Source organism: Pseudomonas sp. NPDC096950 (assembly GCF_044762525.1).
GTDB lineage: Bacteria > Pseudomonadota > Gammaproteobacteria > Pseudomonadales > Pseudomonadaceae > Aquipseudomonas.
The window spans coordinates 56171-111368 of sequence record NZ_JBIWEL010000023.1 but is presented as its reverse complement, the minus strand read 5'-3'; the positions used below and the strand labels follow the sequence as shown (position 1 = coordinate 111368).

General features: G+C 59.6%; 56 protein-coding genes and 1 pseudogene (1 of these 57 only partly in view). 33 read left to right on the top strand and 24 right to left on the bottom strand.

From position 1 onward, the window contains the following. Positions 1-377: 377 nt before the first annotated feature. Together ACIQY3_RS27415 and ACIQY3_RS27410 are read right to left on the bottom strand one after the other, a co-directional pair. Entirely contained in the window at positions 378-1598 is a 1221-nt protein-coding gene (locus ACIQY3_RS27415) for a CaiB/BaiF CoA transferase family protein (RefSeq protein ID WP_403026034.1), read from the bottom strand. Between the two features lie 13 nt (positions 1599-1611). Continuing rightward, positions 1612-2793: an acyl-CoA dehydrogenase gene (locus ACIQY3_RS27410; protein WP_290027201.1), complete on the bottom strand. Its 1182-nt coding sequence runs from the start codon at positions 2791-2793 to the stop codon at positions 1612-1614. Between the two features lie 157 nt (positions 2794-2950). On the opposite strand from ACIQY3_RS27410, the gene ACIQY3_RS27405 reads away from it, so the two are divergent. The 10 genes from ACIQY3_RS27405 to ACIQY3_RS27360 all read left to right on the top strand — a co-directional run bounded on the left by ACIQY3_RS27405 (position 2951) and on the right by ACIQY3_RS27360 (position 12824). Then, a complete protein-coding gene (locus ACIQY3_RS27405) occupies positions 2951-3850 on the top strand; it encodes a LysR family transcriptional regulator (RefSeq protein WP_403026033.1) in 900 nt (299 codons plus the stop codon). A gap of 435 nt (positions 3851-4285) precedes the next feature. Further along, positions 4286-5407: a Re/Si-specific NAD(P)(+) transhydrogenase subunit alpha gene (locus ACIQY3_RS27400; RefSeq protein ID WP_403026031.1), complete on the top strand. Its 1122-nt coding sequence runs from the start codon at positions 4286-4288 to the stop codon at positions 5405-5407. A 15-nt stretch (positions 5408-5422) separates the two neighbouring features. Next, positions 5423-5746, top strand: a complete 324-nt coding sequence (locus ACIQY3_RS27395) for an NAD(P) transhydrogenase subunit alpha (protein WP_007947884.1) — start codon at positions 5423-5425, stop codon at positions 5744-5746. After that, positions 5746-7182 carry an NAD(P)(+) transhydrogenase (Re/Si-specific) subunit beta gene (locus ACIQY3_RS27390; protein ID WP_123408447.1) on the top strand — a complete coding sequence of 479 codons (1437 nt, stop codon included), beginning with the start codon at positions 5746-5748 and terminating at the stop codon, positions 7180-7182. The genes ACIQY3_RS27395 and ACIQY3_RS27390 overlap by 1 nt, the downstream gene beginning before the upstream one ends. A 180-nt stretch (positions 7183-7362) precedes the next feature. Beyond that, positions 7363-8856 (top strand): acetyl-CoA hydrolase/transferase family protein, encoded by a 1494-nt coding sequence (locus tag ACIQY3_RS27385; RefSeq protein ID WP_403026028.1) that lies wholly within the window; start codon positions 7363-7365, stop codon positions 8854-8856. 319 nt (positions 8857-9175) lie between these two features. After that, the gene (locus ACIQY3_RS27380) at positions 9176-9391 is read left to right on the top strand and encodes a DUF1127 domain-containing protein (RefSeq protein WP_030129620.1); all 216 of its coding nucleotides are present in this window, start codon (positions 9176-9178) and stop codon (positions 9389-9391) included. A 384-nt stretch (positions 9392-9775) separates the two neighbouring features. Further along, positions 9776-10093, top strand: a complete 318-nt coding sequence (locus ACIQY3_RS27375; protein ID WP_403026026.1) for a DUF2388 domain-containing protein — start codon at positions 9776-9778, stop codon at positions 10091-10093. A gap of 107 nt (positions 10094-10200) precedes the next feature. Further along, on the top strand, positions 10201-10518 hold the full coding sequence (locus tag ACIQY3_RS27370) for a DUF2388 domain-containing protein (protein WP_403026024.1): 318 nt from the start codon (positions 10201-10203) through the stop codon (positions 10516-10518). 27 nt (positions 10519-10545) lie between these two features. Then, on the top strand, positions 10546-10866 hold the full coding sequence (locus tag ACIQY3_RS27365) for a DUF2388 domain-containing protein (protein ID WP_265042405.1): 321 nt from the start codon (positions 10546-10548) through the stop codon (positions 10864-10866). Further along, positions 10863-12824, top strand: coding sequence for a DUF4105 domain-containing protein (locus tag ACIQY3_RS27360; RefSeq protein ID WP_403026022.1), 1962 nt, complete (start codon positions 10863-10865; stop codon positions 12822-12824). The genes ACIQY3_RS27365 and ACIQY3_RS27360 overlap by 4 nt, the downstream gene beginning before the upstream one ends. Before the next feature lie 181 nt (positions 12825-13005). Here the strand turns inward: ACIQY3_RS27360 and ACIQY3_RS27355 are convergent, their stop codons facing one another. From ACIQY3_RS27355 to trpB, 3 genes are all read right to left on the bottom strand, one after another. After that, complete coding sequence (locus tag ACIQY3_RS27355; protein ID WP_403026020.1) at positions 13006-13464, bottom strand: anti-virulence regulator CigR family protein; 459 nt, start codon at positions 13462-13464, stop codon at positions 13006-13008. Positions 13465-13585: 121 nt separating this feature from the next. Continuing rightward, positions 13586-14398, bottom strand: coding sequence for a tryptophan synthase subunit alpha (gene trpA, locus ACIQY3_RS27350; RefSeq protein ID WP_133835136.1), 813 nt, complete (start codon positions 14396-14398; stop codon positions 13586-13588). Then, on the bottom strand, positions 14398-15618 hold the full coding sequence (gene trpB / locus ACIQY3_RS27345; protein ID WP_403026019.1) for a tryptophan synthase subunit beta: 1221 nt from the start codon (positions 15616-15618) through the stop codon (positions 14398-14400). The genes trpA and trpB overlap by 1 nt, the downstream gene beginning before the upstream one ends. A gap of 112 nt (positions 15619-15730) precedes the next feature. Here trpB and ACIQY3_RS27340 point away from each other — a divergent pair, with 112 nt between their 5' ends. Beyond that, positions 15731-16624, top strand: a complete 894-nt coding sequence (locus ACIQY3_RS27340) for a LysR family transcriptional regulator (protein ID WP_403026017.1) — start codon at positions 15731-15733, stop codon at positions 16622-16624. Here ACIQY3_RS27340 and ACIQY3_RS27335 read toward each other — a convergent pair. Next, on the bottom strand, positions 16621-16947 hold the full coding sequence (locus tag ACIQY3_RS27335; RefSeq protein ID WP_054047930.1) for a YqjD family protein: 327 nt from the start codon (positions 16945-16947) through the stop codon (positions 16621-16623). The genes ACIQY3_RS27340 and ACIQY3_RS27335 overlap by 4 nt on opposite strands. Before the next feature lie 157 nt (positions 16948-17104). Between ACIQY3_RS27335 and ACIQY3_RS27330 the strand changes: the two genes are divergently transcribed. Next, a complete protein-coding gene (locus ACIQY3_RS27330) occupies positions 17105-17320 on the top strand; it encodes a dodecin (protein WP_054047931.1) in 216 nt (71 codons plus the stop codon). Positions 17321-17442: 122 nt separating this feature from the next. Beyond that, positions 17443-17664, top strand: a complete 222-nt coding sequence (locus tag ACIQY3_RS27325; protein ID WP_403026014.1) for a DUF1161 domain-containing protein — start codon at positions 17443-17445, stop codon at positions 17662-17664. 68 nt (positions 17665-17732) lie between these two features. Here the strand turns inward: ACIQY3_RS27325 and ACIQY3_RS27320 are convergent, their stop codons facing one another. Next, the gene (locus ACIQY3_RS27320; RefSeq protein ID WP_403026012.1) at positions 17733-18734 is read right to left on the bottom strand and encodes an LLM class flavin-dependent oxidoreductase; all 1002 of its coding nucleotides are present in this window, start codon (positions 18732-18734) and stop codon (positions 17733-17735) included. 240 nt (positions 18735-18974) lie between these two features. On the opposite strand from ACIQY3_RS27320, the gene ACIQY3_RS27315 reads away from it, so the two are divergent. Together ACIQY3_RS27315 and ACIQY3_RS27310 are read left to right on the top strand one after the other, a co-directional pair. Continuing rightward, on the top strand, positions 18975-19406 hold the full coding sequence (locus tag ACIQY3_RS27315) for an OsmC family protein (RefSeq protein ID WP_008152515.1): 432 nt from the start codon (positions 18975-18977) through the stop codon (positions 19404-19406). A gap of 250 nt (positions 19407-19656) precedes the next feature. Then, positions 19657-19896 carry a DUF1161 domain-containing protein gene (locus ACIQY3_RS27310; protein ID WP_054617208.1) on the top strand — a complete coding sequence of 80 codons (240 nt, stop codon included), beginning with the start codon at positions 19657-19659 and terminating at the stop codon, positions 19894-19896. 6 nt (positions 19897-19902) lie between these two features. On the opposite strand, the gene ACIQY3_RS27305 is transcribed toward ACIQY3_RS27310, so the two are convergent. Together ACIQY3_RS27305 and ACIQY3_RS27300 are read right to left on the bottom strand one after the other, a co-directional pair. Beyond that, on the bottom strand, positions 19903-20322 hold the full coding sequence (locus tag ACIQY3_RS27305) for a hypothetical protein (protein WP_403026009.1): 420 nt from the start codon (positions 20320-20322) through the stop codon (positions 19903-19905). A gap of 40 nt (positions 20323-20362) precedes the next feature. Then, a pseudogene (locus ACIQY3_RS27300) lies at positions 20363-20785 on the bottom strand (hypothetical protein). Positions 20786-20845: 60 nt separating this feature from the next. On the opposite strand from ACIQY3_RS27300, the gene ACIQY3_RS27295 reads away from it, so the two are divergent. Then, positions 20846-21922: an aminopeptidase gene (locus ACIQY3_RS27295; RefSeq protein WP_403026007.1), complete on the top strand. Its 1077-nt coding sequence runs from the start codon at positions 20846-20848 to the stop codon at positions 21920-21922. A 107-nt stretch (positions 21923-22029) separates the two neighbouring features. Here the strand turns inward: ACIQY3_RS27295 and ACIQY3_RS27290 are convergent, their stop codons facing one another. Both ACIQY3_RS27290 and ACIQY3_RS27285 read right to left on the bottom strand, forming a co-directional pair. After that, entirely contained in the window at positions 22030-22680 is a 651-nt protein-coding gene (locus tag ACIQY3_RS27290; protein WP_403026005.1) for an HAD family hydrolase, read from the bottom strand. A 28-nt stretch (positions 22681-22708) separates the two neighbouring features. Continuing rightward, positions 22709-23254: a gamma carbonic anhydrase family protein gene (locus ACIQY3_RS27285; RefSeq protein ID WP_403026003.1), complete on the bottom strand. Its 546-nt coding sequence runs from the start codon at positions 23252-23254 to the stop codon at positions 22709-22711. A 62-nt stretch (positions 23255-23316) separates the two neighbouring features. On the opposite strand from ACIQY3_RS27285, the gene prlC reads away from it, so the two are divergent. Further along, positions 23317-25395 (top strand): oligopeptidase A, encoded by a 2079-nt coding sequence (prlC, locus tag ACIQY3_RS27280; protein WP_403026001.1) that lies wholly within the window; start codon positions 23317-23319, stop codon positions 25393-25395. Further along, the gene (locus tag ACIQY3_RS27275; RefSeq protein WP_123408468.1) at positions 25392-25679 is read left to right on the top strand and encodes a YheV family putative zinc ribbon protein; all 288 of its coding nucleotides are present in this window, start codon (positions 25392-25394) and stop codon (positions 25677-25679) included. Before prlC ends, ACIQY3_RS27275 begins: the two co-directional genes overlap by 4 nt. 121 nt (positions 25680-25800) lie before the next feature. On the opposite strand, the gene ACIQY3_RS27270 is transcribed toward ACIQY3_RS27275, so the two are convergent. From ACIQY3_RS27270 to ACIQY3_RS27240, 7 genes are all read right to left on the bottom strand, one after another. Then, positions 25801-26448 (bottom strand): tyrosine-protein phosphatase, encoded by a 648-nt coding sequence (locus tag ACIQY3_RS27270; RefSeq protein ID WP_403025998.1) that lies wholly within the window; start codon positions 26446-26448, stop codon positions 25801-25803. A 155-nt stretch (positions 26449-26603) separates the two neighbouring features. Then, a complete protein-coding gene (locus ACIQY3_RS27265; protein WP_403025996.1) occupies positions 26604-27728 on the bottom strand; it encodes an NAD(P)-dependent alcohol dehydrogenase in 1125 nt (374 codons plus the stop codon). Positions 27729-27776: 48 nt separating this feature from the next. Beyond that, complete coding sequence (locus ACIQY3_RS27260; RefSeq protein ID WP_403025994.1) at positions 27777-28712, bottom strand: transporter; 936 nt, start codon at positions 28710-28712, stop codon at positions 27777-27779. 274 nt (positions 28713-28986) lie between these two features. After that, positions 28987-30018 carry an anthranilate 1,2-dioxygenase electron transfer component AntC gene (gene antC, locus ACIQY3_RS27255; RefSeq protein WP_403025992.1) on the bottom strand — a complete coding sequence of 344 codons (1032 nt, stop codon included), beginning with the start codon at positions 30016-30018 and terminating at the stop codon, positions 28987-28989. 17 nt (positions 30019-30035) lie between these two features. After that, entirely contained in the window at positions 30036-30527 is a 492-nt protein-coding gene (gene antB, locus ACIQY3_RS27250) for an anthranilate 1,2-dioxygenase small subunit (protein ID WP_403025990.1), read from the bottom strand. Between the two features lies 1 nt (position 30528). Further along, the gene (antA, locus tag ACIQY3_RS27245) at positions 30529-31914 is read right to left on the bottom strand and encodes an anthranilate 1,2-dioxygenase large subunit (protein ID WP_403025988.1); all 1386 of its coding nucleotides are present in this window, start codon (positions 31912-31914) and stop codon (positions 30529-30531) included. A 106-nt stretch (positions 31915-32020) separates the two neighbouring features. Beyond that, complete coding sequence (locus ACIQY3_RS27240) at positions 32021-33586, bottom strand: methyl-accepting chemotaxis protein (protein WP_403025986.1); 1566 nt, start codon at positions 33584-33586, stop codon at positions 32021-32023. A gap of 208 nt (positions 33587-33794) precedes the next feature. On the opposite strand from ACIQY3_RS27240, the gene ACIQY3_RS27235 reads away from it, so the two are divergent. After that, positions 33795-34805 carry an AraC family transcriptional regulator gene (locus ACIQY3_RS27235; RefSeq protein WP_403025984.1) on the top strand — a complete coding sequence of 337 codons (1011 nt, stop codon included), beginning with the start codon at positions 33795-33797 and terminating at the stop codon, positions 34803-34805. A 23-nt stretch (positions 34806-34828) separates the two neighbouring features. Here ACIQY3_RS27235 and ACIQY3_RS27230 read toward each other — a convergent pair whose 3' ends face one another. Next, positions 34829-35785, bottom strand: coding sequence for a helix-turn-helix domain-containing protein (locus ACIQY3_RS27230; RefSeq protein ID WP_403025982.1), 957 nt, complete (start codon positions 35783-35785; stop codon positions 34829-34831). A 293-nt stretch (positions 35786-36078) separates the two neighbouring features. On the opposite strand from ACIQY3_RS27230, the gene ACIQY3_RS27225 reads away from it, so the two are divergent. From ACIQY3_RS27225 to ACIQY3_RS27210, 4 genes are all read left to right on the top strand, one after another. Continuing rightward, positions 36079-37551 carry an aldehyde dehydrogenase family protein gene (locus tag ACIQY3_RS27225; protein WP_403025980.1) on the top strand — a complete coding sequence of 491 codons (1473 nt, stop codon included), beginning with the start codon at positions 36079-36081 and terminating at the stop codon, positions 37549-37551. Between the two features lie 154 nt (positions 37552-37705). Further along, positions 37706-38764: a PA0069 family radical SAM protein gene (locus ACIQY3_RS27220; protein WP_403025978.1), complete on the top strand. Its 1059-nt coding sequence runs from the start codon at positions 37706-37708 to the stop codon at positions 38762-38764. A 242-nt stretch (positions 38765-39006) separates the two neighbouring features. Beyond that, positions 39007-39738 (top strand): carbonic anhydrase, encoded by a 732-nt coding sequence (locus ACIQY3_RS27215; protein WP_403025976.1) that lies wholly within the window; start codon positions 39007-39009, stop codon positions 39736-39738. Positions 39739-39828: 90 nt separating this feature from the next. Then, a complete protein-coding gene (locus tag ACIQY3_RS27210) occupies positions 39829-41355 on the top strand; it encodes a SulP family inorganic anion transporter (protein ID WP_403025974.1) in 1527 nt (508 codons plus the stop codon). Between the two features lie 121 nt (positions 41356-41476). On the opposite strand, the gene ACIQY3_RS27205 is transcribed toward ACIQY3_RS27210, so the two are convergent. Then, positions 41477-42127 carry a hypothetical protein gene (locus tag ACIQY3_RS27205; protein ID WP_054617198.1) on the bottom strand — a complete coding sequence of 217 codons (651 nt, stop codon included), beginning with the start codon at positions 42125-42127 and terminating at the stop codon, positions 41477-41479. Positions 42128-42499: 372 nt separating this feature from the next. Here ACIQY3_RS27205 and coxB point away from each other — a divergent pair, with 372 nt between their 5' ends. The 4 genes from coxB (at position 42500) to ACIQY3_RS27185 (ending at position 46904) form a co-directional block, all read left to right on the top strand. Then, positions 42500-43627, top strand: a complete 1128-nt coding sequence (gene coxB, locus ACIQY3_RS27200; RefSeq protein ID WP_123408477.1) for a cytochrome c oxidase subunit II — start codon at positions 42500-42502, stop codon at positions 43625-43627. 82 nt (positions 43628-43709) lie between these two features. Beyond that, entirely contained in the window at positions 43710-45299 is a 1590-nt protein-coding gene (gene ctaD / locus ACIQY3_RS27195) for a cytochrome c oxidase subunit I (RefSeq protein WP_123408478.1), read from the top strand. A gap of 126 nt (positions 45300-45425) precedes the next feature. After that, positions 45426-45983: a cytochrome c oxidase assembly protein gene (locus tag ACIQY3_RS27190; protein WP_403025972.1), complete on the top strand. Its 558-nt coding sequence runs from the start codon at positions 45426-45428 to the stop codon at positions 45981-45983. Between the two features lie 33 nt (positions 45984-46016). Then, positions 46017-46904, top strand: a complete 888-nt coding sequence (locus tag ACIQY3_RS27185) for a cytochrome c oxidase subunit 3 (protein WP_403025970.1) — start codon at positions 46017-46019, stop codon at positions 46902-46904. 4 nt (positions 46905-46908) lie between these two features. Here ACIQY3_RS27185 and ACIQY3_RS27180 read toward each other — a convergent pair whose 3' ends face one another. Then, positions 46909-47112 (bottom strand): twin transmembrane helix small protein, encoded by a 204-nt coding sequence (locus ACIQY3_RS27180; protein ID WP_133835164.1) that lies wholly within the window; start codon positions 47110-47112, stop codon positions 46909-46911. 70 nt (positions 47113-47182) lie between these two features. On the opposite strand from ACIQY3_RS27180, the gene ACIQY3_RS27175 reads away from it, so the two are divergent. From ACIQY3_RS27175 to ACIQY3_RS27155, 5 genes are read left to right on the top strand one after another with little or no spacing between them, the layout of a single operon-like run. Further along, positions 47183-47923, top strand: coding sequence for an SURF1 family protein (locus ACIQY3_RS27175; protein WP_403025967.1), 741 nt, complete (start codon positions 47183-47185; stop codon positions 47921-47923). After that, on the top strand, positions 47889-48482 hold the full coding sequence (locus ACIQY3_RS27170; protein ID WP_403025965.1) for a hypothetical protein: 594 nt from the start codon (positions 47889-47891) through the stop codon (positions 48480-48482). The genes ACIQY3_RS27175 and ACIQY3_RS27170 overlap by 35 nt, the downstream gene beginning before the upstream one ends. A 10-nt stretch (positions 48483-48492) precedes the next feature. After that, positions 48493-49572 carry a heme A synthase gene (locus ACIQY3_RS27165; RefSeq protein WP_403025963.1) on the top strand — a complete coding sequence of 360 codons (1080 nt, stop codon included), beginning with the start codon at positions 48493-48495 and terminating at the stop codon, positions 49570-49572. After that, on the top strand, positions 49560-50459 hold the full coding sequence (gene cyoE / locus ACIQY3_RS27160) for a heme o synthase (protein WP_403025961.1): 900 nt from the start codon (positions 49560-49562) through the stop codon (positions 50457-50459). The genes ACIQY3_RS27165 and cyoE overlap by 13 nt, the downstream gene beginning before the upstream one ends. Then, positions 50456-51091: an SCO family protein gene (locus ACIQY3_RS27155; RefSeq protein ID WP_403025959.1), complete on the top strand. Its 636-nt coding sequence runs from the start codon at positions 50456-50458 to the stop codon at positions 51089-51091. Before cyoE ends, ACIQY3_RS27155 begins: the two co-directional genes overlap by 4 nt. Positions 51092-51309: 218 nt before the next feature. Here ACIQY3_RS27155 and ACIQY3_RS27150 read toward each other — a convergent pair whose 3' ends face one another. The 3 genes from ACIQY3_RS27150 to ACIQY3_RS27140 all read right to left on the bottom strand — a co-directional run bounded on the left by ACIQY3_RS27150 (position 51310) and on the right by ACIQY3_RS27140 (position 53842). Then, a complete protein-coding gene (locus tag ACIQY3_RS27150; RefSeq protein WP_403025957.1) occupies positions 51310-52083 on the bottom strand; it encodes a MetQ/NlpA family ABC transporter substrate-binding protein in 774 nt (257 codons plus the stop codon). Positions 52084-52160: 77 nt separating this feature from the next. Continuing rightward, on the bottom strand, positions 52161-52835 hold the full coding sequence (locus ACIQY3_RS27145; RefSeq protein ID WP_403025955.1) for a methionine ABC transporter permease: 675 nt from the start codon (positions 52833-52835) through the stop codon (positions 52161-52163). Next, positions 52835-53842 carry a methionine ABC transporter ATP-binding protein gene (locus tag ACIQY3_RS27140; RefSeq protein ID WP_403025953.1) on the bottom strand — a complete coding sequence of 336 codons (1008 nt, stop codon included), beginning with the start codon at positions 53840-53842 and terminating at the stop codon, positions 52835-52837. The genes ACIQY3_RS27145 and ACIQY3_RS27140 overlap by 1 nt, the downstream gene beginning before the upstream one ends. 263 nt (positions 53843-54105) lie before the next feature. Here ACIQY3_RS27140 and katE point away from each other — a divergent pair, with 263 nt between their 5' ends. Next, positions 54106-55198, top strand: the 5' portion of a protein-coding gene (gene katE / locus ACIQY3_RS27135; protein ID WP_403025951.1) for a catalase HPII. 1046 nt of this gene lie beyond the right edge of the window; the window shows 1093 of its 2139 coding nt (coding positions 1-1093); the start codon lies at positions 54106-54108; the stop codon falls past the right edge of the window.

The window sequence follows — 55198 nt, the reverse complement described above, 5'->3', positions numbered from 1 at the left end:
TTCCTTTGCAACTTCAACCACTTGCGCTTTCGATCTCTCGTTAGCGGGAGGCGAATTCTACAGCGTTACTCGCTGCTGTCAACACCTCTTTTTCACCGCTTTCGACCGAGAAGATCGAATCGTCAATTAGGCGACAACACACTGCCTGACCGACTCCTTCTGGGCTTCGATAATCTGAAGCAACTCACTGCCGAAATCTGCATAACTCTTTGTTTACCAAGGAGTTTTCCGTTTCGACTGCGCCGGAAGTGGGGCGAATTATAGACTTCCAGAATCTGCCGTCAAGCACTGATTTTACTTTTCTATCAGTAAGTTGCAGAACGCCGGAAAACAGTCCGATTCCTTCTATAAAGAAGCACCTCTATATAGAAGAATTCTTAAAGCACCCCAGACTGCTTGAAAGCAGCGACCACTCCAGCATCCAGACCCAACACCCGCTGCAATACCTCCAGCGTGTGCTCCCCTAACAAAGGAGGTGCATTGCGGTACTCCACAGGCGTCTCGGACAACCGGATCGGGCTCGCCACCTGCGGCACCATCCCGGCCAGCGCATGCGGCAACTCTATAGCCAACCCACGCGCCTGAACCTGCGGATCGGCAAACACCTGCGCCAGATCATTGATCGGCCCACACGGCACACCTGCCTGCTCCAGCTGTACGACCCACTCAGCAGTGGTCTTGAACACGGTAGCCTGTCGAATCAATGGAATCAGCACCGCCCGATTGGCCACCCGCAGCTTGTTGGTAGCAAAGCGCGGATCGTCCGCCCACTGCGGCTGACCCGCCACCTCGGCAAACTTGCGGAACTGCCCGTCATTACCCACGGTGAGAATGAAGTCGCCATCCGCCGTAGGAAAGTCCTGATAAGGCACGATGTTCGGGTGCGCATTCCCCAGGCGTTTCGGTGCGTTGCCGGTAGTCAGGTAGTTCATCGCCTGGTTAGCCAGGCAAGCCACCTGCACATCCAGCAGCGCCATATCGATATGCTGGCCGCCGCCGTCATGATCCCGATGCGCCAGTGCCGCCAGAATCGCCACCGTAGAATAAAGCCCGGTCAAAATATCCGTCAGCGCTACGCCGACTTTCACCGGACCGGTGCCCTCATCACCTTCAGGTCGCCCCGTCAGGCTCATCAAGCCGCCCAAGCCCTGGATCATGAAGTCATAACCCGCGCGCTTGGCGTAAGGCCCGGTCTGGCCAAACCCGGTGATCGAGCAATAGATTAGGTCCGGATTGATCGCCTTGAGCGATTCATAGTCCAGCCCATAAGCCGCCAGACCACCGACCTTGAAGTTCTCGATCAGGATGTCCGACTTCGCTGCCAGATCACGCACCAGCTTCTGGCCTTCAGGGCGAGTGAAGTCGATGGTCACCGATTGCTTGTTGCGATTGGCCGACAAGTAATAAGCGGCCTCGCTGGTGTTCTCGCCATAAGCGTCTTTAAGGAACGGAGGCCCCCAGGCGCGCGTGTCGTCGCCATTGCCCGGGCGCTCGACCTTGATCACTTCAGCGCCAAGGTCCGCCAGGATCTGTCCGGACCAAGGCCCGGCCAGTACGCGCGATAAATCCAGTACCCGTAGATGCGAAAGCGCGCCCATGGCCGTTCTCCTATTAGTAGAACGCCTGGATGCCGGTCTGCGCGCGACCAAGGATCAGCGCGTGCACGTCATGCGTACCTTCGTAGGTATTCACCACTTCCAGGTTGACCAGGTGGCGAGCGACACCGAACTCATCAGAGATACCGTTGCCGCCCAGCATGTCGCGGGCCATGCGCGCGATATCCAGGGATTTGCCGCAGGAGTTACGCTTCATCATCGAAGTGATCTCGACCGCCGCAGTACCTTCATCCTTCATACGACCCAGACGCAGGCAGCCTTGCAGTGCCATTGTGATTTCAGTCTGCATGTCGGCCAGTTTCTTCTGGATCAACTGAGTGGCAGCCAATGGGCGACCGAACTGCTGACGATCCAGGGTGTACTGGCGAGCGGTGTGCCAGCAGAACTCGGCAGCGCCCAGTGCGCCCCACGAGATGCCATAACGCGCAGAGTTGAGGCAGGTAAATGGACCTTTCAGACCACGGACATCCGGGAAGATGTTCTCTTCAGGAACAAACACGTTGTCCATGACGATTTCACCGGTAATGGACGCACGCAGGCCAACCTTGCCGTGAATCGCCGGAGCGCTCAGGCCTTTCCAGCCCTTCTCCAGTACGAAACCTCGGATATCGCCGGCATCATCCTTGCCCCAGACTACGAACACATCGGCGATCGGGCTGTTGGTAATCCACATCTTGCTGCCGGTCAGGCTGTAGCCGCCTTCCACTTTGCGTGCACGAGTAATCATCGCGCCTGGGTCAGAACCGTGGTTCGGTTCTGTCAGACCGAAGCAGCCGATCCATTCGCCGGTAGCCAGTTTTGGCAGGTACTTCTGTTTTTGCGCTTCAGTGCCGAATTCATTGATCGGCACCATGACCAGCGAGGACTGCACACTCATCATCGAGCGATAGCCGGAGTCAACACGCTCGACTTCACGGGCGATCAGACCGTAGCTGACGTAGTTCAGGCCACTGCCACCGTATTGCTCAGGGATGGTCGCGCCCAATAGGCCCACATCACCCATCTCACGGAAGATCGCGATGTCGGTCTTCTCATGACGGAAAGCTTCCAGAACACGCGGCGCGAGCTTCTGCTGAGCAAACTGCTCGGCGGTGTCGCGGATCATGCGTTCTTCTTCGGTGAGCTGTTGATCCAGCAGCAGGGGATCGATCCAGTTGAAGCTAGCTTTACCGCCCATGAGTGTGTCCTCTCGAATCGGGTCAAATAACGTGGACTGATCCTAGGCCCGGTTCGCCCTCTCGGCAAACGAGGATTTCGCATACTGTTGTGCTAATTTCTCACTCCGAAGCATCGCGGAAGGTCATTAATGCGATGTATTAGTGAGGTTCATGTACATGCGCAGGAAAATCCCCAGTACAACCGCCCTGATCAGCTTCGAGGCGGCAGCGCGCCATGAGAGCTTTACCAAGGCTGCCCAGGAGCTTTCCCTCACCCAGGGCGCGATTTGTCGACAGATCGCCAGCCTCGAGGAGTTCCTCAGCGTCGAACTGTTCCGACGCTCGCGGCGCGGAGTGAAGCTGACAGAAGCCGGACTTTCCTACAGTCGTCGGGTGGCGACACAACTTGATGCCGTTGAACGGGACACGCTATCGGTGATGGGCCAGCAAGGCGCCAACGTCATCGAACTGGCGGTGGTGCCGACTTTCGGCACCCAATGGTTGTTGCCACGGCTGAAGGACTTCCAGCACAAACACCCGGAAGTAACGGTCAACCTCACTAACCGCACACGACCCTTCCTGTTTGCCGACACCGAATTCGATGCCGCGATCTACTTTGGCGATGCGGACTGGTCGGGTACCGAATCCCACAGGTTGATGGGAGAAAACCCGATGCCGGTGTGCAGCCCCGCCCTACTGGGTAAAAAGACAAATCTGACACCCGCTCACATCGCGGAATTACCCCTGCTGCAACAGACCACCCGCCCGTACGCGTGGCGCCAGTGGTTCAATTTCCAGAACCTGAATATCCCTCGCGACATGACAGGCCCGCGTTACGAGCTATTCTCCATGCTCGCCCAGGCGGCCATGCACGACATGGGGATCGCGCTGATTCCACCGTTTCTGATTCAGCGTGAATTGGCGGAGAAGCGCCTGGTAATTGCCAATCCCCAAGCCCTGTCGAGCATCAAGGCTTATTACCTGATGATTCCTGAGCGAAAGGTCGAATCGGCCTCTTTAAGGGCTTTTCGCGACTGGCTGGTAAATCAGGCGCACAGCTACAGCCTAGAAGGATAAAGGCTTAAAGCAGTTAACTGACCCCGTAGTCAGCAAAAACAAAACACTACAGATATAAGTATTTGTCGCATATCCATAGACTGTACCGACATGCAGTACAAACGTCCCACAAGCGCCTGAAGTCGTGGCCTTGAGCCTCTAATTCGAGGCAATGACCACCCATTCACGGCGCCGATGTGTAAATTGTTGAATTTCGACCAGAATCCTTACAAGGCACGGCCTGCAAGGGATTGAACCGGTTAGTTGCGACATTCGGTCACGGGGTGACTTGTAGTTAATTTTCCGTCACCCGTCATAATCCCTTGAAGGGCACAAAGTTCGCCTGCAAAATGCCGCGCCCCGCCCTGATTTGGCGGGATCGTGCTGATCGGCCGCCCCAGTCGCACCATCCGAAGTGCCTGGGTTTACTCAATAAGATCACGCAGGAGATTTGACGTGCACATTGGTGTTCCTCTCGAAACCCAGACGGGTGAAACACGGGTTGCTGCAACCCCGGAAACCATCAAGAAGCTGATCGGCCAGGGTCATAAGGTCACTGTACAAAGCGGCGCCGGCGTAAAAGCCAGCGTTGTCGACAGTGCCTATGAAGCGGCAGGCGCAACCATTGGCAGCGCCAACGATGCGTTTGGTGCCGAGCTGATTCTCAAGGTGGTCGCCCCCAGCGACAGCGAGCTGGCTCTGATCAAGAGCGGCACCGTCGTCGTCGGCATGCTCAACCCGTTCAGCAATGAAACCATCGCCAAGCTGGCAGAGTGCGGCATTACCGCATTCGCGCTGGAAGCCGCGCCGCGCACCTCCCGCGCACAAAGCCTGGACGTGCTGTCCTCGCAAGCAAACATTGCCGGTTACAAATCCGTGCTGCTTGCCGCCCACTACTACCCACGCTTCATGCCGATGCTGATGACGGCAGCGGGCACCGTGAAAGCGGCGCGCGTGCTGATTCTCGGCGCCGGTGTTGCCGGTTTGCAGGCGATTGCTACGGCGAAACGTCTGGGTGCGGTGATCGAAGCGTCTGACGTGCGCCCTGCGGTTAAAGAGCAGATCGAATCCCTCGGCGCCAAGTTCGTCGACGTGCCTTACGAGACTGATGAAGAGCGTGAATGCGCCGTCGGTGTCGGCGGTTACGCGCGACCAATGCCCGCGAGCTGGATGCAACGCCAGGCCCTGGCCGTGCACGAACGCGCCAAGCAGGCCGACATTGTCATCACCACCGCACTGATCCCGGGCCGCAAGGCGCCGACGCTGTTGAGCGCGGAAACCGTGGCGCAGATGAAGCCAGGCTCGGTGGTCATCGACCTCGCCGCAGCCCAGGGCGGCAACTGCCCGCTGACCGTGGCTGACCAAGTGGTCGTCGAGAATGGCGTGACCATTTGCGGCCCGACCAACCTGGCCGGCGAAGTCGCGGCAGACGCTTCGGCGCTGTACGCCCGCAACTTGCTGGACTTCCTGAAGCTGGTCTTCAACAAGGAAGGCCAGTTCGAGATCAACCTCGAAGACGACATCGTCGCCGCGTGCCTGATGTGCCGCGACGGCCAAGTCATCCGCAAAAACGCCTAAGCAGGGATTCAGACGATGGAAGAGCTTATCTCCCCCGGTATCTACAACCTGATCATCTTCGTGCTGGCGATTTATGTCGGTTATCACGTGGTCTGGAACGTTACGCCTGCACTGCACACGCCTTTGATGGCGGTGACCAACGCAATCTCGGCGATCGTGATCGTCGGCGCCATGCTGGCCGCGGCTTTGACCGTGACGCCACTGGGCAAGACCATGGGCACCCTGGCGGTGGCCCTGGCGGCGGTGAACGTGTTTGGTGGCTTCCTGGTCACCCGCAGGATGCTTGAGATGTTCAAGAAAAAAGCCCCGAAAGTCGTAAAAGAAGAGGCGCCTAAGTAATGAGCATGAACCTTGTCACGACGCTCTACTTGATCGCGTCGATCTGCTTCATCCAGGCCCTCAAAGGCCTGTCGCACCCGACCACGTCGCGGCGCGGCAACGTGTACGGCATGCTCGGCATGGCGCTGGCGATCCTCACCACCGTCGGCCTCATTTATAAGTTGGGCGCTGAGCTGGCCACGGCGGGCATCGGTTACGTCATCGTTGGTCTGTTGGTCGGCGGCACCGCCGGTTCGATCATGGCCAAGCGCGTTGAAATGACCAAGATGCCGGAACTGGTCGCCTTCATGCACAGCATGATCGGTATGGCGGCGGTGTTCATTGCGATCGCTGCGGTGGTTGAGCCTCAGTCGCTGGGTATCGTTAAACAGCTGGGGGATTCGATTCCTGCCGGTAACCGTCTGGAGCTGTTCCTCGGCGCGGCCATCGGTGCAATCACCTTCTCTGGTTCGGTGATCGCGTTCGGCAAGCTGTCGGGCAAGTACAAGTTCCGCCTGTTCCAGGGCGCACCGGTACAGTTCGGCGGCCAGCACAAGCTGAACCTGCTGCTGGGCCTGGCAACACTGGCACTGGGCATCACCTTTATGCTGACCGGCAACCTCAGTGCCTTCGCGCTGATGCTGGCCCTGGCCTTCGTGCTGGGCGTGCTGATCATCATCCCGATTGGCGGCGCCGACATGCCTGTTGTCGTGTCGATGCTCAACAGCTACTCCGGCTGGGCTGCAGCGGGCATCGGCTTCTCGCTGAACAACTCGATGCTAATCATTGCCGGTTCGCTGGTAGGTTCGTCTGGTGCGATCCTCTCGTACATCATGTGCAAGGCGATGAACCGTTCCTTCTTTAATGTGCTGCTCGGCGGTTTCGGCAACACAGCAGATGCGGCCGGCCCTGCTGGCTCGAAAGAAGCCCGCCCGGTGAAATCCGGTTCGGCTGATGACGCGACGTTCCTGCTGACCAACGCCGACACCGTGATCATCGTTCCGGGCTACGGCCTCGCGGTAGCACGGGCACAGCACGCACTGAAAGAACTGACCGAGAAACTGACCCATCGCGGAGTGACCGTGAAGTACGCGATCCACCCGGTTGCCGGTCGGATGCCTGGCCACATGAACGTATTGCTGGCCGAGGCCGAAGTGCCTTACGACCAGGTGTTCGAGATGGAAGACATCAACTCCGAGTTCGGTCAGGCCGACGTGGTGCTGGTGCTCGGCGCCAACGACGTGGTCAACCCGGCCGCCAAGAACGATCCGAAATCGCCGATTGCCGGCATGCCGATTCTCGAAGCGTTCAAGGCCAAGACCATCATCGTCAACAAGCGCTCGATGGCCAGCGGCTATGCCGGCCTGGACAACGAACTGTTCTACCTCGACAAAACCATGATGGTTTTCGGCGACGCCAAAAAGGTCATCGAAGACATGGTCAAAGCCGTCGAGTAAAACCTGCTCCAGCGCAATACCCAAAACCTCAGCCTTTAGTAGGCTGGGGTTTTTTTATTCCCCGTGAAACCCGACAAAAGGCTCTAAATCAGGGCTCGGCATTCGACCATGGTAGCGGGACGGATTTTTTTCAAGTCACTAGACTGCACACCTTGCTTCCGTTGCCCGAGATAACAATCCATGTACCGTGATCGTATTCGCTTGCCTTCGTTGTTGGATAAGGTGATGAGCGCCGCTGATGCTGCCGCTCTGATTGAGGACGGCATGACCGTCGGCATGAGCGGTTTCACCCGCGCCGGCGAAGCCAAGGCTGTGCCGCACGCATTGGCCGAGCGCGCCAAAATCACTCCGTTGAAAATCACCCTGATGACCGGCGCGAGCCTGGGCAACGACCTCGACAAACAGCTGACCGAAGCCGGCGTCCTGTCGCGCCGCATGCCATTCCAGGTCGACAGCACCTTGCGCAAGGCGATCAACGCCGGCGAAGTCATGTTCATCGACCAGCACTTGTCGGAAACCGTCGAGATGCTGCGTAATCAGCAACTCACGCGGCCGGACATTGCGGTGATTGAAGCCGTGGCGATCACCGAGCAGGGCCATATCGTGCCGACCACGTCAGTGGGCAACTCGGCCAGCTTCGCGATCTTCGCCAAGCACGTCATCGTCGAGATCAACATGGCGCACAACCCGAACCTCGAAGGGTTGCACGACATCTATATCCCGACCTACCGCCCGACCCGCACGCCGATTTCACTGGTGAAGGTCGACGATCGAATTGGCAGCACCGCCATTCCGATCCCGCCGGAGAAGATCGTCGCGATCGTGATCACCAACCAATCCGACTCGCCGTCCACCGTGCTGCCGCCGGACACCGACACCCAGGCCATCGCCGATCACCTGATCGACTTCTTCAAACAGGAAGTGGCTGCCGGGCGCATGACCAACAAGCTCGGCCCACTGCAGGCCGGGATCGGCACCATCGCCAACTCGGTGATGTGTGGCTTGATCGACTCGCCGTTCGAAGACCTGACCATGTATTCCGAAGTGTTGCAGGATTCGACGTTCGACCTGATCGATGCCGGCAAGCTGAGCTTTGCCTCGGGCAGTTCGATCACTCTGTCGGCCCGGCGCAACGCTGATGTGTTCGGCAATCTGGAGCATTACAAAGACAAGCTTGTGTTGCGCCCTCAGGAAATCTCCAACCACCCGGAAGTGGTTCGACGCCTGGGCATCATCGGCATTAACACCGCGCTGGAATTCGACCTGTACGGCAACGTTAACTCCACTCACGTCTGCGGTACGCGGATGATGAACGGCATCGGCGGTTCGGGTGATTTCGCGCGCAATGCGCACCTGTCGGTGTTTGTGACCAAGTCGATTGCCAAGGGCGGCGCGATTTCCAGCGTGGTGCCGATGGTCAGCCATGTCGACCATACCGAACACGATGTCGACATCCTGGTGACCGAGATTGGTCTGGCCGACTTGCGTGGCCTGGCGCCACGGGAGCGGGCTCGGGTGGTCATCGACAACTGTGTGCACCCGGACTATCGCGAAGCCCTGAATAACTACTTCACAGCCGCCTGTGCCATTGGTGGACACACCCCACACATCCTGCGTGATGCCCTGAGCTGGCACATCAACCTGGAAGAAACCGGGCGGATGCTGAAGGTCTGATTGAAGGAAAACACAGCTGACGCAAACACAGTTGCGTCAGTTGTTGCTTGCAACACCCGTTCCTGTCGAAAACTGTACTGCTGTACTGGTCTATTCCTACCGATTTTACCTACAGATCCGACCTCTTCAGTCGAAAATGCACTGTATTGGTGCCGACAGGTACAGTTGCCTCAATTTCGACCAGTACACCCCCTATAAACAGTTAATTGATCCCTCACAATACAAGTGAACTGTATCTAGAGGGACTGGCCAAACAGGAGGATCATTGGCATCAGTTAAACCACTACCTAATCCCGCCACAAGCGGAAGGATGTCAACCATGGAACGTACACTCAGTTCCGAACTGTTCTTCGAAGATACCGCTGCAAAAACCCAGGCTTCCATGCCTCTTCGCGTTATCGCCAACCTGATGTTGTGGCAGCGCCGCATTACCAGCCGCCATCAACTGGCTCGTCTGGATTCGCGTCTGCTGGCTGATGCCGGGATTAGCGAAGCACAACGCTACGAAGAGCTGAGCAAGCCGTTCTGGCGCTAAGTAGCGTCGCTGGCTCTGACCTGTAGGGTCCACCGCCAGCAACCCGAATTGAACAAACAAAACCCGTCGTGGGAAACCACGGCGGGTTTTGTCGTTTCAGGGCCATAAAACGCCAAACCAGTACAGTTTTCTACAATCACATACAGAACAGTACAATTCTGTAGGAGCTGCCGAAGGCTGCGATCTTTTGATCCTGTTCTAAAAGCAAACCAAAAGATCGCAGCCGTCGGCAGCTCCTACGTATCGTTTCATCTGTATGGGCTGTTCGAATCCATCCTCGTCAGCCTAATATCCGATCAGAAGGTGGCGAACGCTGCGTGACCGGCGTCTGATCTTTCAGACACTGCGCCACCTCTCAATCGGTTCATCCAAAGGAGCTACCCCATGTCCCGTCTTCGTCTGCTGAGCGCTGCAGCCCTGCTCGCCGTGGCTGCCAATGCCCACGCCACCAGCTTCATCGTGACCACCGACGCCGTCGTTGGCGCTTTCAAGTCCAGTTCCGATGCAACCTCCGATGTCTCTTCTTCACTGCGCGACAACAAAATCGTGCGCGCCGCCCGTGATGACGCCGCCAGCTTCGTCGCCAGCAACGGCGACATTCGTGGCGTGAAACTGGAAAGCGCATTCGACGAAATCCGCCACCAGGCGCCTCAACTGAACGCTACCGACGCACAGTTGGCCCAAGCCATCCTCGCGATCTAAGCGTCAGCGCAACGGCGGGACACGCCCATCGTGTCCCGATGTTTCGGCGCTGGCTCTAGTCCGGGCATTACGCTAGCCTTGGGACTCGTTTCCAGCTATCGAGTCTCATGCGTTTTCTTTCGAAACTGTTGCTCACGCAAGCGATCTTCGTGGCCTGCTGGTCGGGATCGGCCCATGCCTTCGACGCGTTCAACCTCTCTACACAAGGCACTGTGGTCAGCGGTTACGCCACAAGCATGGTGACCTCTGCGCCCTTCGACCATAAACTGCTGATCGCCGCTCAGGATGACGCTGCGGCGTTCATTGCCAGTGACGGCCAACTGCGAGGAGCGCACCTGGAATCCGCCCTGGATTATCTGCGTCGGACCCAGCCAAAACTTCATGCCAGCGACCTTGAACTGGCACAGGCAATTCTCGTCCAATAGTTACCATCGTTCTTCCGGAGTCGTTCCATGCGTAGCCCGCTGATTGCTGCCACCCTTGGCCTGCTGTTGTTGGCCGACATGGCCCAGGCGCACACCCTGGTTGCCACCAGTAACATGATCATCCGTGCCACCCAGCGCACGCTTGATTTCACGTCCGATACCACCACTTCCATTCGCGATTCGAAAATCGTCCGCGAAGCCCATGACGACGCCGCCAGTTTCGTTGCCAGCGATGGCGAGATTCGTGGCGCGCACTTGGAAGCGGCCATCAACACCTTGCGCACCCGCGTGCCGGAAGCGCGCGACGCCAGTGATCAGGTTCTCGCCGAAGCCATCCTCGCACTGTGAGGTCGCTTGGTGCCTGGCTACTGGCCGGGATGGTGTTGCTACTCGGCAACAGCGCCCAGGCCAGCCTGCAACTACGACTCAAGACCGACGGTCTGAGCCCAGCGCAAGTGCAGGCCAGCCAGGCACTGCTCGATGAAGCCATGCAGGCATTGCCGCCGCGCTTCGTCGAGCAACTGGATCGGCGCATCGATGTCGGCTGGACCGACGAAATGCCCGGCAATGCTTATGGCCAGGCGTCACTGGTGTCCGAACTCGATCTGAATCGCAACCTGCTCGCCAGCCTCACCGATGGCAGCGCCGCGACCAAAAAGACCTACCGCCCTCACGGCACCGTGCGCCGGGAGATGCTGGCCACGGTCCTGCACGAACTGACCCATATTTACGATCGCTCGCGCCTGTGGCCAGACGCCGAGCGTACGCTTATCCAGCGCTGCAACCAGCGCAACAACAGCTCCGGTCTGATCGGCATCCCCGACCAATGCCGCGGCCAGACCACACGACGCTTTACCCTCAGTGACGACCCGCGCCTGCTGGATCTGGCCGGTTGGCCGCAATACGTCGGCCGCCGCGGCGAGCGCGAACAACACAATCGGCAAGTCGCCCGCAGCCCGGACATCTACGAAACCACCAATCCCAAGGAATTCGTCGCGGTCAACATGGAGTATTTCCTCCTCGACCCGAGCTATGCCTGCCGCCGCCCCGCGCTATACCGCTACTACAAGGAACATTTTGGCTGGGCGCCCGCCGCCAAAGACACCTGCGCAAAAACCTTCGCGTTCTTGAATGCTGGCAACGACTTCGCCAAGACCCCGTTGGGCCAGGTCGATCCGGAGCGGGTCTATGCCGTGGATTACCTGCTGGCCGAAGCCAATCAGAACTGGGTCAGCCGCTGGGGCCACAGCATGTTGCGCCTGGTCATCTGTGCACCGGGCCGTCCACGCGGGCCGGATTGCCGGCTGGATCTGGACCAACACCTGGTGCTGTCCTACCGCGCTTTTGTCGGTGATGTGCAGTTGTCGAGTTGGGATGGCTTGGTCGGCAAATACCCTTCGCGCCTGTTTGTATTGCCGTTGGCCCAGGTTATCGACGAGTACACCAAGACCGAATTGCGCAGCCTCGCCTCGGTGCCGCTGAACCTGTCGCGCACCGAAATCGAAGAAGTGGTGGAACACGCGGCGGAGATGCATTGGAGCTACGACGGCAACTACTTCTTCCTGTCCAACAACTGTGCGGTGGAAAGCCTGAAACTGCTGCGCAGCGGCAGCAACAACGCGCAACTGACCGGACTGGACAGCATCATGCCCAACGGTTTGCTGGAAGTGCTCAAGGGCCGCGGACTGGCGGACACCAGCGTGCTGGACGACCCGCGTGAAGCCTTGCGCCTGGGTTATCGCTTCGACTCCTTCCGGGATCGCTATCAGGCGATGTTCGAAGTGCTGAAGAAGCACTTGCCGATCAAGCAGGCCACCGTCGAAGACTGGCTGTCATTGAGTGCCGAAGATCGACGTAAATGGATCGATCAGGCTGATTTGCGCACCAGTGCGGCGCTGTTGTTGCTGGAACAGGCCAGTTTCCGTCGACAGCTACAGTTGGCCCAGGATGAAGTGAAGCAGCGCTATCTGGGTGCTCGCGAACTGAAAAACGGCGGCATGGACAAGGCCAACGCAACCCTGCAGCAGATTCTCGCCAACAGCGGCTTCCTCAGCCGCCCCGCCGAACTGCTCGGCTCCGGTGGTTATGGCTTGCCACAACCGAGCGAGTCGGCGCGCCTGGAATCGGAAACCAGCCTGCGCCAGAAACAGCTGCAATCGCTGACCGGGGACCTGGATAAGGAAGTTCGGGCGCTGCTTGAGCCGAGTCGCGCGGCGGAGATTGCGGCTAACGAAGCCAATTTGAAGCAGGTGGGCGAGCATTTACGGGCGTTGCATAAAGCGGCGGGCGGGTTGGAGTTGCCCTGACAGGATCACCGCCGACTTTGTAGCAGCTGGCGAAGCCTGCGTTCGGCTGCGAAGCAGTCGTAAAATCAGACTCTGCGGTACATCAAGCACCGAGATGGATGGATGGCGACTGCTTCGCAGCCGAACGCAGGCTTCGCCAGCTGCTACATAAGCTGTGCTCAGCCTGCGGAAGTGGAATCGATCAGTTCAACACGTTATCCAGAATTTCATAAACGATCCCGGTCCCCACGGCGATCAACACAATATCGCCACCGGCCCGACGCCACTCATAACCCTGATATTGCGGCAACCGGCCCAGGGCTCGGCCATCCAGGCGTTCGCCGTAATAACCGTGCGGCAACGGGCGACCGCGTTCCAGACGAATGCCCGGAGGCGGCGGCGCACCGCGTACGAAATAACCGTGATTATCATGAATGGTCTGGCGCACCGGGCCAAAGTCCCGTGGCGGAGGGCCGCCGCGATGGTTGTCCTGCGGGCCACGGTGATCGTCGCCGCGATTGTCACCGTGATTGTCGTGTTGGCCCTGCTGCGGGCCGCCGTGGTCGTGATCGTCGCGCTGGTCGGCGCTGGCGTGCAGCAACGGTGTCGCACTGAGCATCAGTACGCCCAGGCTGGCAATCAGACGTTTCGGCATTTTCATCGGGGGTTTCCTCACTGCACAAACAGCAAAAAGGGATTCAGAACGACGTCCTGAATCCCTCGGTCTTGCTGTTTAGTGTGTGGGGCGAGGCGCTAATTCCTCTGTATCAAGAACTTTACCTTCAGCTGACCCGGGCCTTACGCACGCCCTCGGAAAGCGCGGCACAAAGGCTCAGCACGCCGTCGATGGCCTGGTCCGGTGTCGAGGCATTGGCGATGTGATCGATCAGTGCCGAACCCACCACCACACCGTCCGCCAGACGCGCGATGGACGCCGCTTGCTCCGGTGTACGAATCCCGAAACCAATGCTGATCGGTAGGTCGGTATGGCGACGCAGACGTGCGACGGCTTCTTCGACATGCTCCAGCGTGGCCGCGCCCGCACCGGTCACACCGGCCACAGACACGTAGTAGACGAAACCGGAGCTGCCGTTCAAAACGGTCGGCAGGCGCACGTCATCGGTGGTCGGCGTGGTCAGGCGGATAAAGTCCAGGCCGGCAGCCTGAGCCGGATCGCACAGCTCACCGTTATGTTCCGGCGGCAGGTCGACCACGATCAAGCCGTCAACACCGGCCTCTTTGGCATCAGCGATGAAACGCGGAACGCCATACATGTGAATAGGGTTGAAGTAACCCATCAGCACCAGCGGCGTCTCGGTATTGCCTTCACGGAACTCGCGAACCATTTGCAGGGTTTTCGCCAGGTTCTGCTTGGCGCCGAGGGCGCGGATGTTGGCCAACTGGATCGCCGGGCCGTCGGCCATCGGGTCGGTGAAAGGCATGCCCAACTCGATCACGTCGGCACCAGCGCCCGGCAAGCCCTTGAGGATGGCCAGGGAGGTGTCATAGCTCGGGTCGCCGGCGGTGACGAAGGTCACCAGGGCGGCGCGGTTCTGTTCCTTGAGTTCGGCGAAGCGCGTTTGCAGGCGGCTCATCAGTGTTTCTCCTGCTTCGATTGTTCCATGTGGTGCATCACGGTTTGCATGTCTTTGTCGCCACGACCGGACAGGTTGACCACCATCAGGTGATCCTTCGGCAGGTTCGGTGCGCGTTTGAACACTTCGGCCAAGGCGTGGGCGCTTTCCAGTGCAGGAATAATCCCTTCCAAACGGCAGCATTTGTGGAACGCATCGAGGGCTTCGTCGTCGGTCACTGAGGTGTACTGGACGCGGCCGATGTCATGCAACCAGGCGTGTTCAGGACCGATGCCCGGATAGTCGAGGCCAGCGGAGATCGAGTGAGCGTCGATGATCTGGCCGTCATCGTCCTGCAGCAGGAAGGTGCGGTTGCCGTGTAACACGCCCGGTACGCCGCCGTTCAGGCTGGCCGCGTGCTTGCCTGTCTCGATACCGTAACCGGCCGCTTCGACGCCAATGATCTCGACGCTCTTGTCGTCCAGGAACGGGTGAAACAGGCCCATGGCGTTGGAACCACCGCCGATGCACGCCACCAAGGAGTCCGGCAGGCGGCCTTCCTGGTCTTGCAGTTGTGTACGGGTTTCCTTGCCGATCACGGCCTGGAAGTCGCGAACCATTGCAGGGTATGGATGCGGACCGGCGACGGTGCCGATCAGGTAGAAGGTGCTGTCAACGTTGGTCACCCAGTCACGCAAGGCTTCGTTCATCGCATCTTTCAGGGTGCCGGTACCAGCGACCACCGGGATCACCTCGGCGCCCAGCAGCTTCATGCGGAACACGTTGGCCTGCTGACGTTCGATATCAGTGGTGCCCATGTAGATCACGCAATCCAGACCGAAACGCGCGGCCACGGTGGCGGTTGCCACGCCGTGCATGCCGGCGCCAGTCTCGGCGATGATGCGTTTCTTGCCCATGCGCCGCGCCAGCAGGATCTGGCCGATGCAGTTATTGATCTTGTGCGCGCCGGTGTGGTTCAGCTCTTCGCGCTTGAGGTAAATCTTCGCGCCGCCGCAGAATTCGGTCAGGCGTTCAGCGTAGTAAAGCGGACTTGGACGACCGACATAGTCGCGCTGGAAGTAAGCCAATTCTTCTTTGAATGCCGGATCTTCCTTGGCCAATTCGTATTCACGGGCCAGGTCGAGGATCAACGGCATCAGGGTTTCGGCGACGTAACGGCCGCCGAACGAGCCAAACAGGCCGTTGGCATCGGGGCCGTTGCGCAGATTAGTCTGGGTCATGGGTCGCTCCAGTTGGATTCGTGTGATGACAATGACGCTCACTCTACCCCTGACGTTTCGCTCTGAAAACCGATAAGATCGCCGAAACCTGTCAGGAAAACTCACAGATCCCATGAGCCACGACCTCCCCCCGCTGAACGCCCTTCGCGCCTTCGAAGCCACTGCCCGCCTGAACAGCGTCAGTCAGGCCGCCGAACAGCTGCACGTCACTCATGGCGCGGTCAGCCGACAACTGAAGGTGCTTGAAGAACACCTTGGCGTCAGCCTGTTCATCAAGGAAGGGCGTGGCCTGAAACTCACAGATGCCGGCATCCGTTTGCGTGATGCCAGCGCTGAGGCGTTCGAGCGATTGCGCACCGTCTGCGCCGAACTGACCCAAAGCACCGCCGATGCACCCTTCGTGCTCGGCTGCTCGGGGAGTTTGCTGGCGCGCTGGTTTATTCCGCGCCTGGGGCGATTGAATGCGGACTTGCCGGACCTGCGCCTGCACCTGTCGGCCGGGGAAGGTGATCTCGATCCACGCCGTCCGGGGCTGGACGCCTTGCTGGTGTTTGCCGAGCCACCGTGGCCGGCGGACATGCAAGTCTATGAACTGGCCAGCGAACGCATCGGCCCGGTCATGAGCCCACGCTTCGCGGGTTACGAACGTCTGCAACAGGCACCGGCCAGTGCGCTGTTAGGCGAGCCACTGCTGCACACCACCTCGCGTCCGCAGGCCTGGCCGAGCTGGGCGCAGCAAAGCGGCCTCGACGCCAAGGCGTTGAAGTACGGTCAGGGTTTCGAGCATTTGTATTATTTGCTGGAAGCGGCGGTGGCGGGGCTGGGTGTGGCGATTGCCCCTGAGCCACTGGTGGCCGAAGATTTGAAGGCCGGCCGCCTGGTTGCGCCGTGGGGTTTCAGTGAAACCCCGGCGCAACTGGCGTTGTGGCTACCCAAGCGCGCCGCGGACGGGCGCGCTCGGCAATTGGCGCAGTGGCTCAAGAATGAGCTGCGCCAAGCGGATTAGTCGCCGCGTTTGCACAACAGGTAAGCCGCGAGCAGACCCAGTGCGCCAACGGCGACACCGGCTGTAGTCCAAGGGTGTTCCTGGGCGTAGTCCCGAGTTGCGATCCCGGTTTCGCGGGTTTTCACTTTGACTTCTTCGTAAGCGTCGCTCAGCAGATGGCGAGAATGCTTCAGCGCGTTCTCAGCGTTGCTTTTCAGCGCCTTGAGGGTTTTACGCGACTCGTCCGAGGCGTCGTCCTTCAGGTTTTCCAGCGACTTGAGAAGACTCTCGATCTCGGCTTCCATGCTTTGCAATGAGGCTTTACGTAAAGAGGTGTTGGCCATGGTGGCTCTCCTTCATTGGTGATGAGTAGCGTGTGTTGGTTGGGACTTCAGGGGTTTGAGAAAGTGCAGTAAATCTGAACTTTGCTGTGGGAATGACCGACAGAAGTAATACGAAAAATCACTGCTAGGCTGTATTTCATACCCCAAGGAGAACGCTATGACTGACCATCACACCTACAAGAAAGTCGAGCTGGTCGGCTCGTCCCCTACCAGCATCGAAGATGCAATCAACAACGCGCTGGCCGAAGCCAGCAAAAGCCTCAAGCATCTGGAATGGTTCGAAGTGACCGAGACCCGCGGCCACATCAAGGACGGCAAGGCAGCCCACTTCCAGGTGACCTTGAAAGTCGGGTTCCGGATTGCCAGCAGCTGAGTTTGAGCTAGGCTTCTGAACTTGCGCGCTGGCCGAGTGCCATAGGGAATGGCAAAGCGCTACATGTGTGCACCTGGCTGATCGCCGGGTGCCCCTATTGATCCGACCAGGGAATGCAACCGATGAAGAAGTTTATTTTGGCAGTAGGTTTGTTGAGCCTTGCAGGAACCGCCTTTGCTGACGGCAAGTCGTGTGAAGAGCTGAAAGCTGAAATTGCCGCGAAACTGGACGCCAAGGGCGTTGCCGGTTATTCGCTGGAAATCGCCGATAAAGGCGCGACGGCTGGCGGTAAAGTCGTCGGTACCTGTGAGAAAGGCACCAAAGTCATCGTCTACACCAAGTAGGCTGATTCTTGCTCAAATGAAAAAGCCGACGCATTGGCGTCGGCTTTTTTGTGTCCGCAGTTTGCGCGTCAGCCTTTCATGACCTGCGCCAGCAACTCGTAGGAATGCACGCGATCGGCGTGTTCATACAGGTCGCAGGTAAAGATCAACTCGTCAGCCTGGGTCTGCTCGATCAGTACTTCCAGCTTGGCGCGGATTTTCTGCGGGCTGCCGACCATGGCCAGGCCAAGGAAATCGCCGACCGCCTCTTTTTCATGGGGCAACCACAAGCCGTCCATGGTTTTCACCGGCGGACGTTGCACCAGGCTCTGGCCACGCATCAGCGCGAGGATGCGTTGGTAGACCGAGGTCGCCAGGTAATCGGCCTGTTCGTCGGTGTCGGCCGCCACCAATGGCACGCCGAGCATCACGTAAGGCTTGTCCAGAACCGCCGACGGCTTGAAGTGATTGCGGTAGACGCGAATCGCCTCATGCATGAAGCGCGGTGCGAAATGCGAGGCGAAGGCGTAGGGCAAACCGCGTTCACCGGCCAGTTGTGCGCTGAACAGGCTCGAACCCAGCAACCACACCGGGACATTGGTGCCGGTGCCTGGCATCGCGATGATTCGTTGATCCGGCGTGCGCGGACCGAGGTAGCGCACCAGTTCTGCCACGTCTTCGGGGAAGTCGTCGGCACTGCCGGAGCGTTCACGGCGCAGTGCGCGGGCGGTCATCTGATCGGAGCCGGGGGCGCGGCCCAGGCCCAGGTCGATACGGCCGGGGTAGAGGCTTTCAAGGGTGCCGAACTGTTCGGCGATCACCAAAGGCGCATGGTTGGGCAGCATCACGCCACCGGAGCCAACGCGAATGGTCGAAGTGCCACCGGCCAGGTAACCGAGCAGCACCGAGGTCGCGGAGCTGGCGATGCCGTCCATGTTGTGGTGTTCGGCGACCCAAAAGCGGTTGTAGCCGAATTTTTCGACGTGCTGCGCCAGGTCCAGGGAATTGCGCAGCGACTGGGCTGCGCTGCCGTTCTCACGCACGGGCACCAGGTCGAGGGTTGAGTACTTGATATCGGACAGTCGTTTCATAAACCTGCTTCTCCAATGGGGCGCAGGTTTTTTTCACGAGTGAAAACCTGCCGAGTCTAAAAGCGTTCCCTATGCAATGAGGGCATATACCCGAGTTTCAATAGCAGACATGAATTTGCCTACCAGATAAGCGGTTTGATCCGACAAGGTGAACTTTGCCAAGTCTTCTATCCTCAGAACCCTTAGCAACCGAAAACCACGAAGGCGCGACATTCCGCGCCGGATCTTGAGGAGGCAGACATGGCTATCACGAAGAAAGCATCGGCTCATTGGGAAGGTGACCTGAAAACCGGCATCGGTTCGATTTCCACGGAAACCGGTGTTCTCAGAGAAGCGCCCTACGGCTTCAAGGCCCGTTTCGAAGGCGGCAAGGGCACCAATCCGGAAGAGCTGATCGGCGCGGCCCACGCGGGCTGTTTCTCCATGGCATTTTCGATGATCCTCGGCGATGCGGGCCTCAAGGCTGACAGCATCGATACCAATGCGGAGGTCACGCTGGATCAGGTCGACGGTGGTTTTGCGATCACTGCGGTGAAACTGATCCTCAAGGCGAAAATCCCTGGGGCGACCCAGGCGCAATTTGAAGAACTGAGCAACAAAGCCAAAGAAGGCTGCCCGGTTTCCAAAGTGTTGAATGCGAAGATCAGCCTGGATGCCACGTTGGTTAGCTGATCTTCATTTGGCTTTGAATAGGCGTTGATTGCACTGGCGCCTTCGCGAGCAAGCCCGCTCCCACATCTGGAATGCATTCCAAAATGTGGGAGCGGGCTTGCTCGCGAAAGCGGCCTGACAAACGACACAACGCCAACGCTGAAACCGTAGGTTGTGACTGATATCAGAACTCGCTTCGCAAAACTGTGGTCGAATAAATGACAGCAGCTTCAGCGCATAGACATGCGCGCTGCTTAAAGGGAGCTTCACCATGAAACGTTTTGCCTTGGCGATTATCTGTTGCGCGCTGGCCACTTCGGCCCTGGCCGCGACCAAAGACTGCGAAGAACTGAAGAATGAGATCGAAATAAAGATTCAGGCCAACGCGGTGCCCTCCTACACCCTGGAAATCGTCACCAAGGAAGAAGCTGCCAAGCATGATGTAGCGATGATCGTTGGCACCTGCGAAAACGGAACAAAAGCCATCATCTACCAAAAGAACGATCGTTGATCCGACTCAGATGATGCAGAGGACTTCCCGGTCTTCGGCCACGATCTCCCGCTTGGCGTTATACAGCCGGGCGCTGGGGGTAAAGGCCAGGGAGCGACCTTCCAGCATGTAACGCTGGCCGGCTTCGAATCGATCGTAGCGAATGGTCAGGTAGCACAAGCGCTCAGGGGAGTCGTTCAAGAACCCCGAGCCGCCCGTGAACACTTCAAAGTCGAAGCGCACCTTCAGCTCATGACTGCCGGGGGTGACCTGAAAGTAGCGCCCGTCCGTCAATCGCTGGTTATCCAGGCGTTCAGCCATCATCAACTTGCCACCGGGGGTCGGCGTAGACATGTCGACCCAGGCCATCTGTGGATCGACGGCCGGCAGCGGACTCAGGCAACCGGAAAGAGCGCTCGCCCCAAGCAACAGCAATAACCTGCGCATGATGAATGTCCCGATGATTGGTCATTCAGCATAACGCCGATCACGTACGTTGGCAGCCTGCGGGGGTGGCCTGCCCGATGACTTTTCGCTGCTGGTCGTAGAGCTTTGCCCACGGCCGGAAACCTATATTTCCTGCTTGCAGTTAATAACGCTGACCGGCGTTGAAATCCTTGAATTTCACACTCAGCTGGCAATCGCGCCACAACGGCCCGGAATCGGGGCCGATGTTGGTGGGTTCAACGGCGAACTGGTAACGAACCTTCAACTCATGGCTGCCGGGTTGTACTTCGAAGAAACGTTTGTCAGTGGCGGCCTTGTCATCGACCTTCAACGCTTGCAGCGCCGAATCTTCCTGCTTTGAAGCCAGGTCGATCCACGCCTGGGACGGATCAGGGTCGGGCATGCCAAATCCGGCACAACCGGCCAGCGTCAGCAGGCCCCCTGTCAGCATCAACTTGCGCATAGCGGAGCTCCAGTGTGGCGGGATAGTCTTGTGGGCAGACTTTCCAGGGATGTTCTTATTTTGATCAGGCCGCTTCCAAGCCTTGGGTTACTTGATCGCGTTTTGCGCGTTTTGTTTCCGGGTGTGTTGTTTTTGTTGCTCAACGGTTGCGCCAGCGTCAGCTACTACAGCCAATTGGCCGGTGGTCAGCTGCAATTGCTGCGAGCCCGGGAGCCAGTGGCCAAGGTGATTGCCAATCCGCAACGCGATGCGCAATTGCGTGCGCACCTGGCCCAGTCGCAAAAGGCCCGGGTGTTCGCCAGCCAGCAGTTGCACCTGCCGGATAACCAGAGCTATCGCCTGTACGCCGACATTGGCCGGCCGTACGTCGTCTGGAATGTCTTCGTCACGCCGGAATTTTCCCTGAAGCCGCAAAACCATTGCTTCCCCATCGCCGGTTGCGTCGCCTATCGCGGTTACTACAGCCAGAGCGCGGCCCGGGGCGAAGCGGCATTGCAGCGCCTGCAAGGCATGGACGTGTCGATCGGCGGGGTCGAGGCCTACTCGACCCTGGGCTGGTTCAACGACCCGATCATCAGCTCGATGATGCATTGGGGCGATGAGCGACTGGCAACGCTGATCTTTCATGAACTGGCCCATCAACGTTTCTATGTGAAGGACGACACCGAGTTCAACGAATCCTTTGCCACGTTTGTCGAGCAGGAAGGCACTCGGCAATGGCGCGCCAGTCGGGGCCTCGCTCCGGAAAATGGCGCGACGCTGCAACAGCGCGATCAGCTTACCCAGCTGGTTCTGGACACCCGCACACGCCTTGAACACCTGTACGCCCAACCCCTGGCCGTCGAGCAGATGCGCCAGCGCAAAGCCGCAGAGTTCGAACGGCTACGCAGCGACTATCGAGCTATGCGCGACAGCCAATGGGCCGGGGATAAACGCTACGACGCGTGGATCAACGCACCAATGAACAATGCCAAGCTACTGCCGTTTGGTTTGTACGACCAATGGGTGCCAGCGTTTGCTGCGCTGTTCCGGCAGGTGGATGGGGATTGGGTGAGGTTTTATGCCGAGGTGGAGAAGCTGGGTGGGTTGCCGGTTGTTGAGCGCAAGGCGGCGTTGAAAGGGTTGGCAGAGTCTTAGATTAGCGGTGGCTGATCCGGCCTCTTCGCGGGCAAGCCCGCTCCCACAGGGGATTTGTGTCGAACACATATCCTGTGGGAGCGAGGTTGCTCGCGATGGGGATTGCACTAACGCTGCAAAAACGCCTGATGCATCTCTTCCAGCGTTTCGAAGTGATACGCCGGTGCTTCGGCGCTCAGCTCTTCCCGACTGCCAAAACCGTAACCCACGGCCGCGGCGTCCAAGCCGTTGCTTCGCGCGCCGATCAAGTCGTGTTTGCGGTCGCCGATCATCAGGGTGTTGGCCGGGTCGAGGCCTTCTTCGGCGATCAAGTGGGCAATCAACTCGACCTTGTTGGTCCGCGTGCCGTCCAGTTCGCTGCCGTAAATCACTTTGAAGTGTTTGGCGAAGTCGAAGTGGCGGGCGATCTCCCGGGCGAACACCCAGGGTTTGGAGGTGGCGATATACAACTGCCGCCCTTGCCCGCTCAGGGTTTCCAGCAGCGGAGTAACGCCGTCGAACACTCGGTTTTCATACAGGCCGGTCACTTTGAAACGCTCGCGATAGAAATTCACCGCTTCCCAGGCCTTGGGTTCGTCGAACTCGTAAAACTGCATGAACGCCTGCAACAGCGGTGGACCGATGAAGTGTTCGAGTTTGGTCAGGTCGGGTTCATCGATGCCCAGTTTGGCCAGGGCGAATTGGATCGAGCGGGTAATGCCCTCGCGCGGATCGGTCAGAGTGCCATCGAGGTCGAACAATACTGTTTGGTAATGCATGAAAATTCCTGGGCAGTTGTGAGACGGCTTAGAGCTGGTCGTAGCCTTCGGCCAGATGCAGGTCCTTGAGCTTCACGTAGTTCGCCGCGCTGTAGGTAAAAAAGGCGTTTTCCTTGTCGGTCAGCGGCCGGATCTGTTTCACCGGGCTGCCGACATACAGGAAACCACTCTCCAGACGCTTGCCCGGCGGCACCAGGCTGCCGGCACCGATGATCACATCGTCTTCGACCACCGCACCGTCCATGACAATGCTGCCCATGCCGATCAACACCCGGCTGCCTACCGAACAACCGTGGAGCATGACCTTGTGCGCAACGGTCACGTCATCACCGATCAGGCAGGGAAAGCCATCGGGATTGAACGGGCCGGCGTGGGTGATGTGCAGCACGCAGCCATCCTGGACGCTGGTGCGCGCACCGATGCGGATGCGGTGCATGTCGCCGCGGATCACTGTCAGCGGCCAGACGGAGCTGTCTTCGCCGATTTCTACGTCGCCGATTACCACCGCCGAGCCGTCGACAAAAGCGCCTTTGCCCAGTAGCGGCGTGTGGTTCAGATACTTGCGAAGGGACACGATAGGTTCTCTCTCTGTCGCTGATAGCTGCGGTGAGTGTCGATTGTAATTAAGATGGGGCAATGTTTCTTCCAGCCAAGGTGCCAACCGTGAGCGTGAACAACCCTCTTTTGCAGTCCTACGACCTGCCGCCGTTCTCGGCGATCCGTGCCGAACACGTGCAACCGGCCATTGAACAAATCCTGGCTGACAACCGCGCCGCCATTATCGAGATCCTCAAAACTCAGGGCAAACAACCGACCTGGGCCGGCCTGGTGCTGGCGATGGATGAACTCAATGATCGCCTGGGCGCGGCCTGGAGCCCGGTCAGCCACTTGAATGCCGTGTGCAACAGCGCCGAATTGCGTGAAGCCTACGAGTCCTGCCTGCCGGCGCTGAGCGCCTACTCCACCGAGATGGGCCAGAATCGCGAGCTGTTCCAGGCCTTCGAAGCCCTGGCCAACAGTCCCGAAGCCGCTGGTTTCGACGTGGCGCAGAAAACTATCCTGGAACACGCCCTGCGTGACTTCCGCCTGTCGGGTATCGACCTGCCGGAAACCGAGCAGAAGCGTTACGCCGAAGTGCAAAGCAAATTGTCCGAACTGGGCAGCCGCTTCTCCAACCAATTGCTCGACGCCACACAAGCCTGGACCAAGCACGTCACTGACGAAGCGACCCTCGCCGGCCTGACCGACTCGGCCAAGGCGCAAATGGCCGCCGCGGCTCAGGCCAAAGGCCTGGATGGCTTCCTGATCACCCTGGAATTCCCGAGCTACTACGCGGTGATGACCTACGCCCAGGACCGCGCCCTGCGCGAAGAAGTCTATGCCGCCTACTGCACCCGTGCGTCGGACCAAGGCCCGAATGCCGGTCAGAACGATAACAGCCCGGTGATGGAAGAAATCCTCGACCTGCGTCAAGAACTCGCCAAATTGTTGGGTTTCGCCAGTTTCTCGGAACTGAGTCTGGCGACCAAAATGGCCGAATCCAGCGACCAGGTTCTCAGTTTCCTGCGTGACCTGGCCAAGCGCAGCAAGCCGTTCGCCGCCCAGGACCTGGAACAGCTCAAGGCTTACGCCGCCGAACAAGGCTGCCCGGACCTGCAAAGCTGGGACAGCGGTTTCTACGGTGAAAAACTCCGTGAACAGCGCTACAGCGTTGCCCAGGAAGCACTTCGCGCCTACTTCCCGATCGACAAAGTACTGGGCGGCCTGTTCGCCATCGTCCAGCGCCTCTACGGCATCGAAATCGCCGAGCAGAAAGGCTTCGACACCTGGCACCCGGATGTTCGCCTGTTCGAAATCAAGGAAAACGGCCAACACGTCGGCCGCTTCTTCTTTGACCTGTACGCCCGCGCCAACAAACGCGGCGGTGCCTGGATGGACGGCGCTCGCGATCGGCGCCGCACCGCCGGTGGCGTGCTGCAAAGCCCGGTGGCCAATCTGGTGTGCAACTTCACGCCTGCCGACAGCGGCAAGCCTGCGCTGCTGACCCACGATGAAGTCACCACCCTGTTCCACGAATTCGGCCATGGCCTGCATCACCTGCTGACCCGCGTCGAGCATGCCGGCGTATCCGGCATCAACGGCGTGGCGTGGGATGCGGTCGAGTTGCCAAGTCAGTTCATGGAAAACTGGTGCTGGGAGCCTGAAGGCCTGGCGCTGATTTCCGGTCACTACGAAACCGGTGAACCACTGCCACAAGATTTGCTGGGCAAAATGCTCGCCGCGAAGAATTTCCAGTCCGGCCTGATGATGGTGCGCCAACTGGAGTTCTCGCTGTTCGACTTCGAACTGCACGCCACCCACGGCGACGGCCGCAGCGTGCTGCAAGTGCTCGAAGGCGTGCGCGACGAGGTGTCGGTCATGCGTCCGCCGGCCTACAACCGTTTCCCGAACAGCTTCGCGCACATCTTCGCCGGTGGTTATGCGGCGGGTTACTACAGCTACAAATGGGCTGAAGTGCTGTCGGCTGATGCCTTCTCGAAGTTCGAAGAAGACGGCGTACTCAACGCCGACACCGGTCGCGCCTTCCGCGAAGCGATCCTGGCGCGCGGTGGTTCCCAGGAGCCAATGGTGCTGTTCGTCGACTTCCGTGGCCGTGCGCCAACGATTGACGCACTCTTGCGCCACAGCGGCCTGAGTGAGGACGCGGCAGCATGAGCGAGGGGCCTGTGATTACGAAAAAACGCTTTATCGCCGGGGCGGTCTGCCCGGCGTGCAGCGAGCCGGACAAGTTGATGATGTGGAACGAAGACGAGGTCCCGCACCGTGAGTGCGTGGCCTGCGGTTATTCCGACACGCTCAACGAACAAGGTTTGTCCGTGCCCAAGGAATTGGGCACGCGGGTCAACGTTTCGGCGCTGAAAGTGCCGGACGCCAAGGTTCAGGCAGTGCAATTCTTCCCGAACCCGAAGCTGAAGAAAAAGCCTGACGAGCAACATTGAGTTATCACCATGTGGGAGCGGGCTTGCTCGCGAATGCGGTGTGTCAGTCAACATAAATGCTGAATGGCATACCGTATTCGCGAGCAAGCTCGCTCCCACAGGGATTGTGGCTTCAAATTTTCTACTTTTCGACGTTGGCTGACTTGAACCAGCTCTTCATCGAGCACATGGCGAACGGGCTGGTGCTGCAATCACCATTGGCCAGCGCGGTGCGCAGTTTGTCGGCATCCGCCTGCATCATGTAGCGGACGCCGTCCCTGAAGTGGGTGCTGTCACCGAAACCGCCCTCGGTCATTTCATTCAGCGCGTCTTCCTTGGTCCACCCCTGCACCACCACCCGATACATCGCCGCCATCAGGCCAGTGCGATCGGAGCCGTGTTTGCAATGCATCAACACCGGGCCTTTGGCCTCGGCAGCCTGAATCGCGCGAAGGGCCGTAATGACCTGCGCGTCATCCACGTGATTGGTGCGATAAGGCAGTTGGATCAGGTTAATGCCCGGCGTGGACAACCAGCGGGAATCCGATTCAGGCAGGAAGCTGATGACGGTGCCTACCTTGAGTTTTTCCAGCAGCGGCACGACGCCGCTGTCCGGCAAGGCGCTGCGGTACAGGGTGGGTGACATTTGGAAGAGGTTGTATTTCGCCTCCACCGGCTGGGCCCATTCCGCAGGACGCACAGGTACCGCATCGTCAGCCTGGGCTGGTGCCACGGTCAGAAATATCAACAGCAGAGGACAGACCAGAAGAATAGAACGGATGGGAGACATGCTCGGGCGACACTGCAGTAGGGATTGAGCTCATAGCTTCGGCTCACGGCGGTCAAAGCCCTGTGACGCGCTCGTCAAAGAATCGTGAAGCGCCATGGCAACGAATCTGCCGCCGTTTCCGGCGGCAGATTCGTTCCGGGCAAATGCCTGGCCGGTCAGGCGCCGATCATCAGAATCGGCTTGAGGGTGTCTCCGCGCTCGCTATCGGCAGCGGCTTCATTGATTTGCTCGAACGGGTAGAACTTCACCATCTTGTCGAAAGGGAAACGTCCCTGCATGTACAGGTTGACCAAATCCGGGATGAACTTCTGCGGCACGCTGTCGCCCTCACAGATTCCGCGAATGCTCTTGCCGGAGATCAGCAAGTCGTTAACGTCGAAGGACGCCAGCGTGCCCAGGTGCGACGCGCCAACCACACCCACGCAACCCAAGCCACCCAACGCATCCACCGACTGACGCAACACCGCCGGAATACCGGTCGATTCCAGGGCGAAATCGACACCGCCGCCGGTGATCTCTCGGATGGCCGCCACCGGGTCGCCGTCCTTGCTGTTCACCACGTGGGTCGCCCCCAGCTCCAGGGCCAGTTGCAGGCGCGAAGGCACGACGTCCACCGCAATAATCACAGTGGCACCGGCCACCCTCGCGGCCAGGACCGCGCTCAGGCCCACGGCACCCGATCCAAAGGCTGCGAAGCTGCTCCCAGGACGAACCTTGAGCGAGTTGATCACCGCGCCCGCGCCGGTCTGGATGCCGCAACCCAGTGGACCGAGCAACGCCAAGGGTGCTTCTTTCGACACTTTGATTGCGTTGCTTTCACGACTCAGCGAGTAGGTGGCGAACGACGATTGCGAGAAGAAGTGGTCATGCAGTGGATGCCCATGATCGTCATCGATGGCGCACTGGCCATGGGCGTCTGCACCACTGAAGTTGAGGTTGTAGAAATCCTTGCAGTAGGAAGACAAACCTCCGGCGCAGGGCAGGCAGTGACCGCAACTGCCATAGGTCAGCACCACATGATCGCCAACCTGAAGGTCGCGAACCTGGGGTCCCACCGCTTCTACAATGCCCGAGCCTTCGTGCCCCAGCACGGCCGGCAGTGGCACCGGGTAATACTGGTCGCGAATAATCATATCGGTGTGGCACATGCCGGTGGCAACGATCTTGACCAGCACTTCATCGCCTTCAGGACGACGCAGCGTCACAGGCTCGATGACAAAAGGCGCGCCTTTCGAGCGAACCACAGCCGCTTTTATTTGCAGCGTTTTAGAGTTAGTCATTGTTATCTCCAACAGGCTGTAAGTTATGAATTAAAGAACGCAGCTCGATTAAAAGTGGTGGGTGTAACGAAACACCAACCGCGTGCCCTCCGGCCGATTCTTCACATCCTGTTCAAAATAAGCATTGGCAAAAACATGGTCATCCTTGGAGAAGCTGTACATCGCTCCCGGCCCGATGGCCCATACTTTCTCCCTGCGACCGGACACTTCGTGGCCATCTACTTTGGTGTCCGTTATTTGATTGAGCCAATAACCGTTTACCCCCAGGCGTAACTTGTCGGTGACGGCATATTCGGTGGCGAAGTTGGCGTGGATGGCCTGGCCGGCCTGCACGTCCGAGACGTCGCCATAGCCGTAGCCGGGGTCGTCGTTCTTAAAATTATAGAGGTAGTGCAGGCGGGCCGACGCCGTCCATTTCGGCGTGAAAAAGTAGGTACCGGCCCAATAGGGATTGAAGGACCAGGCATGACTGCTCGGGTTGATGTCATGGTGCGAGTCGTAGTCCCCGGTGGGGGCGATCATGTCCACTTCGATGCGGTGGATAAACTTCGGACCGTCCTTGCCCATGATCGGGTCGAACTGGAAGAACGGACCGAAAAGCAGATCGCCCATACCGCTCTGGGCCTTGATCGCGTTGTGGTTGAGGCCATCATCGACATCCATTTTGGTGACGATCGGCAGCACCATGTTCCAGCCCAGCGCTGCGTTGCCCCAGTGTACGTCCGACAAGTAGCTGAGTTGGCTAGCCATGGCCTGGAAGTGCACATCGGTCTTGGGCAGCGGCGCGTTGTTACCGCGGTTATCGTTGAGCCGATGGGCGTTGTAGTCGATGCCGTACTCCTGGAAGTACCAACCGGGGCCGGCGGGAAGGCCGCCATCGAGGAAACTGGTCAACCCAAGGTTGACCGCGGGTAAATCATACGCCTGGGCAAGTTGTGTACCGCTTGCAAGGCACAGGGAAAACACTATCGCTGACTTTTTCATGGGGATCTCCTTCGACCTCCGCTAAACAGGACTCGTCATACGGGCAACCGACTCAGGGACGGCGACCGACAACTAAGGCGAATCAGGACTCAGGTGGCGGCAGAAGGTGAAGCAAGGCTGTTTCTTGGTTGAGTGTTCATCTCATGGGCTCCGTATAATTATTTTTGTACGTGCAGGGCCTGACGCCCTGCGGAACTCAGGTATTCACCGGCAAACCGGCGGCACAACTTTTTATTGTTGTTTGTTTAACCCCAAAACAGTGCTGTGCAACGGTTCACTGTTTGGAGTTGCTGTCTACGAACTTCTCGTAATACATGTTGAAGCGGTGCAGTCCTTGTTCATCCAACCAGCCTTTAATGGCCTCGACCATGGGTGGCGGCCCACACATATAAATATCGAAAGGTTGCCTTTCAAGTTGCGCTACATCGAAGTACTGGGGGATATAACCGACCTTACCCTGCCACTGTTGCGACGGTTGCGAAACAATGGTCTGGTATTCAAAACCGGGAATCCGCGACCGGTAGCTGTCCAGGCGCTGGAGCTCGCACACGTCTGCATCCTGGGTAACGCCGTAGAACAACTGCACCGGGTGGCCGCGACCACCTTCTTCCGCCAGTTCGTCGAGCATGCCCAGAAACGCCGACAGCCCCGTACCACCCGCTACCAGTACCAGTGGCTTGTCCACTTGCCGCAGGTAGAAACTGCCCAGGGGTGCTTCGAACTCCAGCGTCATGCCGGGCTGGCACCGCTCGCGCAGAAAGTTGCTCATCGCTCCGTCCGGCAGCAAGCGGATCAGGAACTGCAATTGATTGCGCGAATTGGGCCGATTGGCAAAGGAGTAAGAACGCCATTGCGAAGTGCCAGGCACCTGGATACGCGCGTACTGTCCGGGCAAAAAGTCCACTTGCTGTTCGGTGGCGCTGGCGTCCAGATGCAGAATCGCCGTGCTGGGCGAAATCAGCTCGATATCGGTCACCACACCCTGCACGGTTTGCGTGCCGGCAGCGTTGCACAGGCTGGAGTCGAAATCGAAGGAGAAGGTCGCATCGGACTGCAAACGGGTCTGGCAAGCAAGAATCTTGCGTTGTGCCAGGTCACGCTCGCTCAGGGCTTCATCGTCGACATAGTCCAAGGTGTATTGCCCGGACTCACAGCGTCCTTTGCAGGTGGCGCACACGCCTTCGCGGCAATCGAGCGGAATGTTCACGCCATTGCGCAGCGCCGCGTCGAGCAGCAGTTCGTTTGCGCCGGCCTCGAAGAACAAGGTTTTGCCATCGGCGAAACTGAAGGCGACTTTATGGTTCATGGCAGCGGCTCCGCGGCTCACAGGTGATAAAAGTCCAGGACCGAATCGATCGTGTCGTTCAGCAGGACAATGTGTTTGCGCGTGATCTTCCAGCTGTCGCCATCCGCTTTGAGGCGATAGGTGACGTGGCCGAAAAACTGATTCGACACAGCTTGCCGGGTGTAGAACGTGACCCAACTGGCGCGCACATCCAGTTGGCCGTCATCACGCACCTTGATGCGCACATTGCTGATCTGGTGCAGGGTGCGCGGCATTGGTGTCGAGGCTGCGGATTTACCGGTGCGCAAGCGAAACACGCGATCTTCCAGCCCGCCGCGATTGGCGTAATAGATCAGTGACATGCCGCGTTTCGGGTCAGTGGTGTAGACATGTTCCGACTCCCATTGCGGCAGGTGGAACTCGCTCTGCGCATCGAACAGGTCGAGGTAGGCATCCCAATCCTGGCTGTCGCACAGTTCGGCCTTGCGATAGAGGAATTGCTCCACGGAATACTGAAGGGCCTGGCTCATCTCATACCTCCTTCAACTGCAGGGCTTTACGTTGCAGACCTTCGAGCAGCAGGCGTTGCCAGGTGCCGTGCTGGTTGACGTACAAACCTTCGTGGGTGAACTCGGTGCCGGTCAGCACCGGGGAAATGCCCAACGCTTCACTGTTGGCAGTCGGCCCTTGAACCCATTGATGGTTGCCACGGGTGATTTCGTTCCAGCGCTCCAGACGAGCCTGGAAACCGCGCTGGGCTTCGCGAAACTCAACCAGATCGTCGGGTGTACCCAGGCCGGAAACGTTAAAGAAGTCTTCGAACTGGCGAATGCGGTTTTCCCGGTCGGCATCGGACTCGCCCTTGACGCCGATGCACTGGCTGATGATTTCGGTCTTGTTCCACGCCACCGGGCGCACAATGCGCAGCTGCGAACTGATCTGGTCCATGAAGAACAGGCTGGGGTAAATGTTCAGGTTGCGCAGGCGGTGCATCATCCACTCGGCTGCTTCCTGGCCATGGGACGCCACCAGCCGTGGCATCACAGTGGCGTAGCCAGGACGGACATTTGGGTTAGGCATGTCGCTGAACAGCAGACTGTGGCCGTTGAGGAACGAAAACCAACCGTCGTCCGTCTCGGCGTCGCCGGCGCCCAGCTTGCTGTAGTCCAGGGTTTCGGCCGTCGCACCATTGGCAGCATTGACCTGTTGGCGATGCTGCACGGTGGACACGTAGTTGTAGTGCACGGTACTGACGTGATAACCGTCGAGGCCGTTCTCGTGCTGCAACTTCCAGTTGCCTTCGTAGCTGTAGGTCGATTTGCCCGGCAGGATTTCCAGTTCACCGGTGGGCGACTGGGCGACCATCATGTCGAAGAATATTTTGGCGTCGCCCAGGTACTCGTCGAGCGAGTCAGTGCCGTTGACGTCAAGGCTGACAAAGACAAAGCCCTTGTAGCTGGCGATGCGCGACTTCTTCAAGCCACGCGTCGCCTTGTCGAAGCTCTCCGGGTATTCGCCCTGGGCCTTGACCTTGACCAGCCGACCATCGTTTTTGTAGCACCAGGCGTGGAACGGACAGGTGAAAGTGGACTGGTTACCCTTGCCCACGCGAGTCAATGTGGCGCCCCGATGCTGACAGGCATTGATAAGCCCGTTGAGCTGACCGCTGGCGTCACGGGTGATGATCAGCGGCTGACGACCGACTTTGACGGTGATGAAGTCGTTGGCCTGGGGGATTTCACTTTCGTGGCAGGCATAGATCCAGGCCTTTTCAAAAATCAGCTCCATCTCCAGATCAAACAGTTGCGGCTCGGTAAACATGTCACGGGCCACACGATAGATCCCCGCCTCCGGACGGAAATCGAGGCAGCCGCGGACATAGTCCTGCCACTGCTCATTGGTTCGATAGTCACTCATCAGATCACCTCTTTTTATGGTGTGGGCGTGTATCCATTGAATGCCGTCGCCGCCTTGGCCTCTATCCAGATTCGGGCCCTTCTCTATCCGTTTCCGAAGCAGGGCCTCAGCCGTTGTTGAAGCGCAGGGCGAGGTCCAGTTGCGCCTGGGCCAACTGGCGCAACTCCTCGCCGATTTCGCCACTACGCTGCGCCTGCTGAGTGCTTTGTTGGGCGAGGTCGGCAATCTCGGTGATTTGCTGGCCCACCTCATCGACAACCACCGATTGCTCCTCGATGGCCGCCGCCATTTGCGTGCTCATGCCGTTGATCTGCTCGACTTCCCGGGAGATATGCGCCAGTGCCTGCTGCACGCGCTCGACGTCGGCACCGGCATCCCCGGCCGCCGACTCGCCACGCCGGGCTGTATTCAGCGCCCGCTCGCTGTCCTGGCGCAGTTGCACGATCGAACGCTGGATCAGCTCGGTGGACTGCCGGGTGCGCGATGCCAGGGCCCGCACCTCGTCGGCTACCACTGCGAAACCGCGCCCGCTATCACCGGCGCGCGCAGCCTCGATGGCCGCGTTCAGCGCCAGCAGGTTGGTTTGCTCGGCGATGTCGTGAATGACCTCGGTGATACCGCTGATGGCTTCGATCGACTGGGCAAGGGCACCCACCGCCTCGCCGATTTCACTGACGCCGCTCAACAACGTGCACGCCGACACCTGGCTGCGAGTGGCCAAGTGCTGGCCGTCGTTAGCGACGTGATCGGCTTTTTGTGTCGCGAGCGCAGCCTGCTGCAGATTGCGCGACAGCTCTTGGATCGTCGCACTGATCTCATGCACGGCCGCTGCCGATTGCTCAGTCTCGCTGAGCTGACGTTGCAGCCGCTCGCCCTGATTGCGAGCCATGGCCAGGGATTCGTCGGCGCGGGCCAGCAAGGTGTCGCTGTTGATCTGGATGCGCCCGGCGATGGTGCGCAATCGCACGTTCAGGCTATCGAAGGCCATGTCCATCGACGCCAGCGGCCCCGGCGTTTCGGCATACAGCGGCAGCAGCAGCGGGTCGCTGAAGACCCGTGGATTGCGCTGGAGCATCTGATGCACGTGACGCGCGTTGAGCCAGCCCGCCTGCCAGCAGGTGGCGATCAACATCGCCAGCAGCACCGGGCTGAACAACGGTTCGATGTGCCCGGCCCAGACCCCGGCCGCGATCCCGAGTGCAACGCCATACACCGGCAGGCCCGCGACCAGCAGACGCTGCAGGCGCGACATGGCACTGAACGGCGTCATGCCCTGGTGCAAGCGCTGGTACAACGCCTGAGTACGCGGCAGGCTGTCGGCGCGCAACGGATGAAACACCGCGCCCAGGGCAAACAATCGATCACCTTCATACAGCGGCGTGACATACAACTCACGCCAGAACACTTTGCCGCCCTGATCGCGACCCATGATCGGTGCGAACCAGGGGCGGCCACTCAAGGTGACAGGCAACAAATTGCCGAACACTTGGCGAGGCATGTGCTCATGCACGATCAACTCAAGAGGCTGTCCGATCAGCGCCTGACGACTGCGGCCACTCATGGCGCAATACGCCGGGTTGCAATCAGTGATACGTCCCTGGGTGTCCATGCGCGCAAACGCCAGGGCCGGCTGGTCGTCGGTCGGTGCGGTGTCGATCTTTGCCTTGATCATCGGGTACCCGGTCATAACGCTGAAAAGGCTGGCTATTTAGCAGCCTTGCGCCCCGACTCTCTATCCGATTTCTCCGGACGCTCTATCCGAAATCGATGGCTCGAAAAGATTTAGTCTCGGGTTTGATAGTGCCGGCATTATTCGGATAGCCCCCCGTTCTCGCGTGGCTTAGTTTGGGAGTCAATCAGCCGCCATCAGAGGTGATGCGATGAACATGCAAAGCCACGTTGCTAATCAAGACCCGCCCGCACAGGTCAATACCCTGCGGGTCGTGCATCACGATCCGTGCAGCGCGCAGTCCTGGATGGAAACGATCTGCGGGCCTCACCACTTGCAAGTCAGTGCACCTCAGCGCTTGCAGTTTCAGTACAGCGCTACCGTGCTGAAGTCGATGTCCACCGTACTGGGGCGGATTCAATACGGCACCGATGTGAGGATCGGTATCGATGAAGCGCAGCTCAACTGCTACAGCATCAGCCTGCCCCTGGTAGGCCAGCAGGAGCTGCGACTGCCGACCGGGCTGGCGCGGTCCGACGTCAACCACGGTGTCATCATCTCGCCGCAGGTGCGCCAGGAACTGACCATCGCCGGCAATTGCAGCAAGTTGCAAGTCGCTATCAATCGTGACGCCATGCACAAAGTGCTGGAAGAACTGCTGCTGCACCCGGCGCAACGGCCACTGGTGTTCGAGCCGCGCATGTCAGCCAGCGACGGCGCCGTCGCCGGCTGGTGGCGGATGGTCAGGTACCTGATGCAGGAAACCGGGCTGGACCGGGGACTGTTCGATGAGGTGTCGATCACTCGAGACATCGAGCGAGCGCTGATCAAAGGCCTGATCCTGTCCCAGCCCAACAACTACTCCACCGAATTGGCCGACTCCAGCGAAGCGGCCTATCCGCAATACCTGCGCCGGGCCTGCCAGTTCATTCGCGAAAATGCCGGCGAGGACGTGCAACTGATCGACCTGGAGCGGGCCTCCGGGGTGTCGCACTCCACGCTCTACGAAGCCTTTCGCCGGCATTGCGGCATATCCCCCACGCATTACCTCAAGCGCTATCGCCTGCACGCGGTGCGCCAGGCGTTGCTGGAGGGGCCGGTCAGGCAGAACATCTCCGCGGTGGCGATGGGCTGGGGCTTCAATCACATGGGGCGTTTCTCGTCGGACTACCGCAAATGCTTTGCCGAAGCCCCGTCCGATACACTGGAGCGGCGGCGCTGATGGACACCACGGCATTACCGCTGTCAGCGGGCGCGGCGGAAGGTTTCAGAGGGTTTTTCGCCGAAAGCACGTCGGTAATCAACGGAGAATTGCCCCAGGTGCAGGAAGCCCCAACGGATTGCCAGGTCGGTGACGCAGTCACCCTCGCACGGGTTGAGCAACGCCTGGCGCACATTGCGCAAACGCACTTCCTTGAGATAGCGCATCGGGCTGATACCCCGCCACTCATGAAAGGCCCGGTGCAACGAGCGAATGCCGCAGTGCGCGGCCTGCGCCACATCCAGCAGCGTCACCGGCTGGTCGGCATGTTCTTCGATGTAGGCGATAGCGCGTTTCAGGCAGGCCGGCATGACGCTGGAGCTCATCGCCGTGCCGGACAACTGTCGGCTGGACTGCGCGCAGAGCAACGACAGAATCAACAACTCTTCCGCCCTGGGCAGCAGCAACGCACGGCTTTGCGCGCCCACCGCCGGATCGAGGATCTGCCGCAACTGATTCAGCGACGCGTGCCATTGCGCGCGTTGTCGGGGATCACTGATGACTTGCGACATCAGCGGGAACTCCCAGGCCTTGAGGTTGAACATCGAGCCGGCGAGCTCCACGATGCGTTGCGCCTCTATCCGGGTCACTAACTGCGTGTTGGCCGAGTCATAGTGGTAGCTGGAGCGCTCACCCGGTGCGACCAGCACCGTACTGCCGATCCCGCCGTTGCTATGGATCGACGGGGTGCAGATAGCCGAGTGGCCACTGAGCGTGGTCAGCACCAGTACGAAGTCATCAAACGGCTCGGGGTCAATGGTGATGTCGGTGCCATAGGCGAATTTCGACAGGCCAATCGCTTGCCCCGGCAAGTTGTACATGCTCGCCGGCAACCGGCACGCACCTCGGGTGTGATAGCGATAAGAGGTGTAGATACGGCTGATCTGATCCCGCGCCTGACCAAGGTCAGTGGTCGCAAACAACAGCGACTGCGAAGGCATGTTTCCCGCGTCGAGCAGCAAGGGAGCTCCGTCTCCGGGTGTTTGCACGGGGTTGTCCAAAGACGTCGAAACGTTCATCACGGATGCTCCGGTGCACTCTGCGATGCACTCACGTTCTACCAGCTTTCTGAATACGCCTCTCTGCCCGTCGAAGCAATGCTCCGGGGAAATATGGGCCAGCAGTTGATAGTGGTGGCCAGTCGTTGATATCGCCAAGCCATCGTCCATTTGAAGATGGGTCGAGGTCGAATATCTCGTCTCGATCAACTCCCCGTGGCTACTGGACAACAAAAATGAACCTGTCACTGAAAAACGATTACCCCGCTTACATCGACGGTCAGTTCGTGAGCACCGCGGCGACCTTTCCAGCACTCAACGCATCCACCGGCGAGCATCTGGCCACCGTTGCGCGCTGCACCGCCGTAGAAGTCGACGTGGCCGTTCGTGCCGCACATCGCGCGCAAAAGGAATGGAAAAAAACCACGTTCGAACAGCGTTCGGCACTGCTCAATCGCCTCGCCGACGAGCTCGAAAAAGCCGCTCCGCGCCTGGCCGCCATTGACGCCGCCGACGTCGGTCGACGCATCGGTGAAGTGATCACCGACTATCACATCGCCGTCGCGCAATATCGCTACTTTGCCGGGGCCATCCTGACCCACGAAGGGTTCGGTCGCCCGGTGCCCAACGGCTACCTGGTCGCCAAGCGCGAGCCGATCGGCGTCGTCGGCCAGATTATCCCGTGGAACGTGCCAGCGATCATGGTCGCGCTGAAAGTGGCGCCAGCCGTCGCCGCAGGCAATACCGTGGTGCTTAAACCGGACGAAAACGCCTCGTTGTCTACCTTGGAATTCGCTGAACTGGCGGGCAGCATTTTCCCGGCCGGGGTGATCAACGTTGTCTCAGGCTTCGGCGCAGAAGTGGGCTCGGCGCTGACCGCTCACCCGGGCGTTGCCAAGCTGGCGTTCACCGGCAGCCCGGAAGTCGGCAAGATCATCGGCTGCGCCGGCGCGCAACGCCTGGTGCCTGTGTCACTGGAACTGGGCGGCAAGAGCCCGAATATCGTCTTCCCGGACATTGCCGACATCGACGCGGTGGTCGACAACGTGCTGTTCGCTGCCCTGTACTGCAACGGCCAGTCGTGCCTGGCCGGCACGCGGCTGTTCATCCATGACGATATCTACGCCAATTTCACCGACAAGCTGGCCAATGCCGTGGCGCGAGTGAAAGTCGGTGACCCGATGTCCGAAGCCACGCGCCTGAGCGGCTTGATCAACAAGAAACAAGGCGAGCGCGTGCTCAACTACATCGAAATCGGCAAGGCAGAAAAAGCCAAGCTGCTGGTCGGCGGTCAACGCGCGGTCATTCCAGGTCACGAGCACGGGTACTTCATCCAGCCAACGGTGTTCGAAGCCACCAACAACATGCGTATCGCCCAGGAAGAAATCTTCGGCCCGGTGCTGAGCGTGATTCGCTGGAACGACTACGACACCATGCTCGAACAGGCCAACGACGTACGTTATGGCCTGGCCTCCGGCATCTACACCTCCAACCTGGGCAATGCGATGAAAACCGCCGACGCCCTGGAAGCAGGCAACGTCTGGATCAACCACTACTTCAACCTCAACAGCGGTGCACCGTTCGGCGGCGTCAAGGAAAGCGGTATTGGTCGCGAGCATTGCCACGACACGCTGAACCAGTACTCGCACCTCAAATCCATCACGGTGCAAAACGATGTAATCGCACCGTGGTTCGCTCCGGCGGACTAAGTCTGCAAAGCGTTCCAGGCTGGGCGGCGAGCGGCGTAACCACGAATTGCACGCTCGCCGTCCGGCCACCATTCGGCGGCCAACGCCCTGTGATACTTGGCAAACCCGGCGGTCGCGAATACTGTGTATTAATACAGTATTCGGAACCGCCTCCATGACCACTCCTCTACCTCCACGCGGCCGCGGCACCGCCACCAATCCGCACAACCGCTTCGCCCCGAACCGTTCGGTGGCCGAGGATGACGGCTGGTATCAGGAAGCACCGGTCACCCAAGGTACCGAGGTGCGCATCGAGACGGCGAAGACCATCATCACTCGCAACAACTCGCCGGACTTGCCCTTCGACCGTTCGATCAATCCCTATCGCGGTTGCGAGCACGGCTGCATCTATTGCTACGCACGGCCCAGCCACGCTTATTGGGACATGTCGCCGGGCCTGGATTTCGAAACCAAACTAATCGCCAAGACCAACGCCGCCGACGTCCTGGAGGAACAACTCTCCAAACGCGGCTATCAGTGCGCGCCGATCAACCTGGGCTCCAATACCGATCCTTATCAGCCGATCGAGCGCGAACACAAAATCACCCGCCAGACCCTGGAAGTGCTGCTGCGTTACCGGCATCCGGTGACCATCATCACCAAGGGCTCGCTGATCCTGCGCGATCTGGACCTGCTGGCTGAACTCGCCGAACAGCGGCTGGTGGCGGTGATGATCAGCCTCACCACGCTGGACGATGAGCTCAAGCGCATCCTCGAACCCCGTGCAGCAGCGCCCAAGGCGCGGTTGCGGGCGATCCGGGTAATGCGCGAGGCCGGAATTCCGGTAGGGGTCTTGTGTTCGCCGATGATTCCAATGATCAATGACAGCGAACTCGAAAGCCTGCTCACCGAGGCCCACGCCGCCGGCGCCCAGAGCGCGGCGTATATGATGTTGCGCCTGCCCCTGGAAGTCGCGCCGCTGTTCGAAGAATGGCTGGCCGCCCACTACCCGCAACGTGCGGCCCATGTGCTGAGCCTGATTCGCCAGAGTCGTGGCGGCGAACTCTACGACAGCCGCTTTGGTGCGCGGATGCGCGGTGAAGGACCGTTCGCCGACCTGTTGGCACAACGTTTTGCCAAAACCATCAAGCGCCTGGGGCTCAATCGCCGTGAAGGGTTTAATCTGGATTGCGACGCCTTCTGTCCGCCGGGTCGCCAAATGTCTTTGATTTGAGGACAATTGGCCTAAGGTTGAGTGGCGGAGAAAGCAAGATGCCATTACCCAGTCACACTTTTTGTGACCTGGAACACACGTTCTAGAGCGGTTGATTCAGTTTGAGTTAAGTTTCGACGGTTACCTTGTTCATCGAGTGACTGACGGGTCTGGATTTTCGACCTGGACGTTTTTTAAACAGCCACTGGCTTCATATCGGATAAAACGGGAAACTTTCCCCACTCCGTCAAAGAGGATGAATCATGAGTGACAAGGATAAACAGCCGTTGGCTGCGTCGGCGCAAGCGCTTCCTGAGGCGGAATCCGCCGATGCAGCGCTGAAGCATATCGTTGACGGCTTTTTGCATTTTCATCACGAGATCTTTCCGCAGCAGGAAGAGCTCTTCAAGAAACTCGCCACGGCCCAGAATCCCAGGGCAATGTTCATTACCTGCGCCGATTCGCGCATCGTGCCAGAGCTGATTACCCAAAGCTCCCCAGGCGACCTGTTCGTGACCCGTAACGTCGGCAATGTTGTGCCACCTTATGGGCAAATGAACGGCGGCGTTTCCACCGCCATCGAGTACGCCGTACTGGCCCTCGGTGTGCAGCACATCATCATTTGCGGGCACTCCGATTGCGGCGCCATGCGCGCAGTGCTCAACCCGCAAAGCCTGGAAAAAATGCCCACGGTCAAAGCCTGGCTGCGGCATGCCGAAGTGGCGAAAACCATGGTCCAGGAAAACTGCAATTGCGCTAACGAAAACGAAAGCATGCACATCCTCACCGAAGAGAATGTGATTGCCCAGTTGCAGCATCTGCGTACACATCCATCGGTGGCCTCGCGCATGGCCAACGGTCATCTGTTTATCCATGGCTGGGTCTACAGCATCGAAACCAGCGAAATCAGAGCTTATGACGCTGATCAGGGTTGTTTCCTGCCCCTGGATGGCAGTCATCCGATTCCGGTGGCGACGCCTAAAGCGCGCTTCTAAATCCTCCTAAATCCCAGTGTGATTTAGCCGAGGCTGCCATTTGAGCAGCCTGGCTTTTTCACGCCTGAAGAAAACTTCGGGAGAATCCCTATGCGTGCTGCGCAATTAAAAGCTGTTCTGCCACGGGAGCTGCTGGCGTCCGTGGTTGTGTTCCTCGTGGCCCTGCCCTTGTGCATGGGCATCGCCATCGCTTCGGGGTTGCCGCCGGCCAAAGGCCTGATCACCGGGATCATCGGTGGCTTGGTGGTGGGCTGGATTGCCGGCTCACCGCTGCAAGTCAGCGGCCCGGCGGCGGGCTTGGCGGTGTTGGTGTTCGAGTTGGTGCGCCAGCATGGCGTCGCCATGCTCGGGCCGATCCTGCTGCTGGCGGGTTTTCTGCAACTGCTGGCCGGTCGTTTCAAATTGGGCTGTTGGTTCCGGGTGACGGCGCCGGCGGTGGTCTACGGCATGCTCGCCGGGATTGGTGTGTTGATCGTGCTGTCACAGGTGCATGTGATGCTCGATGCGGTGCCCAAACCCTCGGGGCTGGATAACCTCGCAGCCTTCCCGGCCGCCGTGGTGCAGGCCTTGCCGTCCTTTGGCTGGCAGGCTGGTTTGCTCGGGCTGTCGACGATTGCGGTGATGTGGCTGTGGGAAAAATTCCGCCCACATTCCCTGCGATTCGTTCCCGGGGCCTTGCTCGGTGTCGGTCTGGCGACGGTCGCCAGCCTGATGCTCGCCTTGCAGGTCAAACGCGTGGAAGTGCCAGCCAATCTGGCGGAAGCCATCGACTGGCTGAAACCGGCGGACCTGCTGAACCTGGCCGATCCGACGATCCTGATCGCCGCGTTTGCCGTGGCCTTTATCGCCAGCGCCGAAACCCTGCTCTCGGCCGCCGCCGTGGACCGCATGCACAGCGGCGAACGTTCGGACTTCGACCGGGAATTGTCGGCGCAAGGTGTGGGCAACATGCTCTGCGGCTTGCTCGGTGCATTGCCGATGACCGGCGTGATCGTGCGCAGTTCGGCCAACGTCCAGGCCGGTGCGACCACACGCTACTCGGCGATCTTCCATGGCCTGTGGCTGCTGGCGTTCGTGCTGTTGCTGTCCAGCGTGCTGCAAAGCATTCCAGTGGCGAGCCTCGCGGGTGTGTTGGTCTACACCGGTTTCAAACTGGTCGACCTCAAAGCCTTTCGTGGCCTGGGCCGTTATGGCCGGATGCCGATGTTCACCTACGCGGCGACCGCCCTGGCGATCATCTTCACCGACCTGCTGACCGGCGTACTGATCGGCTTCGGCCTGACCCTGGCCAAACTGGCGTGGAAAGCGTCGCGACTGAAAATCAGCCTGATCGACCTGCCCAAGGACGGCGAAATGGAACTGCGCTTGATCGGCGCGGCGACCTTTCTCAAGGTCCCGGCGCTGACCCAGGTGCTGGGCACCATTCCAGCAGGCGCGACGGTGCATGTGCCGCTCAATAACCTGAGCTACATCGACCATTCGTGTCTGGAGTTGCTTGAGGAGTGGGGCCGGGCGAATGCGGCCAAGGGTTCGAAGCTGCTGATTGAGGCGCGGGGGTTGAAGCGCAGGTTGGAAGGGCGGTTGCGCACTACGTCCGGCGTAGGTTCTGCCGGATAGGAAAACCAATGTGGGAGCGGGCTTGCTCGCGAAGGCGGTCAATCATTCAACATTAATGTCGTCTGACACACCGCTTTCGCGAGCAGGCTCGCTCCCACAGGGATTAGGTTCCTACCGTAAATCAGGCTGCGGGCTGATCCAGCTCCAGACCTACGCCCAATTGGCGCGACAGGCACGGCCAGCGTTTCCACGCGGCGCCGGTGTCCGGGCTGTTGAGTTTCTCGCGGTAGGCCTCCACCGATTCCAGCGCGAAACTGTCTTCGTTAAGCATCTCGTCCACGGCGTGATGCACCGCCTCATCCAGCTGGTTGGCGAATTCTTCGCCGATCAATTGGTGGGCAATCAGGTTGGCGACAGTCATGTCCAATGGGATCAGTGGCTGGCCAAAATGCTTGATGTACAGGTCGTTGACCTCTTCAACCAACCGATGCGCCAGATACGCTTCGTCCAGCAGGCTGTCCAGGCCGATATGCCCGGCCATGATCGCCGGCGGCTGGAGGAAGAACTGCTCGGCGATTTTCAGCACCGGTTTGATCTGCGATTCGATGCCCGCTTCCCGTGCGACATCATTGGCGGCGTCCAACAGGTCCGGTACTTGCTCGATATAAGCGGCCACGAACCGGGTCATCACGCCATTGGCGTCGACGTCCGGCAATTGGATGGCGGCATGCAGGTGCGGCAGTTGGGTTTCCAGTTGGCGAGTTAACAGGCCGGTCTCGGCCTCGTGTTGTTGGGCTTTTTGGATCTGCTCGCGCAATGCGGCGGTGTTCATGAAAACTCCAGGAAACAAAGGCAATGAAATAGGGAAGACATAACTTAGCTGGCTTATGAAAGTTGCTAAGACGCATTTGTCATAATTGTTTCATCCTTGAGACACCAAAGTTATATCGATTTGCCACCACTCGTCGCGCATCGTTCTCCATTCGTGGCCTTGAGCGCAAGCCCCAGCTGTTTCAGATCATTTACGCCATCACATTGCGAGGTGGCAGTCGCTGTCTATACTCGGGTGGGAATGGAGTTAGCTGATGACGCCCGACTGCATATGCAGCAAGGCTCGGCGATTCAAGTTCGTAGTCTGAAAAAGCCGCTCCCTTGCCGCAGGTGAAAGCCGGCGGGATAACAAGAACGATAAGGGGAACCCGCAATGATGCGACATCCACACGTCTGGATGGGCCTCCTGTTGTGGTCAATTTTCAGCCAGGCACAAGCGGCCTGGACTGTGAATATGGCGCCGGGAGCGACTGAAATCAGTCACGCAGTATTCGACCTGCACATGACCATTTTCTGGATCTGTGTAGTCATCGGCATCATCGTCTTCGGCGCCATGTTCTGGTCGATGATGGTCCACCGTCGCTCGACCGGGCAGGTGGCCGCCAAATTTCACGAAAGCACCACCGTAGAAATCCTCTGGACCATCGTGCCCTTCATCATCCTGGTGGCCATGGCGGTTCCCGCTACCGCGACCCTGATCAAGATGTACGACGCCAGTGAGCCGGATATCGATATCCAGATCACCGGCTACCAGTGGAAGTGGCATTACAAATACCTGGGCCAGGACGTTGAATTCTTCAGCAACCTGGCCACGCCCCAGGATCAAATCCACAACAAGGAAGCCAAGGGCGAACATTACTTGCTCGAGGTCGACAAGCCGTTGGTGCTGCCGATCGGCGCCAAGGTGCGCTTCCTGGTGACGTCCGCCGACGTGATTCACTCGTGGTGGGTGCCGGCCTTCGCGGTCAAGCGTGATGCGATTCCGGGGTTCGTCAACGAAGCCTGGACCCGTATCGACAAGCCCGGCATCTACCGTGGCCAGTGCGCCGAGTTGTGCGGCAAGGATCACGGCTTCATGCCGATCGTGGTCGAGGTCAAGGAAAAGGCCGACTACGACAAGTGGCTGGCCGAGCGCAAGGCTGAAGCCCTGCAACTCAAAGAGCTGACCAGCAAGGAATGGACCCTCGACGAGCTCAAGGAGCGCGGCGACAAGATCTACCACACCACCTGCGTGGCCTGTCACCAGGCCGAAGGCCAGGGCTTGCCGCCGATGTTCCCGGCGCTCAAGGGCTCGCCGATTGCCACCGGGCCGAAAGCCGATCACCTGCACCGCGTGTACTTCGGCAAGCCTGGCACCGCGATGGCGGCGTTCGGCAAGCAGCTTTCGGAAGTCGATATCGCAGCGGTCGTGACCTATGAACGTAACGCCTGGGGCAACAACAAAGGCGACATGGTCACGCCTAAAGAAGTGCTGGAGCTGAAACAGGCGGAAAGCAAATGACCCGGTCTATCGCGTACGTAAGGAACCGGTCGGGGCAATGCGCCCCGGCCTGCCCAGCCCATTCGTTCTCAGGAGAACGGCCATGAGTGCTGTCATCGATGATCATGGTCATGCCACCGACCACGCCCACGGCCCCGCCAAGGGTCTGATGCGCTGGGTGCTGACCACCAACCACAAAGACATCGGCACGCTGTACCTGTGGTTCGCGTTTTCCATGTTTCTGCTGGGTGGCTCGTTCGCCATGGTGATTCGCGCCGAGCTGTTCCAGCCCGGGCTGCAAATCGTCGAACCGGCGTTCTTCAACCAGATGACCACCATGCACGGTCTGGTGATGGTGTTCGGTGCGGTGATGCCGGCGTTTGTCGGCCTCGCCAACTGGATGATCCCGTTGATGATCGGCGCGCCGGACATGGCCCTGCCACGGATGAACAATTTCAGCTTCTGGCTGTTGCCGGCGGCGTTCATCCTGCTGGTCTCGACCCTGTTCACCGCCGGTGGCGGCCCGAACTTCGGCTGGACCTTCTACGCCCCACTCTCAACGACCTACGCCCCGGAAAGCGTGACGTTCTTCATCTTCGCCATTCACTTGATGGGGATCAGCTCGATCATGGGCGCGATCAACGTGATCGCCACCATCCTCAACCTGCGCGCGCCCGGCATGACGCTGATGAAGATGCCGCTGTTCGTCTGGACCTGGCTGATCACCGCATTCCTGCTGATCGCGGTGATGCCGGTACTGGCCGGGTGCGTGACGATGATGCTGATGGACATCCACTTCGGCACCAGTTTCTTCAGCGCCGCCGGTGGCGGTGACCCGGTGTTGTTCCAGCATGTGTTCTGGTTCTTCGGCCACCCCGAGGTGTACATCATGATCCTGCCGGCCTTCGGCGCCGTCAGCTCGATCATTCCGACGTTCTCGCGCAAGCCGCTGTTCGGCTACACCTCGATGGTCTACGCCACGGCGAGCATCGCGTTCCTGTCGTTTATCGTCTGGGCGCACCATATGTTCGTGGTCGGCATTCCGCTGGTGGGCGAGCTGTTCTTCATGTACGCCACGCTGCTGATCGCGGTGCCCACCGGGGTGAAAGTGTTCAACTGGGCGAGCACCATGTGGCAAGGCTCGCTGACCTTCGAAACGCCGATGCTGTTCGCCGTGGCGTTCGTGATCCTGTTCTCCATCGGCGGTTTCTCGGGACTGATGCTGGCCATTGCGCCGGCGGACTTCCAGTACCAGGACACTTACTTCGTGGTCGCGCATTTCCACTACGTGCTGGTGCCGGGGGCGATCTTCGGGATCTTCGCTTCGGCGTACTACTGGCTGCCGAAATGGACCGGCCACATGTACGACGAAACCCTCGGCAAGCTGCACTTCTGGCTGTCGTTCGTGGGCATGAACCTGACCTTCTTCCCGATGCACTTCGTGGGACTGGCGGGCATGCCGCGACGGATTCCGGACTACAACCTGCAATTCGCCGACTTCAACATGGTGTCGTCGATTGGCGCGTTCATGTTCGGCACCACCCAATTGTTCTTCCTGTTCATCGTGATCAAGACCATCCGCGGCGGCCCGCCTGCACCGGCCAAACCGTGGGAAGGGGCCGAAGGCCTGGAGTGGAGCGTGCCGTCACCGGCGCCGTATCACACCTTTACCACGCCGCCGGAAGTGAAATGAACACCACAACTCCTGTGGGAGCGAGCCTGCTCGCGAAGAACGATGACGCGGTGTATCTGCTAAACCTCGGTGTCCGCTTCGCGAGCAGGCTCGCTCCCACAGGGTACTCGGTGGAGGGTCAATGCCATGGCTGACTCAATCTCGCTGAAAAAACTGGTCACCCGCCTGCTGCTCGTGGTGGTCGCGATGTTTGTCTTCGGGTTTGCCCTGGTGCCGATCTACGACGTGATGTGCAAGGCTTTCGGCATCAACGGCAAGACCGCCGGGCAGTACGAAGGCGAGCAAGTGGTGGATACCTCGCGCCAGGTGCGGGTGCAGTTTCTGTCGATGAACAACGCCGACATGGTCTGGGAGTTCTACCCCAAGGGTAATGAGCTGACGGCGCATCCGGGGGCAGTGAACGAGATGATTTTTGTCGCGTACAACCCCACCGACCACCCGATGAGCGCCCAGGCGGTGCCGAGTATCGCGCCCAGTGAAGCGGCGGCGTATTTCCACAAGACCGAATGTTTCTGCTTTACCCAGCAAGTGCTGCAGCCCGGTCAACGGATCGAGATGCCGGTACGTTTCATCGTTGACCGTGACATGCCCAAGGATGTGAAGCACCTGACGCTGTCCTACACGCTGTTCGATATCACCGCACGTCATCCGCCCGTGGCTGTTGCTGCAAGCACCGGCGGCTAGGCGTTTAAGCGTGCCCGATAAGGAGAACAATAAATGGCAACTCATGAACACTATTACGTCCCGGCCCAGAGCAAATGGCCGATCATCGCCACGGTCGGCATGCTGGTCACCGTCTTCGGCCTGGCCACATGGTTCAACGACCTGAAGGCGGCGCGGCCGGAATCCCACGGCCCGCTGATCTTTTTCGTCGGAGGCCTGTTGCTGGCGTACATGCTGTTCGGCTGGTTCGGCACGGTGATCAAGGAAAGCCGCGCCGGGTTGTACAGCCCACAGCTGGATCGCTCGTTCCGCTGGGGCATGAGTTGGTTCATTTTCTCCGAGGTGATGTTCTTCATCGCCTTCTTCGGTGCACTGTTTTACGTGCGGCACATCTCCGGCCCGGCGCTGGGCGGCGAAGGTCCGAAAGGCATCGCCCACATGCTCTGGCCGAACTTCCAGTTCACCTGGCCGCTGCTGCACACCCCGGACCCGAAACTGTTCCCGCCGCCTAAAGAAGTCATCAGCCCCTGGGGCCTGCCGCTGATCAACACCATTTTGCTGGTGAGTTCCAGCGTCACCGTGACCATCGCCCACCATGCGCTGAAGAAAGGCCATCGCGGCGCGCTGAAAATCTGGCTGGCGATCACCGTGTTGCTGGGCTGCGGCTTCCTCGCCCTCCAGGCCGAAGAATACATGCACGCCTACCACGAACTGGGACTGACCCTGGGTTCGGGCATCTATGGCGCGACGTTCTTCATGCTCACCGGTTTCCACGGCGCCCACGTGACCATCGGCACCATCATCCTGTTCGTGATGCTGATGCGGATCATGCGCGGGCACTTTGATAACGAGCACCAGTTCGGCTTCGAAGCGGCGAGTTGGTATTGGCACTTTGTCGACGTGGTGTGGATCGGGCTGTTCGTTTTCGTCTACGTGCTGTGAGGCATTACCACGGCGCGTGAGAAACCAGTTGGCCGCTGAAAAAGCCCCAGGCGATCAAGCCGACGGTGGTGGCGGCCAGGGCAACACGAATGCTCAAGGCAATGACGAGGCGGTTCGAGCTGCTGTCGTCCTTGACCAGAAAAAACAGGCCGCTGAACAGGCTGACAACCGTGGCAATCAGCATCAGGACGATGGCTGCTTTGAGCATGGTGGGACTCCGGGGGAAAGGCGATGCATTTGAGTATAGCTATCGCGATCACCGACTTTCTGGCGCTGTCATGAAGCGCTTCCGGCCGGGCATCGTGCCGACCCTCGTGGTCGCGCTGCTGTTGCCGCTGCTGGTGTCACTCGGGTTCTGGCAATTGAGCCGGGGCGCGGAGAAAAGCGCGCTGCTGCAAAGCTACGCCGAGCGTCGGGCGGCCGAACCGATGGCCAGTTCCGAACTGCTGAATACGCAAGATCCAGCCTTTCGCCGGGTGCGCCTGCACGGTCAGTTCGACGCCGAGCACAGCCTGTTGCTGGATAACCGTCAGCGCGACGGTAAGGTCGGGGTCGAGTTGCTGCAACCGTTCCACGATCAAGCAACCGGGCTCTGGCTATTGGTCAATCGCGGCTGGCTGCCATGGCCGGACCGGCGCACCCCGCCGCAATTCAAGACGCCTGCCGAAGCCCTGAGCCTCGACGCGTGGGTCTACGTGTCCCCCGGCGCCACCTTCCAATTGCACGCCGACCCGAGTACCGCCACCTGGCCGCAACTGGTGACCGCGGTCGAACCGGCCAAGCTCTGGACCGCGCTCAACCGCGAAGGCTTTGCCTACGAATTACGTGAAGAAACCGGGCCAGCGTCCTACCAGGCCGATTGGCCGGTGGTGGCCATGGGGCCGGAAAAACACATCGCTTATGCCGTGCAGTGGTTCGCCATGGCGATCGCCCTGCTCGGCCTTTTTATCTATCTCGGCTGGCACAACGCAAAGGAGAAACACCATGGGAGCGGCCATGAATCCACCCAGCATGTCTGAGACGAAACCGCCGGCGAGTCGGCGCAAGGGGCGTCTGCAACTGCTGCTGATTGTGCTGGGCGTGGTGGGTCCGATGATCCTCGCCACCGGCATGTACAAGCTGAATTTCTGGGTGCCGGAGGGCCGCAGTTATCACGGCGAACTGATCGGCAACGGCCAGACCCGCGCCGACCTCGGCGTGCAGGCGCAAGAAGATCGCTGGCAGATGCTGGTGACCGCGCCCAAGGATTGCTCGGTGGATTGCCAGCAGTTAGTGTACCTCGCGCGGCAAATCCAGATCGGCCTCGGCCGCGATGCATCCCGCGCCAGCCATGCCCTGGCCGCCGCGCAACCGTTGAGCGCCGACTACGAAGCCAAGCTGACTCGCGAGTACCCGCAACTGCAACGCTACCCCATGGACCTGACCACGTTCAGCAAGACCACCGGCGACAAGACTGCGCCGCAGCTATGGATCATCGACCCACACGGCAATCTGGTGCTGCGCTACGACCCGACGGTCAAGGGCAAGGACCTGCTGAACGATCTGCGTCATCTGCTGAAACTGTCGAACATCGGATAAGGGCATCGTCATGGCCAAACCTGGATTTCGCCTCGCGCTGTTTGCCACCTTGCTGGCACTGATTGTGGTGTTGCTCGGCGCCTACACCCGCCTGACCCACGCCGGCCTCGGTTGCCCGGATTGGCCGGGTTGCTACGGCTTTATCAGCGTGCCGAAAAGCGAAGCCCAACTGGCCCATGCCGAACTGCATTTCCCTGACACGCCGGTGGTGGCCCATAAAGGCTGGAACGAGATGATCCACCGCTACTTCGCCGGCACCCTGGGGTTGTTGATTTCGGTGCTGGCCGGTCGCGCTTGGGTGCATCGTCGTCATCCGGGGCAACCGGTGAAGTTGCCACTGTTCCTGCTCGGTGTGGTGTTCGCCCAAGCGGCGTTTGGCATGTGGACGGTGACGCTCAAGCTTTGGCCGCAAGTGGTCACCGGGCATTTGCTTGGCGGTTTTGCGACTTTGAGTCTGTTGTTTTTGCTGACCCTGCGGCTGTCCGGTGTATTGCCCGCGCTGACGGTGCCAAAGCGTTTGCAGTACTGGGCGACGGCCGGGTTGCTGCTGGTGATTCTGCAAATCGCCCTCGGCGGCTGGGTCAGTTCCAACTACGCGGCCGTGGCGTGCATCGACTTCCCGACTTGCCACGGCCAATGGCTGCCACCGGCAGACTTCGCCAACGGCTTTCACCTGACCCAACACATCGGCCCCAATTACCTCGGCGGGCAACTGGACAGCGATGCCCGCACGGCGATTCACCTGACTCACCGCATCGGCGCACTGATGGTGACACTGGTACTGCTGGGCCTGGCCTGGCAACTGAAAGTGGTCGGCATGACGCGCCTCGCCGGCCTGGTGCTGATCGCTCTCGGTGCACAAATCACCCTGGGCATCAGCAACGTGCTGTTTCACCTGCCGCTGCCAGTCGCCGTCGCCCACAACGCGGGCGGTGCGGCGTTGTTGCTGACCATGGTGCTGGTCAATTACCACGCGCGGACCAGTCTGGTTCGGGTCAAACAACACGCTCCTGCACGCTGGCGGTTCAGCCCGCGTAAACATTCAGCCGGGCCCATAACAATAAAAGGAGAGATGCCATGGCGATTCTGATCGGCGAACGTCACAGTCAGGCGATCTGGCGGGACTATCTGGAGCTGACCAAGCCCAAAGTGGTGGTGCTGATGCTCATCACCTCACTGGTGGGCATGTTCCTCGCGACCCGCGCCGGGGTGCCGTGGACGGTGCTGATATTCGGCAATCTGGGGATCGCGCTGTGTGCCGGGGGCGCGGCGGCGGTCAATCATGTGGTGGACCGGCGGATCGACGCAGTCATGGCCCGAACCCATAAACGGCCGTTGGCGGAAGGCCGGGTGTCGCCGGCCGCGGCGCTGACGTTTGCCTTGGTGCTGGCGGTGCTGGGGCAAGCCGTGTTGCTGGCCTTCACCAACCCGCTGACCGCATGGCTGACCCTCGCCTCCCTGCTCGGCTACGCGGTGGTCTACACCGGTTTCCTGAAACGCGCGACGCCGCAGAACATCGTCATCGGCGGCCTCGCCGGTGCAGCCCCGCCGCTGCTCGGCTGGACCGCAGCGACCGGGCATATCGGCGCTGAACCGTTGCTGCTGGTGTTGATCATCTTCGCCTGGACCCCGCCGCACTTCTGGGCCCTGGCCATTCACCGCAAAGAGGAATACGCCAAGGCCGACATCCCGATGCTGCCGGTAACCCATGGCGAGCACTACACCAAAGTCCACATCCTTCTTTATACCTTCGCGCTGCTGGCGGTCAGCCTGATGCCGTACGTGATCCACATGAGCGGCGTGCTCTACCTGGTGTGTGCCCTCGGTCTTGGCGCAAGGTTTCTGCAATGGGCCGTGGTGTTGTACCGTGGCACTCGGCCGCACGCGGCGATCAACACCTTCAAGTACTCTATCTGGTACTTGTTCCTGCTGTTTATCGCCCTGCTCGTAGACCACTACTTACTGTTGAACCTATGACTCGAACTCAGAAAACCGTCTTCATCCTCGTCGCCCTGATCGCGCTGGTTTTGGGCCTGACCGTCAACAAGGTGCTGTCCGGCAAAGGCCAGGGTGACCCGACGGCACTGATCGACGCGGGCATCATCCTGCTGCCGCAAAGCCGTAACCTGCCGAATGTGACGATGACCGATCAGGACGGCAAACCGGTGGCGGTCAACGAGCTGAAAGACAAGTGGAGCCTGCTGTTCTTCGGCTACACCTTCTGCCCGGACATCTGCCCGACCACCCTCGCCCAACTGCGCCAGATCAAAAGCGAACTGCCGCCGGAAGCGGTGGCCAAGTTGCAGATCATCCTGGTCAGCGTTGACCCGAACCGCGATACGCCCAAGCAGCTCAAACAGTACCTGGGCTACTTCGATCCGCAGTTCCAGGGTTTGACCGCCTCTTCAGTAGACGACATCCAGAAACTGGCTAACGCGGTGAGCATTCCGTTCATTCCGGCGGATACCAGCAAGCCGAACTACACGGTCGACCACAGCGGCAACCTCGCGGTGATCGGGCCGGACGGCACCCAACGCGGATTCATTCGCGCACCGTTGAATAACGTGAAGCTCGTGGCGCAGTTGCCGGTGATGCTCAAACGCAACTAACTCAGCCTTACACAACCCCCCTGTGGGAGCGGGCTTGCTCGCGAAAGCGGTGTGTCAGTCACCATCAATGTCGACTGAAACGACGCTTTCGCGAGCAAGCCCGCTCCCACAGGGTCGGTGTTTCGGGCACAAAAAAAGGGGCGCATCGAATGCGCCCCTATCGTTCCCACGCTCTGCGTGGGAATGCAGCCAGGGACGCTCCGCGTCCCCCTTGAACATCAGAACGCCGGCAACACCGCGCCTTTGTACTTCTCAAGAATGAACGCTTTCACTTCCGGGCTGTGCAGCGCGGCAACCAGTTTCTTCATCGCTTCGCTGTCCTTGTCGTCCGGGCGGGCCACGAGGATGTTCACGTACGGCGAGTCGTTGCCTTCGATCACCAGCGCATCCTTGGACGGATCGAGTTTGGCTTCCAGCGCGTAGTTGGTGTTGATCAGCGCCAGGTCGACCTGGGTCAGCACGCGCGGGATGGTCGCGGCTTCCAGTTCGCGGAATTTCAGGTCCTTGGCGTTCTCGGTGATGTCTTTGGTGGTCGAAAGGATGTTGTTCGAATCCTTCAACTTGATCAGGCCCGCCTTCGCCAGCAGCAACAGCGCACGGCCGCCGTTGGTGGCGTCGTTCGGGATCACCACGTTGGCGCCGCCTGGCAGTTCGGTCAGCGCTTTGTACTTGCTGGAGTAAGCGCCCAGCGGTTCCAGATGCACGCCGGCCACGGCAACCAGATTGGTGCCTTTGGCCTTGTTAAACTCATCGAGGTACGGCTGGTGCTGGAAGAAGTTGGCGTCCAGGCGTTTCTCGGCAACCTGCACGTTCGGCTGGATGTAGTCGGTGAACACCTTGACCTGCAGGTTCACACCTTCCTTCGCCAAAGTCGGTTTCACGAACTCGAGGATTTCCGCGTGCGGGACCGGTGTGGCCGCAACGGTCAGGGTTTCATCGGCGTGGGCGGAAAACGCGGCTACGGCAGCCAATGCGACGAGTAGTTTTTTCATTCAGCTAACTCCTTGTGGGCGCCCGTTTGGCGCCTGCCAGCGAATGGCCGGCTCATGTCTTAAATTACGAGAACTGCTTATTTTCTGGAGAAGTGCACGACCAGTTTGTCGCCGACCATCTGCAGCACCTGCACCAGCACCAGCAACAGCACCACGGTGACGATCATCACATCGGTCTGGAAACGCTGGTAGCCAAAACGGATCGCCAGGTCGCCCAACCCACCGGCGCCGACCACACCGGCCATCGCCGTGTAGGACACCAGTGTAATCGCCGTCACCGTAATCGCCGCGAAAATGCCCGGACGGGCTTCCGGCAGCAAGGCGTTAATGATGATCTGCTTGGTGGTCGCGCCCATGGCCTGGGTCGCTTCGATGATGCCGCGATCCACTTCACGCAGAGCCGTTTCCACCAGGCGCCCGAAGAACGGCGTGGCACCCACCACCAGCGGTGGAATCGCACCGGCGACGCCGAGCGACGTGCCGGTGATCAGCACGGTGAACGGGATCATCACGATCAGCAGGATGATGAAGGGCAGCGACCGCAGGATGTTCACCACCAGCGAAAGCACGGCGTACAGCCCCCGGGATTCCAGCAACTGACGCGGGCTGCACAGAAACAGCAGCACGCCCAGCGGCAAGCCGAGCAAAACGGTGAACAACAACGAACCGCCGAGCATCAGCATCGTGTCGCCGGTGGCCAGCCAGATTTCGAACCAGTCGATGTTTTCGAAAAAGGTCTTGATGAGTTCCATTAGCGCAGCACCTCCATGTGGACGTCAGCCGCGGTGAAGAGGCCGAACGCCGCCTCCATGTCGCCGCCAGTGACAGCCAGGGTCAGTTGCCCGTAAGGGACGTCTTTGATGCGATCGATACGACCGGCCAGAATGCTGTAGTCCACACCGGTTTCCCGAGCGACGGTGCCCAGCAACGGCGCGTAGGTCGCTTCGCCCTGGAACGTCAGACGCACGATACGGCCCGGCACATGGGCGAAGTCGTCACGCTGTTCGCCTTCATCGATCTGCTCGCTTTCTTGCACGAAACGCTTGGTGGTCGGGTGCTTGGGATGCAGGAACACCTCGGCCACCGAACCTTGCTCGACGATCACACCAGCATCCATGACCGCCACTTGATCGCAGACCCGACGGATCACGTCCATCTCGTGGGTGATCAGGACGATGGTCAGCTTCAGCTCGCGGTTGATCTCGGCCAGCAATTGCAGGACCGACGCGGTGGTCTGTGGGTCCAGGGCGCTGGTGGCCTCATCGCACAGCAGGATTTTCGGCTTGGTCGCCAGGGCGCGGGCAATGCCGACGCGCTGCTTCTGGCCGCCAGACAACTGCGCCGGATATTTTTTGGCGTGGTCGGACAGACCCACGCGAGCCAACAGTTCCGCCACGCGCTGGTCGATCTCGCTGCGGGACAGTTCACCAGCCAGGGTCAGCGGCAGCGCGACGTTGTCGGCCACGGTCTTGGACGCCAGCAGGTTGAAGTGTTGGAAGATCATCCCGACCTGCTGACGGAAACGCCGCAGGCTATTGGCGTCCAACGCGGTGACTTCTTCGCCATCGACGAAGATCTTGCCGCCACTGGAATTCTCCAGGCGATTGATCAGACGCAGCAGGGTACTTTTTCCCGCGCCGGAATGACCGATCAGGCCGAAGACCTGACCGTTCTCAATCGTCAGACTGGTCGGATGCAGGGCGGGAATATCCTTACCGGCGACGCGGTAAGTCTTATGGACGTTTTGAAACTCGATCACGTAGCGAACCTTGTGGGGCGCGTTGGAAAAGGATCAGCGGTTAGCCGGGCGCGCATTTTAGCCTGTCCGTATAGAGGTTATTAGCATTTATTCCGCATTGAACCTTCGATTTGGCAATAACGCGATCAAAGGTCAGAAAAAAGGAACGGCTAAAAACGTCATCAGTCACTAATAAGGCAACTCGAAAACGCCCCTGGTGCCGTGCCTGGGGAATGCACAAGAGTCCTGGCTACGGCGGGAATCGAACGAGGAGTTTACGACTGATGAGTACTAAAAAGCCTGCCACCCCAAAAAGCGCCCTGGCCGGGACCGATACCCTGGACCGCGGCAACACCAATGCCAAGCTCGATAGCCTGGAGACATTCCGCTCCGACGCCACCGGGCAAGCCCTGCGCACCAACCAGGGCGTCAAAGTTTCGGACAACCAGAACACCCTGAAAGTCGGCGCCCGCGGGCCGTCGCTGCTGGAAGATTTCATCATGCGTGAAAAGATCACGCATTTTGACCATGAACGCATTCCCGAACGCATCGTCCACGCCCGTGGCACCGGTGCCCATGGTTTCTTCCAGACCTACGAAAACCATTCGGTATTGACCAAGGCCGGATTCCTACAAGACCCGGGCCAGAAAACCCCAGTCTTCGTGCGTTTTTCCACGGTGCAGGGCCCGCGCGGGTCAGGCGATACCGTGCGGGACGTACGAGGTTTCGCCGTGAAGTTCTTCACCGACGAAGGCAACTTCGACCTGGTGGGCAACAACATGCCGGTGTTCTTCATTCAGGACGCGATCAAGTTTCCCGACTTCGTCCACGCCGTAAAACCGGAACCGCACAACGAGATTCCTACTGGCGGCTCGGCCCATGACACGTTCTGGGACTTCGTCTCGCTGCAACCGGAATCGGCACACATGGTCATCTGGGCCATGTCTGACCGGGCGATTCCGAAAAGCCTGCGCAGCATGCAGGGCTTCGGTGTGCACACGTTCCGCCTGGTGAATGCCGAAGGCAAATCGCGTTTCGTCAAATTCCACTGGCGCCCTACCGCCGGCACTTGCTCGCTGGTGTGGGATGAGGCGCAGAAACTCGCCGGTAAAGACACTGACTACCACCGTCGCGATCTCTGGGAGTCCATCGAGGTCGGGGACTACCCGGAATGGGAACTTGGCGTACAAATCATCGAGGAGGAGAACGAGCACAGCTTCGACTTCGACATCCTCGACCCGACCAAACTGATCCCGGAAGAAATCGTCCCGATCACGCCGCTGGGCAAAATGGTGCTGAACCGCAACCCGGACAACTTCTTCGCTGAAACCGAGCAAGTCGCGTTTTGCCCAGGCCACATCGTGCCGGGCATCGACT

What these genes read in the sequence shown, in the direction of transcription:
- ACIQY3_RS27340 (WP_403026017.1), top strand. Translation starts at nt 15,731, where the DNA reads ATGAGCCACGACCTCCCCCCGCTGAACGCCCTTCGCGCCTTCGAAGCC.
- ACIQY3_RS27375 (WP_403026026.1), top strand. Translation starts at nt 9,776, where the DNA reads ATGTCCCGTCTTCGTCTGCTGAGCGCTGCAGCCCTGCTCGCCGTGGCT.
- ACIQY3_RS27225 (WP_403025980.1), top strand. Translation starts at nt 36,079, where the DNA reads ATGAACCTGTCACTGAAAAACGATTACCCCGCTTACATCGACGGTCAG.
- ACIQY3_RS27390 (WP_123408447.1), top strand. Translation starts at nt 5,746, where the DNA reads ATGAGCATGAACCTTGTCACGACGCTCTACTTGATCGCGTCGATCTGC.
- ACIQY3_RS27180 (WP_133835164.1), bottom strand. Translation starts at nt 47,112, where the DNA reads ATGCTCAAAGCAGCCATCGTCCTGATGCTGATTGCCACGGTTGTCAGC.
- ACIQY3_RS27395 (WP_007947884.1), top strand. Translation starts at nt 5,423, where the DNA reads ATGGAAGAGCTTATCTCCCCCGGTATCTACAACCTGATCATCTTCGTG.
- prlC (WP_403026001.1), top strand. Translation starts at nt 23,317, where the DNA reads ATGTTTCTTCCAGCCAAGGTGCCAACCGTGAGCGTGAACAACCCTCTT.
- ACIQY3_RS27220 (WP_403025978.1), top strand. Translation starts at nt 37,706, where the DNA reads ATGACCACTCCTCTACCTCCACGCGGCCGCGGCACCGCCACCAATCCG.
- coxB (WP_123408477.1), top strand. Translation starts at nt 42,500, where the DNA reads ATGATGCGACATCCACACGTCTGGATGGGCCTCCTGTTGTGGTCAATT.
- ACIQY3_RS27330 (WP_054047931.1), top strand. Translation starts at nt 17,105, where the DNA reads ATGACTGACCATCACACCTACAAGAAAGTCGAGCTGGTCGGCTCGTCC.
- ACIQY3_RS27145 (WP_403025955.1), bottom strand. Translation starts at nt 52,835, where the DNA reads ATGGAACTCATCAAGACCTTTTTCGAAAACATCGACTGGTTCGAAATC.
- ACIQY3_RS27355 (WP_403026020.1), bottom strand. Translation starts at nt 13,464, where the DNA reads ATGAAAATGCCGAAACGTCTGATTGCCAGCCTGGGCGTACTGATGCTC.
- ACIQY3_RS27415 (WP_403026034.1), bottom strand. Translation starts at nt 1,598, where the DNA reads ATGGGCGCGCTTTCGCATCTACGGGTACTGGATTTATCGCGCGTACTG.
- ACIQY3_RS27405 (WP_403026033.1), top strand. Translation starts at nt 2,951, where the DNA reads ATGCGCAGGAAAATCCCCAGTACAACCGCCCTGATCAGCTTCGAGGCG.
- ACIQY3_RS27315 (WP_008152515.1), top strand. Translation starts at nt 18,975, where the DNA reads ATGGCTATCACGAAGAAAGCATCGGCTCATTGGGAAGGTGACCTGAAA.
- ACIQY3_RS27260 (WP_403025994.1), bottom strand. Translation starts at nt 28,712, where the DNA reads ATGAAAAAGTCAGCGATAGTGTTTTCCCTGTGCCTTGCAAGCGGTACA.
- ACIQY3_RS27230 (WP_403025982.1), bottom strand. Translation starts at nt 35,785, where the DNA reads ATGCCTTCGCAGTCGCTGTTGTTTGCGACCACTGACCTTGGTCAGGCG.
- ACIQY3_RS27320 (WP_403026012.1), bottom strand. Translation starts at nt 18,734, where the DNA reads ATGAAACGACTGTCCGATATCAAGTACTCAACCCTCGACCTGGTGCCC.
- ACIQY3_RS27190 (WP_403025972.1), top strand. Translation starts at nt 45,426, where the DNA reads ATGGCTGACTCAATCTCGCTGAAAAAACTGGTCACCCGCCTGCTGCTC.
- ACIQY3_RS27215 (WP_403025976.1), top strand. Translation starts at nt 39,007, where the DNA reads ATGAGTGACAAGGATAAACAGCCGTTGGCTGCGTCGGCGCAAGCGCTT.
- ACIQY3_RS27150 (WP_403025957.1), bottom strand. Translation starts at nt 52,083, where the DNA reads ATGAAAAAACTACTCGTCGCATTGGCTGCCGTAGCCGCGTTTTCCGCC.
- ACIQY3_RS27275 (WP_123408468.1), top strand. Translation starts at nt 25,392, where the DNA reads ATGAGCGAGGGGCCTGTGATTACGAAAAAACGCTTTATCGCCGGGGCG.
- ACIQY3_RS27185 (WP_403025970.1), top strand. Translation starts at nt 46,017, where the DNA reads ATGGCAACTCATGAACACTATTACGTCCCGGCCCAGAGCAAATGGCCG.
- ACIQY3_RS27370 (WP_403026024.1), top strand. Translation starts at nt 10,201, where the DNA reads ATGCGTTTTCTTTCGAAACTGTTGCTCACGCAAGCGATCTTCGTGGCC.
- ACIQY3_RS27310 (WP_054617208.1), top strand. Translation starts at nt 19,657, where the DNA reads ATGAAACGTTTTGCCTTGGCGATTATCTGTTGCGCGCTGGCCACTTCG.
- ACIQY3_RS27265 (WP_403025996.1), bottom strand. Translation starts at nt 27,728, where the DNA reads ATGACTAACTCTAAAACGCTGCAAATAAAAGCGGCTGTGGTTCGCTCG.
- ACIQY3_RS27235 (WP_403025984.1), top strand. Translation starts at nt 33,795, where the DNA reads ATGAACATGCAAAGCCACGTTGCTAATCAAGACCCGCCCGCACAGGTC.
- ACIQY3_RS27335 (WP_054047930.1), bottom strand. Translation starts at nt 16,947, where the DNA reads ATGGCCAACACCTCTTTACGTAAAGCCTCATTGCAAAGCATGGAAGCC.
- ACIQY3_RS27410 (WP_290027201.1), bottom strand. Translation starts at nt 2,793, where the DNA reads ATGGGCGGTAAAGCTAGCTTCAACTGGATCGATCCCCTGCTGCTGGAT.
- ACIQY3_RS27380 (WP_030129620.1), top strand. Translation starts at nt 9,176, where the DNA reads ATGGAACGTACACTCAGTTCCGAACTGTTCTTCGAAGATACCGCTGCA.
- antA (WP_403025988.1), bottom strand. Translation starts at nt 31,914, where the DNA reads ATGAGTGACTATCGAACCAATGAGCAGTGGCAGGACTATGTCCGCGGC.
- trpA (WP_133835136.1), bottom strand. Translation starts at nt 14,398, where the DNA reads ATGAGCCGCCTGCAAACGCGCTTCGCCGAACTCAAGGAACAGAACCGC.
- cyoE (WP_403025961.1), top strand. Translation starts at nt 49,560, where the DNA reads ATGGCGATTCTGATCGGCGAACGTCACAGTCAGGCGATCTGGCGGGAC.
- ACIQY3_RS27305 (WP_403026009.1), bottom strand. Translation starts at nt 20,322, where the DNA reads ATGCGCAGGTTATTGCTGTTGCTTGGGGCGAGCGCTCTTTCCGGTTGC.
- ACIQY3_RS27155 (WP_403025959.1), top strand. Translation starts at nt 50,456, where the DNA reads ATGACTCGAACTCAGAAAACCGTCTTCATCCTCGTCGCCCTGATCGCG.
- ctaD (WP_123408478.1), top strand. Translation starts at nt 43,710, where the DNA reads ATGAGTGCTGTCATCGATGATCATGGTCATGCCACCGACCACGCCCAC.
- ACIQY3_RS27205 (WP_054617198.1), bottom strand. Translation starts at nt 42,127, where the DNA reads ATGAACACCGCCGCATTGCGCGAGCAGATCCAAAAAGCCCAACAACAC.
- ACIQY3_RS27290 (WP_403026005.1), bottom strand. Translation starts at nt 22,680, where the DNA reads ATGCATTACCAAACAGTATTGTTCGACCTCGATGGCACTCTGACCGAT.
- ACIQY3_RS27165 (WP_403025963.1), top strand. Translation starts at nt 48,493, where the DNA reads ATGGCCAAACCTGGATTTCGCCTCGCGCTGTTTGCCACCTTGCTGGCA.
- antB (WP_403025990.1), bottom strand. Translation starts at nt 30,527, where the DNA reads ATGAGCCAGGCCCTTCAGTATTCCGTGGAGCAATTCCTCTATCGCAAG.
- ACIQY3_RS27385 (WP_403026028.1), top strand. Translation starts at nt 7,363, where the DNA reads ATGTACCGTGATCGTATTCGCTTGCCTTCGTTGTTGGATAAGGTGATG.
- ACIQY3_RS27175 (WP_403025967.1), top strand. Translation starts at nt 47,183, where the DNA reads ATGAAGCGCTTCCGGCCGGGCATCGTGCCGACCCTCGTGGTCGCGCTG.
- ACIQY3_RS27325 (WP_403026014.1), top strand. Translation starts at nt 17,443, where the DNA reads ATGAAGAAGTTTATTTTGGCAGTAGGTTTGTTGAGCCTTGCAGGAACC.
- ACIQY3_RS27170 (WP_403025965.1), top strand. Translation starts at nt 47,889, where the DNA reads ATGGGAGCGGCCATGAATCCACCCAGCATGTCTGAGACGAAACCGCCG.
- ACIQY3_RS27365 (WP_265042405.1), top strand. Translation starts at nt 10,546, where the DNA reads ATGCGTAGCCCGCTGATTGCTGCCACCCTTGGCCTGCTGTTGTTGGCC.
- antC (WP_403025992.1), bottom strand. Translation starts at nt 30,018, where the DNA reads ATGAACCATAAAGTCGCCTTCAGTTTCGCCGATGGCAAAACCTTGTTC.
- trpB (WP_403026019.1), bottom strand. Translation starts at nt 15,618, where the DNA reads ATGACCCAGACTAATCTGCGCAACGGCCCCGATGCCAACGGCCTGTTT.
- ACIQY3_RS27240 (WP_403025986.1), bottom strand. Translation starts at nt 33,586, where the DNA reads ATGATCAAGGCAAAGATCGACACCGCACCGACCGACGACCAGCCGGCC.
- ACIQY3_RS27270 (WP_403025998.1), bottom strand. Translation starts at nt 26,448, where the DNA reads ATGTCTCCCATCCGTTCTATTCTTCTGGTCTGTCCTCTGCTGTTGATA.
- ACIQY3_RS27210 (WP_403025974.1), top strand. Translation starts at nt 39,829, where the DNA reads ATGCGTGCTGCGCAATTAAAAGCTGTTCTGCCACGGGAGCTGCTGGCG.